At 60.3% G+C, this 43544-nt stretch carries 42 protein-coding genes and 2 tRNA genes; 31 read left to right on the plus strand and 13 right to left on the minus strand.

The annotated features are described in order from the left end of the window. Nucleotides 1–103: 103 nt before the first annotated feature. Nucleotides 104–1075, minus strand: coding sequence for a glycosyltransferase family 2 protein (locus tag PGW49_RS00935; protein ID WP_270225059.1), 972 nt, complete (start codon nt 1073–1075; stop codon nt 104–106). Nucleotides 1076–1235: 160 nt separating this feature from the next. Here PGW49_RS00935 and PGW49_RS00940 point away from each other — a divergent pair, with 160 nt between their 5' ends. The 3 genes from PGW49_RS00940 to PGW49_RS00950 all read left to right on the plus strand — a co-directional run bounded on the left by PGW49_RS00940 (nt 1236) and on the right by PGW49_RS00950 (nt 2991). After that, nucleotides 1236–2081: an ABC transporter permease gene (locus PGW49_RS00940; RefSeq protein ID WP_270225060.1), complete on the plus strand. Its 846-nt coding sequence runs from the start codon at nt 1236–1238 to the stop codon at nt 2079–2081. Nucleotides 2082–2092: 11 nt separating this feature from the next. Further along, nucleotides 2093–2860, plus strand: coding sequence for an ABC transporter ATP-binding protein (locus tag PGW49_RS00945; RefSeq protein ID WP_006236046.1), 768 nt, complete (start codon nt 2093–2095; stop codon nt 2858–2860). Between the two features lie 54 nt (nt 2861–2914). Further along, nucleotides 2915–2991, plus strand: a tRNA-Arg gene (locus PGW49_RS00950). A 104-nt stretch (nt 2992–3095) separates the two neighbouring features. On the opposite strand, the gene aroQ is transcribed toward PGW49_RS00950, so the two are convergent. From aroQ to aroF, 8 genes are all read right to left on the minus strand, one after another. Beyond that, nucleotides 3096–3533, minus strand: a complete 438-nt coding sequence (gene aroQ, locus PGW49_RS00955; protein ID WP_099431841.1) for a type II 3-dehydroquinate dehydratase — start codon at nt 3531–3533, stop codon at nt 3096–3098. A 64-nt stretch (nt 3534–3597) separates the two neighbouring features. Then, nucleotides 3598–4848 (minus strand): shikimate kinase, encoded by a 1251-nt coding sequence (locus PGW49_RS00960; RefSeq protein ID WP_138374971.1) that lies wholly within the window; start codon nt 4846–4848, stop codon nt 3598–3600. Beyond that, nucleotides 4849–5994, minus strand: coding sequence for a prephenate dehydratase (gene pheA, locus PGW49_RS00965; protein WP_270225073.1), 1146 nt, complete (start codon nt 5992–5994; stop codon nt 4849–4851). 53 nt (nt 5995–6047) lie between these two features. Further along, nucleotides 6048–7145 carry a chorismate synthase gene (aroC, locus tag PGW49_RS00970; protein WP_270225074.1) on the minus strand — a complete coding sequence of 366 codons (1098 nt, stop codon included), beginning with the start codon at nt 7143–7145 and terminating at the stop codon, nt 6048–6050. Between the two features lies 1 nt (nt 7146). Then, on the minus strand, nt 7147–8466 hold the full coding sequence (gene aroA / locus PGW49_RS00975) for a 3-phosphoshikimate 1-carboxyvinyltransferase (protein WP_195234019.1): 1320 nt from the start codon (nt 8464–8466) through the stop codon (nt 7147–7149). Beyond that, nucleotides 8460–9566 carry a 3-dehydroquinate synthase gene (gene aroB, locus PGW49_RS00980; RefSeq protein WP_195234021.1) on the minus strand — a complete coding sequence of 369 codons (1107 nt, stop codon included), beginning with the start codon at nt 9564–9566 and terminating at the stop codon, nt 8460–8462. Before aroB ends, aroA begins: the two co-directional genes overlap by 7 nt. A 36-nt stretch (nt 9567–9602) precedes the next feature. Then, the gene (locus PGW49_RS00985; protein ID WP_195234023.1) at nt 9603–10517 is read right to left on the minus strand and encodes a prephenate dehydrogenase; all 915 of its coding nucleotides are present in this window, start codon (nt 10515–10517) and stop codon (nt 9603–9605) included. A 3-nt stretch (nt 10518–10520) separates the two neighbouring features. Next, the gene (aroF, locus tag PGW49_RS00990) at nt 10521–11543 is read right to left on the minus strand and encodes a 3-deoxy-7-phosphoheptulonate synthase (RefSeq protein ID WP_270225077.1); all 1023 of its coding nucleotides are present in this window, start codon (nt 11541–11543) and stop codon (nt 10521–10523) included. 202 nt (nt 11544–11745) lie between these two features. On the opposite strand from aroF, the gene PGW49_RS00995 reads away from it, so the two are divergent. The 19 genes from PGW49_RS00995 to rsfS all read left to right on the plus strand — a co-directional run bounded on the left by PGW49_RS00995 (nt 11746) and on the right by rsfS (nt 31625). Then, nucleotides 11746–11822: transfer RNA gene (locus tag PGW49_RS00995), tRNA-Arg, on the plus strand. A 76-nt stretch (nt 11823–11898) separates the two neighbouring features. Continuing rightward, the gene (locus PGW49_RS01000; protein ID WP_270225078.1) at nt 11899–14622 is read left to right on the plus strand and encodes an HAD-IC family P-type ATPase; all 2724 of its coding nucleotides are present in this window, start codon (nt 11899–11901) and stop codon (nt 14620–14622) included. 103 nt (nt 14623–14725) lie between these two features. After that, nucleotides 14726–15868: a zinc ribbon domain-containing protein gene (locus tag PGW49_RS01005; protein ID WP_270225079.1), complete on the plus strand. Its 1143-nt coding sequence runs from the start codon at nt 14726–14728 to the stop codon at nt 15866–15868. Nucleotides 15869–15975: 107 nt separating this feature from the next. Then, on the plus strand, nt 15976–16518 hold the full coding sequence (locus PGW49_RS01010; RefSeq protein WP_055249980.1) for a peptidylprolyl isomerase: 543 nt from the start codon (nt 15976–15978) through the stop codon (nt 16516–16518). Nucleotides 16519–16529: 11 nt separating this feature from the next. Then, entirely contained in the window at nt 16530–17834 is a 1305-nt protein-coding gene (locus tag PGW49_RS01015) for a tetratricopeptide repeat protein (RefSeq protein ID WP_055309859.1), read from the plus strand. Nucleotides 17835–17961: 127 nt separating this feature from the next. Beyond that, complete coding sequence (mreB, locus tag PGW49_RS01020) at nt 17962–18993, plus strand: rod shape-determining protein (RefSeq protein ID WP_006236061.1); 1032 nt, start codon at nt 17962–17964, stop codon at nt 18991–18993. A 78-nt stretch (nt 18994–19071) separates the two neighbouring features. Further along, complete coding sequence (mreC, locus tag PGW49_RS01025) at nt 19072–20013, plus strand: rod shape-determining protein MreC (protein ID WP_082421788.1); 942 nt, start codon at nt 19072–19074, stop codon at nt 20011–20013. 11 nt (nt 20014–20024) lie between these two features. Beyond that, nucleotides 20025–20591: a rod shape-determining protein MreD gene (locus tag PGW49_RS01030; RefSeq protein ID WP_117745941.1), complete on the plus strand. Its 567-nt coding sequence runs from the start codon at nt 20025–20027 to the stop codon at nt 20589–20591. A gap of 13 nt (nt 20592–20604) precedes the next feature. Further along, nucleotides 20605–22674 carry a penicillin-binding protein 2 gene (gene mrdA / locus PGW49_RS01035; RefSeq protein ID WP_270225089.1) on the plus strand — a complete coding sequence of 690 codons (2070 nt, stop codon included), beginning with the start codon at nt 20605–20607 and terminating at the stop codon, nt 22672–22674. A gap of 9 nt (nt 22675–22683) precedes the next feature. Then, the gene (locus PGW49_RS01040) at nt 22684–23910 is read left to right on the plus strand and encodes an FtsW/RodA/SpoVE family cell cycle protein (RefSeq protein WP_022094759.1); all 1227 of its coding nucleotides are present in this window, start codon (nt 22684–22686) and stop codon (nt 23908–23910) included. An 18-nt stretch (nt 23911–23928) separates the two neighbouring features. Further along, nucleotides 23929–24858: a YcjF family protein gene (locus PGW49_RS01045; protein ID WP_270225092.1), complete on the plus strand. Its 930-nt coding sequence runs from the start codon at nt 23929–23931 to the stop codon at nt 24856–24858. 10 nt (nt 24859–24868) lie between these two features. Then, on the plus strand, nt 24869–26746 hold the full coding sequence (locus PGW49_RS01050) for a TIGR03960 family B12-binding radical SAM protein (protein WP_270225094.1): 1878 nt from the start codon (nt 24869–24871) through the stop codon (nt 26744–26746). After that, on the plus strand, nt 26743–27555 hold the full coding sequence (locus PGW49_RS01055) for a TIGR03936 family radical SAM-associated protein (RefSeq protein WP_270225095.1): 813 nt from the start codon (nt 26743–26745) through the stop codon (nt 27553–27555). The genes PGW49_RS01050 and PGW49_RS01055 overlap by 4 nt, the downstream gene beginning before the upstream one ends. Nucleotides 27556–27622: 67 nt before the next feature. Next, nucleotides 27623–27997: a 50S ribosomal protein L21 gene (rplU, locus tag PGW49_RS01060; RefSeq protein ID WP_035138585.1), complete on the plus strand. Its 375-nt coding sequence runs from the start codon at nt 27623–27625 to the stop codon at nt 27995–27997. A gap of 33 nt (nt 27998–28030) precedes the next feature. Next, nucleotides 28031–28288, plus strand: a complete 258-nt coding sequence (rpmA, locus tag PGW49_RS01065; protein ID WP_006236075.1) for a 50S ribosomal protein L27 — start codon at nt 28031–28033, stop codon at nt 28286–28288. Nucleotides 28289–28373: 85 nt separating this feature from the next. Beyond that, nucleotides 28374–29840, plus strand: coding sequence for a GTPase ObgE (gene obgE, locus PGW49_RS01070; RefSeq protein ID WP_270225102.1), 1467 nt, complete (start codon nt 28374–28376; stop codon nt 29838–29840). 3 nt (nt 29841–29843) lie between these two features. Next, complete coding sequence (gene nadD, locus PGW49_RS01075; protein WP_089573445.1) at nt 29844–30521, plus strand: nicotinate-nucleotide adenylyltransferase; 678 nt, start codon at nt 29844–29846, stop codon at nt 30519–30521. Between the two features lie 87 nt (nt 30522–30608). Next, complete coding sequence (gene yqeK / locus PGW49_RS01080) at nt 30609–31142, plus strand: bis(5'-nucleosyl)-tetraphosphatase (symmetrical) YqeK (RefSeq protein WP_193221482.1); 534 nt, start codon at nt 30609–30611, stop codon at nt 31140–31142. A 27-nt stretch (nt 31143–31169) separates the two neighbouring features. Beyond that, nucleotides 31170–31625 carry a ribosome silencing factor gene (rsfS, locus tag PGW49_RS01085; RefSeq protein ID WP_035138582.1) on the plus strand — a complete coding sequence of 152 codons (456 nt, stop codon included), beginning with the start codon at nt 31170–31172 and terminating at the stop codon, nt 31623–31625. 96 nt (nt 31626–31721) lie between these two features. Here the strand turns inward: rsfS and dinB are convergent, their stop codons facing one another. Further along, a complete protein-coding gene (gene dinB / locus PGW49_RS01090) occupies nt 31722–32975 on the minus strand; it encodes a DNA polymerase IV (protein ID WP_416242404.1) in 1254 nt (417 codons plus the stop codon). A 201-nt stretch (nt 32976–33176) separates the two neighbouring features. On the opposite strand from dinB, the gene rpsP reads away from it, so the two are divergent. Genes rpsP through PGW49_RS01130 form a run of 8 tightly spaced genes read left to right on the plus strand, consistent with a single transcriptional unit; the run spans nt 33177 to nt 39648 of the window. Further along, nucleotides 33177–33518, plus strand: a complete 342-nt coding sequence (gene rpsP / locus PGW49_RS01095) for a 30S ribosomal protein S16 (RefSeq protein WP_022094749.1) — start codon at nt 33177–33179, stop codon at nt 33516–33518. Between the two features lie 42 nt (nt 33519–33560). Beyond that, entirely contained in the window at nt 33561–33806 is a 246-nt protein-coding gene (locus PGW49_RS01100) for a KH domain-containing protein (RefSeq protein ID WP_171021534.1), read from the plus strand. Between the two features lie 34 nt (nt 33807–33840). Then, on the plus strand, nt 33841–34332 hold the full coding sequence (gene rimM / locus PGW49_RS01105; protein ID WP_233547283.1) for a ribosome maturation factor RimM: 492 nt from the start codon (nt 33841–33843) through the stop codon (nt 34330–34332). A gap of 10 nt (nt 34333–34342) precedes the next feature. Further along, nucleotides 34343–35101, plus strand: a complete 759-nt coding sequence (gene trmD / locus PGW49_RS01110) for a tRNA (guanosine(37)-N1)-methyltransferase TrmD (RefSeq protein WP_270225106.1) — start codon at nt 34343–34345, stop codon at nt 35099–35101. Between the two features lie 2 nt (nt 35102–35103). Beyond that, complete coding sequence (gene lepB / locus PGW49_RS01115) at nt 35104–35667, plus strand: signal peptidase I (RefSeq protein WP_270225107.1); 564 nt, start codon at nt 35104–35106, stop codon at nt 35665–35667. A gap of 59 nt (nt 35668–35726) precedes the next feature. After that, nucleotides 35727–36638: a glycine--tRNA ligase subunit alpha gene (locus PGW49_RS01120; protein WP_006236091.1), complete on the plus strand. Its 912-nt coding sequence runs from the start codon at nt 35727–35729 to the stop codon at nt 36636–36638. A 3-nt stretch (nt 36639–36641) separates the two neighbouring features. Continuing rightward, on the plus strand, nt 36642–38738 hold the full coding sequence (gene glyS / locus PGW49_RS01125; RefSeq protein WP_270225109.1) for a glycine--tRNA ligase subunit beta: 2097 nt from the start codon (nt 36642–36644) through the stop codon (nt 38736–38738). 34 nt (nt 38739–38772) lie between these two features. After that, entirely contained in the window at nt 38773–39648 is an 876-nt protein-coding gene (locus PGW49_RS01130; RefSeq protein WP_270225110.1) for a pyruvate, water dikinase regulatory protein, read from the plus strand. A 616-nt stretch (nt 39649–40264) separates the two neighbouring features. On the opposite strand, the gene PGW49_RS01135 is transcribed toward PGW49_RS01130, so the two are convergent. Genes PGW49_RS01135 through PGW49_RS01145 form a run of 3 tightly spaced genes read right to left on the minus strand, consistent with a single transcriptional unit; the run spans nt 40265 to nt 43201 of the window. Continuing rightward, nucleotides 40265–41407, minus strand: coding sequence for a methyltransferase (locus PGW49_RS01135; protein WP_270225112.1), 1143 nt, complete (start codon nt 41405–41407; stop codon nt 40265–40267). Beyond that, nucleotides 41400–42479, minus strand: coding sequence for a radical SAM protein (locus PGW49_RS01140; protein ID WP_333519628.1), 1080 nt, complete (start codon nt 42477–42479; stop codon nt 41400–41402). Before PGW49_RS01140 ends, PGW49_RS01135 begins: the two co-directional genes overlap by 8 nt. After that, complete coding sequence (locus tag PGW49_RS01145) at nt 42476–43201, minus strand: DUF5969 family protein (protein WP_270225113.1); 726 nt, start codon at nt 43199–43201, stop codon at nt 42476–42478. Before PGW49_RS01145 ends, PGW49_RS01140 begins: the two co-directional genes overlap by 4 nt. Nucleotides 43202–43399: 198 nt before the next feature. Here PGW49_RS01145 and PGW49_RS10440 point away from each other — a divergent pair. Beyond that, nucleotides 43400–43544, plus strand: a 145-nt coding sequence (locus PGW49_RS10440; RefSeq protein WP_416335478.1) for a DUF1648 domain-containing protein, incomplete at its 3' end; no start/stop codon positions are given.

The following is a 43544-nucleotide window of genomic DNA, read 5'->3' on the forward strand; positions in this document are numbered from 1 at the left end:
CCGGGGCCCGTGGGTTATACCCTAAGAGCAAACCACCCTTTTTAAGGGTGGTTCTGATTGGTGGCTATCTGCGCAGTGGTGCCAATAGTATTTTGCGGAAGATCTACCTCTCGCTTGGCATGGAAGTAGGGTGGCCGGGCTGGTCGTCGTAGGCGTATTTGCTGTACACGTTGACCTCCCACTGCTTTTTTTCGACCTTTGCTACAGAATCTAGGATGAAGCCGGTCGCAAGGCTCAGGCCGCACAGGAACATAAACGAGGCGGCGAGCATAGCGGTGGGGAAGCGCGGGACGAGGCCGGTCTGGAAATATTCGACAACGATGGGCATGCCCAGGGCGAGGCCGAATACCGCGAACGGAAGCGCAACGAGGCTGAAGAACTTCAGCGGGCGGTAGTCCTTGAACAGCGTGCCGATCATCGCAACGACTTTAATGCCGTCGCTCACGGTGTTGAGTTTGGACTCGGAACCCTCGGGACGGTCGCGGTACTCGATGGGCACATCTTTGATGCGCCAGCGGTGGTCGACGGCGTGGATCGAGAGCTCGGTTTCGATCTGAAAGCCCTCGGAAAGCACTGGGAAGGTTTTAACGAACGGGCGGCTCATGGCGCGGTAGCCTGTCATGACGTCATCGAAGCTGTAGCCATAGATCCACTTGATCATGGCGCGGACCAGATTATTGCCAAAGCCGTGGAAGGCACGCTTGTTCTCCTCGGCGTAGGTGCCGTTGGAAAGGCGATCGCCTACGGTCATGTCGGCCGTGCCGTTAAGGATGGGCTCGCAGAGGGCCTTGGCCGCCTCGGCGGGGTAGGTGTCGTCTCCGTCGACCATCAGGTAGCAATCGGCGTCGATATCGCGAAACATCTGGCGGCACACGTTGCCCTTTCCCTGACGGGGCTCAAAGCGGACTGTGGCGCCGTGCTCGGTGGCAATGCGTGAGGTATCGTCCGACGAGTTGTTGTCATAGACATAGACCGTCGCCTGCGGAAGCTCGCGGTGAAAGTCGTCGATGACTTTGCCGATCGTGAGCGCTTCGTTGTAGCAAGGGATGATGACGGCGATGGATTCAGAATTCACTTAATGCTCCTTATACATTCAATCCTAGAAAGTATAGCCGTTTGGGCCTGGCATCCTAAGATGTGGGTTAGTTCTCCAGTTTTGTTGCGCGAATCGTTTGCATGGCCGTCGGGTCTATACTGTTCGTTTGTCAACGATTACGAGTAAAGGAGTTGCATCCGTGCCGGATCAGACAAAGCAACAAGAAACTCGCAGTCTGCCTGCGACGTTTGCTAAGAACGAATTTGAGAAGGACGCGTTTATCCTTCGTCAGCTGGTTACCAAGGATTTTAAGATCAAGTATCGCCGTAGCGTTCTGGGCGTCGCATGGTCGGTGCTCAACCCGCTGCTGATGATGATCGTCATGGCCATCGTGTTCTCGACGATTTTTGGCCAGGGCCGCAATGGCTCAATGACGCCCGAGATGTACCCGCTGTACTTGATCGTGGGTAACATCACCTTTGCCGTCATGTCTGAGTCTACTAACCAGGCCCTGACGTCGATCGTGGGCGCTGCCCCTCTGCTCAAGAAGGTTAAGGTGCACCGCTGGGTTTTCCCGGTGCAGAAGGTGCTCTTCTCGCTGGTCAACTTTGCCTTCTCGCTGGTCGCCGTCGCCATCGTCATGCTGTGGTTCCGCGTTATGCCTTCTTGGCACCTGATTCTGTTGCCGGTCTGCCTGCTGCTGCTTATGTGCTTCTGCATGGGCCTGGGCATGATGCTCTCTGCCCTTACGGTCTTCTTCCGCGACGTTATGCATCTGTGGAGCGTCGTCATTACGGCGTGGACTTACATTACGCCCATCTTCTGGACGACTGACTATATTGCGCAAATGCCGCATCTCGTGCGTATCTTGATGTATGCGAACCCCATGTTCAACTACCTGCAGTTTATGCGCGATATCTTCCTGTTCCAGACTACGCCCTCGCTTATGACGTTTGGTATGTGCGTCGCTTGGGCGGTTCTTGCGCTTATTATTGGCTATACCGTGTTCCATAAGTCCGAGCGCAAATTTATCCTCTACATCTAAGGAGTGCTGTGATGACTGAATCTGTTGTTGATTACAGCGAGCAGCCTCTGGCTGTCGAGGTCGACGACGTCACCATGATCTTTAACATGGCGTCCGAGTCGCTGACCAACCTCAAGGAGTACTTCATTAAGCTTGCCAAGCACGAGCTGTTCTTTGAGGAGTTTAGGGCGCTTAAGCACATCTCGTTTGATATTCATCGCGGCGAGGTTGTGGGTCTGGTCGGCACCAATGGCTCCGGCAAGTCTACGATGCTCAAGATTATCGCTGGCGTTCTTGAGCCTAGCGAGGGCAGCGTTAAGGTGCACGGTAACATCGCGCCGCTGATTGAGCTTGGCGCCGGCTTTGACCCCGAGCTGACCGCCCGCGAGAACATCTATCTGAACGGCGCCCTGCTCGGCTATACCAAGGAGTTCATCGACGCCAACTTTGACGGCATTATCGAGTTCGCTGAGCTGCAGAACTTTGTCGATATGCCGCTTAAGAACTTCTCTTCGGGCATGGTGGCGCGTATCGCCTTTGCAATCGCGACGATTACCGAGCCCGATATTCTGATCGTTGACGAGACGCTGTCCGTCGGTGATGTGTTCTTCCAGCAAAAGTGTGAGGCCCGCATCCAGCACTTTATCCAGAGCGGCGACGTGACGGTTCTGTTCGTTTCGCACTCTATGGAGCAGGTTGAGCGCATCTGCCAGCGTGCCGTTTGGATTGAGAAGGGTGACCTTCGCATGGACGGCCCGGTCGATGAGGTCTGCAAGGCGTACCGCGAGCAGTTCAACTAGGTTATAATTACTTGCGCCTGACAGGCTTGTGCTTGCTTGGGCGTGCGGTTATTTGCTCCATTAGCTCAGTTGGATAGAGCAGGGGACTTCTAATCCCAAGGTCGACGGTTCGAATCCGCCATGGAGCACCATCGTTTATTAAGCCCAGACCGCTTGGTGGTCTGGGCTTTTTTCATCTTGTGTGTTGCTGGAGCCGAGCGCGAGCAAGCCGCTGCTGTTTGTTGGGGTTGGCATTTTACTTTTCGAGATGCTCTTTCAGCAGCTCCAACGCGTGGGCGTAGCCCTTCAGGCCCTCTCCGGTGATGGTGGCGAAGCAGGCCAGACGGGCGTAGCTCACCTGGCGGAAGTCTTCGCGGGTCTCGACTGCGCTAATGTGGACCTCCACAGCCGGGATGGCGACGGCTTTGAGCGCGTCCAGGATGGCCACGCTTGTGTGCGTGTAGGCGGCCGGGTTGATGACGATGCCGTCGACCTTTCCGTAAGCCTCCTGGATCTTGTCGACGATGCTGCCCTCGTGGTTAGACTGGAAGACCTCGACCTCGTCGAAGCCCTGTGCGGCACCCGCTTCCTGGCAGATCTGCACTAAGCGATCGTAGTTGTCGCTGCCGTAGATGCCTGGCTCGCGAATGCCGAGCATGTTGAGGTTGGGGCCGTTAATGACGAGTGCTTTCATGGTTGCTTCCTTTGCAGTTGAAAAACCACCACAAAGGTGCCTGCCCCCTTTGTGGTGGTTTTGGTTAGAGAGCGGGTGGGAGGGTGTCGAGGAGGGCATGGGCGGTGTTGGCGGCGCAGTCGCGTGAGTCGATGATGTAGTCGGCCCAGGCGCGGTAGCGCGGCATACGCTGCTCGGCCAGCTTGTCGATGCCGTCGCGCGCGGTGATGGGGCGGCCCTTGTGGGCGAGCTCGTCGAGCTTGCGGTTGAGCATCACGATTTGGCTGTTTTGGTGCAGCAGAGGGTAGTTCTCGTCGCGCGTAACCACGCCGCCGCCGGTGGAGAGCACCAAGCCGCTGCGCTTGGAGATGTCGGCCAGCGCTGCCGTCTCCTGCTCGCGGAAGGCCGCCTCGCCGCACTTGATGATAAAGTCGGCGCAGGGCATGCCCAGGCGCTCCTCGAGGGCGCGATCGAGATCGATGTGCTCGCGGCCCGTGAGCTGGGCGATCTGCTCGCCCACGCGGGTCTTGCCCGAGCCCGGCATGCCGATCAGCGCGATGTTCTGTTCGCGGCGTGACAGGCGCTCCGTTACGTCCAGGATCCTCTCGCGCGGGGTGGCTTTGCCGGTATAGCGCTCGACAGCTTGTGCCGCCTGGGCAACAAGCATAAGCAGGCCGCCGATGCAGGGGATGCCGCGGCGCTCGGCCTCGAGCATCAGGCCCGTGCGGGCGGGGTTGTAGACAATGTCGATGACGCCCTCGAGCGCATCGAGGCCTTCGAGCGTGCAAGGCGCGTCGGGGCAATGGGGGAACATGCCGGCGGGCGTGCAGTTGACGAGTAGGGAGGCGTCGGACTGCTGCGCGATATTGTCGTAGTTGACCTCGCTCGTGCGACCCACGGGTACGACGATGGCGCCCATGTCTCCCAGCACCATACTTGCCGTGGTGCCGGCGCCGCCGGTGGCACCGAGCACGAGGGCCTTCTTGCCGGCAACCTCAACGCCCAACTCCTCGACCAGGCACTGGAAACCGAAGTAGTCAGTATTATCGCCGTGCAGGCGGCCGTCGGGCAGGCGCGTGATGGTGTTGACGTTGCCCATGCGCTCGGCGAGCGGGCTCAGCTCGTCCAGGTATTCCATGACGGCGCGCTTGTAGGGGATGGTCACGTTGGTGCCCTCCCATTCGTCGCCCGTCATAAAAGCCTCAAGATCCTCGGGCTCGCGCTCAAAACGCACGTACTCAAGCCCCGCCAGCTCCTTGTAGATGGTCGGGGTGTAGCTGTGGCCCAGCACGCGGCCCAGCACGCCGTAGGGGCGGGTTGCGGCGGTATCGGTCATCTAGAGCACCTCCGTGTAGCTGCCAAAGTAGGTGAAGCTCTCGCATACGTCGTCGATCGAATCGAGCAGGTCGTCGAGGGCCTTGCTGCCAAAGGGACAGTCCAGGTCAAAGTAGAACATAAACTCAAAGTCGCGACCGGGGATGGGGCGGCTCTCGAGCTTGATGAGGTTGATGTTGAGTGCGTAGAAGCGCTCGAGCACGCGATAGAGGGCGCCCGGCTCGTTGGCCGTGGTGATCATGAGCGAGGTACGGTTGGCACCGGGATAGACGCGTGGCTCGCGGCTGATGACGACAAAGCGCGTGTAGTTGTTGTCCGAGTCCTGGATGTTGGACTCCAGCACCTCCAGGCCATAGAGTGCCGCGCAGCTGCGCGATGCGATGGCGGCAACATCGGTGCGGTCGGAATTGGCGACCATCTCGGCCGACATGGCGGTGTTGGGGTACTTGGTGGCGTGCAGGTCGTGGGACTCGATAAAGCCCGCACACTGGGCAATGGCTTGGCCGTGGCTGTAAACCTCGCGCACGTCGGCGAGCTTGGTGCCGGGCTTGACGAGCATGTTGTGGTCGATCTTGAGGCGAAGCGAGCGCACGATGTGGAAGTCGAACTGGGCGAGCAGGTCGTAGACGGCGTTGACCGAGCCGGCGGTGGAGTTCTCGATGGGCAGCACGCCAAACTCGCAGAAGCCGTCGCGCACAGCGCGCATAACGCCTTCGAAGGTCTCGAAAAACGCGATGTCGGGCACGTCGAAGAGTTTGCACGCGGCGATCTGGCTATAGGCACCTTCCACGCCCTGGCAGGCAACTGTGGCCGTTTGAGGGAAGGGCGTGTCAAAGGCTGCAGCCGTGGCGTGGGCCTTTTGCGAGACGGTGATGCCCTTGAGCTCGTTGATGTAGCGCTGCTGCTCGGCCTTGCTCATGCTCATAAGGAGGCGGAACAGGGTGATGGTCTGCGCCTCGTAGCGCTCGGGCGCGCGGCTGGCGAGGTTGTTGAGTTTTGAGCGCTCGCGGGCGGGGTCAAAGACGGCCTTGCCCATCTCGATCTTTGATTTGGCGACCTCGGTGGCAATGTCCATACGCTCGACAAAGCTATTGAGGAGCGTGGTGTCGATGCCATCGATGGTCTGGCGAATATCGGCAAGGTCCATGGAGGCCCCTTTCACGTAATGGCAGAGTTGACAGGCAACCCAGGTGAGTCGGGTTAGAGCTGGCCTGCGTCCTCGAGGAGGGCGTCCCAGATGGCCAGCGCTGCGGCTGCTTCGGCTACGGGGACAGCTCGGGGGACGATGCAGGGATCGTGACGACCGTGGACCGAGAGTTCGACATTTTCCATGGCGTCCATGTCCACGGTCTGCTGCTCGCGGCCGATGGAGGGCGTCGGCTTCACGGCCATGCGCCACATGACGGGCGCGCCGGTGGAGATGCCGCCCAAGATACCGCCGGCGTTATTGGACTCGACTTCGATCTTGCCGTTCTCGGCATCGATACGATACGGGTCGTTGTTCTCGCTGCCGCGCATGGCGGCCACGGCAAAGCCCATACCAAACTCCACGCCCTTTACGGCGGGAATGCCAAACGCGATGTGCGCGATGCGGTTCTCGATGCCGTCGAACATGGGGTCGCCGATGCCTGCAGGCAGACCGTAGATGCCGCACTCCACGATGCCACCGATGCTGTCGAGCTCGTCGCGCGCGGCCAGAATCTCCTCGCGCATGCGGCCGGCAGCAGCGGCGTCAATGCAGGGCAGGTCATTTGTAAGGATCGCCTTGCGGTCAGCCTCGCGATAGACCATATCATCCATGGGCAGGTCGGAGATGCCACCGATCTGCGCGACGTGCGCCATGACCTTGATGCCACGGGCCTCGAGTGCCTGCAGCGCAATACCGCCGGCGATGCACAGGGGGGCCGTCAGGCGGCCGGAGAAGTGCCCGCCGCCGGCGACATCGTGCATGTTGCGGTACTTCACACGCGCCGGGTAATCGGCATGTCCCGGACGGGGCTTGCGGCGCAGCTCGGAATAGTCCTTGGAGCGCGTGTTGGTGTTCTCAATGATCGCTGCGATGGGTGCGCCGGTGGTGTGTCCATCGACCACGCCGGCGATGATGTGTGCGGCGTCGGCCTCGCGGCGCTTGGTTGCGGTCTCGTCGCGACCGGGGGCGCGACGATCCAAAAAGGCCTGTAGCTGCTCCTGGTCAACGGCAATGCCAGCGGGTATGCCATCAAGCGAGCAGCCGATGGCGGGGGAGTGCGACTGGCCGAAGATGCTCAGGTGCAATACGTTGCCAAAGGTCGAGGACATGCTATTCCTCCTCGAGCGTGACTTTGCCGCCCAGCAGGCGGTAGTGGTCGAAGAAATCGGGATAGGACTTGTTGACAGCCTCGGCGCCGTGGATCACGACTTCGCCGGTGGCACGGCTCGCGGCGATGGCGGCCATCATGGCGATGCGATGGTCGTTGTGCGAATCGACCTCGCCGCCGGTAAAGGCATCGACGCCCTTGATGATGAGGTCGTCGCCGGCAATGCGCACCTGTGCGCCCAGCGCGGTGAGCTCGCGGGTGGTGGTGACCAGGCGATCGGATTCCTTGATGCGCAGGCGGGCGCAGTCGCGGATGAACGTGCGGCCCTGGGCCAGCGATGCCACGGCAGAGATGACGGGTACCAGGTCGGGAATGTCGTGGGCGCTCATCTCGAAGCCGGCGAGCTTGTCGGACTGCACGGTGGCGGCGTTGGTGGAGCGCACGATGCGGGCGCCAAAGCGCGAAAGCGCGGCGAGCACGTTGCGGTCGCCCTGCGCGGAGCTCAGCGATACGCCTTCCACGGTGATGGGGTCGGAGCCGATGGCGCCGGCGCACAGCCAAAAGGCCGCATTGGACCAATCGCCCTCGACGGCCACGCTGCCGGGCGTGCGGTACGAGCCGCTGCTCACTCGGAAGTTTGTGACCTCGGGCTTGCCATTCTTGGCGGGGATGCGCTCGACGTTGACCTCGACGCCGAAGGCCTTCATGGCCTGGATCGTGAGGTTGATGTAGGGGCGGCTTTCGATGAGCCCGGTCACCTGCACGCAGGAGGGCTGGGACAGCAGCGGGGCCGCCAGCAGCAGGCCCGAGATGTACTGCGAGCTCACATTGCCCGGCAGCACAAAGGTGCCCGGGCGCATGCGGCCGCTCGTCTTGAGCGGAAAGCCGCCCAGACCCTGCAGGTCGCAGCCGGCGGCGATGATCTCGTCCGAGAGCGGGGAGAGCGGGCGGGCGCCCAGACGGCCCTGGCCCACAAATGTGGCCTCTGCTCCCAGCGCGCAGGCGACGGGCAGCATAAAGCGGAGCGTGGAGCCGCTCTCGCCGCAGTCGAGCGTGCCGCCGGCAAGTGCCTTGAGCAGGCCAAACTCAATACTCTTCATGGTTGGATGGACCTGGAATCCGTCCTCGACGGTCTCGATGCGGGCGCCGAGTGCCGTAAGGCAGCGGACCGTGGCCTCGATGTCGGCGCAGGTGGTATTGCAGGCGACGTGTGTCTCACCGTTGGCGAGTGCTGCGCAGATGATCAGGCGGTGCGCCATCGACTTGGACGCGATGGCGGGAACGGTGCCCTTGAGCGGGGACGGGGTGATGCGGGCTAGCATGCGGAAGCGTCTCCCTTCTGGCCGAGGCCCTCGGCAATTAAATCGTGGAAGGTGGAAAGCGGCGTGCGGTCGATGCTGCAGCGGCCGATGCCGTGCGGAATCACCAGGTCGATCGTGTCACCGGTGCGTTTTTTGTCGTGCAGCGCCTCGGCAAAGACGGCGTCGGCATCCAAGTCGCAGCGGGTCTTGAGACCGTGGCGCGCACAGAGCTCTTCGATGCGCCCCGGCAGCTCGGCGTCGCAAATGCCATGCAGCGCTGCGGCGCGCGTGATAATGCCCATGCCGATCGACACGCAGTTGCCGTGGCCGAGCTCAAAGTGCTCGCAGGCTTCGACAGCGTGTCCGGCGCTGTGACCAAAGTTCAGGAGCTTGCGCTGGTTGGTCTCGCGTTCATCGGCGACAACCACGGCGCGTTTAATGTCGATATTGCGGGCGATGATGAGCGCCACACGGGCCACGTCCTGGTTGAGGAGCTCCAGCGTGAGCGGGGCCTTCTCCAGCTCGGTGAAAAGCTCGGGGTCGGCGATCACGGCGTGTTTGACGACCTCTCCGCAGCCGTCGGCGAACTGCTCGGGCGTGAGGGTGGCTAGGCATCCCACGTCGGCAATGACCACGCTCGGCTGCCAAAAGGCGCCGGCCAGGTTTTTGCCGGCAGCGAGGTCGATGGCCGTCTTGCCGCCCACCGACGAATCAACCATAGCGAGCAGACTCGTGGGGATCTGCACAAACTTGCAGCCGCGCATGTAGGTGGCGGCCACAAAGCCGGCCACGTCGCCCACAACGCCGCCGCCGAGTGCCACGATCACGTCGGAGCGGGAAAGCTCATGCTCGGCCACAAACTCCAGGATGGCAATGTAGGTCTCGGCACGCTTGCGTGCCTCGCCAGCCTCGAAGGTGCAGATGCTCACCGCATAGCCCGCGGCCTCCAGGCTCTGCTTAACGGGCATCTGGTAGAGCGGGCCCACGTTGGTGTCCGTCACAATGACGGCGCGCGACCCGCCAGCGGTGGCGCGGACGAGTGGGCCCGCCTGCTCCAGCAAAAACGTGCCGACATGCACCTGGTAGGGGCGTGCGGTGTCGATATCGATGGTAATCGCCATAAGCTTCGGTCCTTTCGACCTGGCGTGGTAGATGATCTAGCGGGAGGCCTCGTCGTCGAGCGCGCGCTTGATGCGGTCGCCCTCGGCAAGGAGATTTTCCAGATAGCGCTGGTCGCGGTCTTTGAGCGCACGGCTGTAGGCTCCGAGTGCCTCGATCAGATGGTCGATCTCGAAGGCGAGCGCGTCGGCGTCGTCGATCATGAGCTCCGACCACATCTGGGGGTTGAGGTGCGCCACGCGGGTAAGGTCGCGGTAGCTACCGGCCGAAAAACCGTGGTGAACCTGGGCGGTCGGGCTTTTGACGTAGGCGTTTGAGACGACGTGCGCGAGCTGGCTCGTAAAGGCGATGACGCGGTCGTGCTCGGCAGCGCTGGTCACGCTGAACTTGCCAAAGCCCAGGGGGCGCACCATTTCGCGCACCTGGCCTAAAAGCTCGAGCTTAAGGGCGTCGTCCACCGCGGGCGGTACGAGCACCAGCGGGGCGTCCTGGAACAGGTCGGCACGGGAGTGGGCGTAGCCCGAGAACTGGGTGCCTGCCATGGGGTGAGCGCCCACAAAGTAAAAACCGTGCTCGCGGGCGAGCTCAAAGGCACGCTCGCACACGATGCCCTTCACGCCCACGGTGTCAATCACCACGGGCCCCATGATGGCCTCGGTATCGGTGGCGTCGGCGAGCGCTTGGGCGTGCGCCTCGAGCCACTCGATGCAGGCCTCGGGGTAACAGGCCAGCACGATGATGTCGCACTCGCCGAGCGTCTCGTCGTTGAGCTCGCCGGCGACGGTGCCCATGCTGGCGGCCGTCATGACGTCATCGTCGGGGTCCCAGGCCAGCACGCGGACGCCCGCCTGCGCATAGCCGCGGGCAAAGCTGCCGCCGATGAGGCCCAGGCCCACGATGCCGGCGCATTTGGGACCGCCCTGGTTAACGCGCGCGTTTCTCACCGTACCCATGGGCTACTCCATGGTCTCTTGGCAGACGACCTCGCGGATGGCGCTGATACGGCGCATGGTGTCGTCGAACTGGTCGGGGGTGAGGGCCTGAGCGCCGTCGGACCATGCGCGGCTGGGCTCGTCGTGGACTTCGATCTCCAGACCGTTGGCGCCGCAGGCGGTCGCCGCGAGCGCCATGGGCTCAACGTAGCGGGTGTAGCCGGTGGCGTGGCTGGGGTCGGCAACGACGGGCAGGTGCGACAGGTGGTGCAGCACCGGCACGGCGTTAAGGTCGAAGGTGTTGCGGGTGCGGGTCTCGAAGGTGCGGATGCCGCGCTCGCACAGGATGACGTTGTCGTTGCCCTCGCTCATGATGTACTCGGCAGCCATGAGCAGCTCGTCGATCGTGCCGGACATGCCGCGCTTGAGCAGAATCGGGGTCTGGGTCTTGCCGACCTCCTTGAGCAGGGGGAAGTTCTGGGCGTTGCGGGCGCCGATCTGCATGACGTCAATCTTCTTGTCCAAGAAGACCTGCACGTCGCGCGGGTCCATGATCTCGGTGACGATCGGCATGTCGAGCTCGGCCGAGGCCTCGCACAGCAGGTCCAGACCGGCGGGGCCCATGCCCTGGTAGGCGTACGGGGACGTGCGGGGCTTGTAGGCGCCGCCGCGCAGCATCGTGGCACCGGCGGCCTTCACGCGACGGGCGATGCGGATGAGGTTCTCGCCCTCGACGGAGCAGGGGCCTGCGATGACCTGGAACTGGTCGCCGCCGATTTTGACGCCGTGGCCGCAGTCGATGACGGAGTCCTCGGGGTGGAACTTGCGGTTGGCGCGCTTGAACGGCTCGGAGACGCGCTGCACGCGCTCGACGACGTCCATGGACTCGAGCAGGAACGGGTCGATCTTGGTCGTATCGCCCACCAGGCCGATGATCGTCTCGTTCTCGCCGCGCGAGACATCGGTCTTCAGACCCTTTTTCTCAATCCAGCTGACGATATGGCTTACGGCCTCGTCGCTGGCGCTCTGCTTTAAAATTGCAATCATGGTGTGCCTCTCACCTCGATGGATAACTTTTGCAAAAACGGCCCGCATCGCGAGCCGTGTATATGGTGCATGTGAGTTTATACTATCTGACTCGCTTTTGCCTTCTAAAGTGGGCCGTTGCGCCTCGTCTCCCACGGAATTGCAAAGCTTTTTCTTTTCTTTTGTTAGCCCATGACGCACTTGGGTATAATGCCAGTCGTTCGCCCTATTAGCTCAGGGGATTAGAGCGTCTGCCTCCGGAGCAGAAGGTCGTTGGTTCGAATCCAACATGGGGCACCATCGAACGTAAGACCGTCCGAACCTCGCATGGTCCGGGCGGTTTTTCTTATACCGACGCGACGTGATGGGACGTGGTATGGCAGTAACGGATATCGAGCGCGGACTCTCGACCGCCGAGGTCGAGGAGCGCATCGCCGCCGGTAAGATCAACCGCAACAAGGAACTTAAGACCAAGTCGGTCAAAGAGCTCATCATCGAGAACCTCTGCACGCTGTTCAATTTGATCAACGTGATCTTGGCGTTCCTGGTCATTTTGACCGGTTCGTTTAAGAATCTGACGTTCCTGTTCGTGGTGTTCCTCAATACCGCTATTGGCGTCATTCAGTCCATGCGTTCCAAGAAGATGGTCGATAAGCTCACGCTGCTGACCTCCAAGAAGGCCATCGCGGTGCGCGACGGCGTCGAGGTGGAGCTCGACCTGGACCAGATCGTGCTCGACGATATCATTCGCCTGGGGCGCGGCGACCAGATTCCCGCTGACGCCGTGGTGGTCTCGGGCGAGGCACTCGTGAACGAGAGCCTGCTGACGGGCGAGAGCGACCTTATTAAGAAACAGCCTGGTTCCGAGCTCATGAGCGGCAGCTTTATCGACTCGGGCCTGCTGCGCGCCCGCGTGATTCATGTCGGCGCCGACAACTACGTGGCTAAAATTAATAACGAGGCCAAGTACGTCAAAAAGGTCAATTCCGAGATCATGAACGCGCTTAACGCCATCGTGCGCTTTGCGAGCATCATCATGATCCCGCTCGGTTTGGCGTTGTTTGCCTCAAGTGTGAGCGAGCTGTGGGATGCCGCGGGAACCCCGGGCGATAGCGCGCTTTCGTGGTGCTTCTCCGAGTTGTTGGCTGGTCATGTGCCTTCGTCGGCGCTGCTGTCCACGGTGGGCGCCCTGCTGGGCATGATCCCGCAAGGCCTGGTGCTGCTGACCTCGTCGGTGCTCGCCATCGCCACGGTGCGCCTGGCTCGCCGCAAGGTGCTGGCACAGCAGCTCTACTGCATCGAGACGCTCGCTCGCGTCGACGTGCTGTGCCTGGACAAGACGGGCACCATCACGTCGGGCCGCATGGAGGTCGAGGGCACGTATCCGCTGCCGGTTGAGGTCGTGAGCCTAGGCGCCGGCTCGGACGAGGCGGTCGTTCCCGTCGATACCACGGTACTCGATTTTGCGCTGGCTAACGTCGCGCGTGCGACTTCGGCCGATGCCAACGAGACCTGCCAGGCGCTTCTCAACTATTACGCCGATCGCCCGGTCGAGGTGTCTGAGCCGCTGTCGGTCATTCCGTTCTCGTCCTCCAAAAAATGGAGCGGCGCGTCGTTTTCGCAGGGCTCCTATGTGATGGGTGCGGCGCAGTTTGTGCTCTCTGATCATGTGTTTTCGCAGGTCGAGAACCGTGTCGCCGAGCTTGCCGATACCTGCCGCGTGCTCGTTGTGGCGCGCGTGGACGGCTTTACGCCCGATGGCGATATGGTGGGCGAGGCCGAGCCCGTGGGCTTTGTGACCATCCGCGACGAGATTCGTACCTCGGCGGCCGAGACCATCGGCTACTTCAACGAGCAGGGCGTGACCCTCAACGTGATCAGTGGCGACGACCCGCGTACGGTGTCGTCGATCGCGCGCGTGGTGGGCGTGCCGGGGGCGGACGCTTATGTGGACGCCACGACGCTCGATACGCCGGCCAAGCTCGATGCCGCAGTGGACCGCTACCATGTCTTTGGTCGTGTGACCCCGCAGCAGAAGCGCGAGCTCGTGCAGGCGCTCAAGCGCCGCGAGCACACCGTGGCCATGACGGGCGACGGCGTCAACGATGTGCTGGCGCTCAAGGAAGCCGACTGCTCCGTCGCCATGGCGGCCGGCTCCGATGCCGCGCGTAATGTGGCCGAGATCGTACTCGTCGACAACGACTTTGCCTCGATGCCCGCCGTGGTGGCCGAGGGCCGTCGCTCCATCAACAACCTGCAGCGTTCGGCCTCGCTGTTCCTGACCAAGACGCTGTTCTCGATGGGCCTGGCGGCGCTGTGCATTGCGCTGCCGCCGTACCCCTTCGAGCCCATCCAGATGACACTCATCAACTTCTTTTGCATCGGCGCGCCGGGCTTTGTGTTGGGCCTGGAGCCCAACAATGCTCGCGTGAAGGGTGCGTTTTTGACGAATGTACTCAAGCGTGCACTGCCGGCGTCGATTGCGGTCATTCTGGCTGCGGCGCTCGATATCTTTGTGGCGCGCGTGTTTGGCTTTAGCCAGCTCACGCTGTCTACGATGTGTCTGCTTACGTCGTGCGCGGCGAGCGTCAGCCTGATCTGGCGCATCTCGCAGCCTCTCACGCCCTTACGTGTGGTGCTCTTTGTGTTTGTAGTCGCCTGCATCCTGGTGGGCGTTATCGGATTCCCGGGGTTGCTGTCTATTGCCAACCTGTCGATGGGCCAGATGGTTATCTTGGCTGTCATCGTGGTCTTTACCTGCTCGGTGTTCTTTAAGCTCGCCACGATGATGGATTCGCTCAAGCCGCGTCGTCGTCATGTCGCAACTGGTTTTGGCCGCGGTGTGCACGTCCGCCTGGGTCGCGGTGGCGGCAAGGTGAGCTCGACGGGTTCGACGGCCGAGCGTTTTGCCAAGCGCGTCGCCGCCGACATGGCGCAGCGCCGCGAAGATCGCACCGCTCGCGAGGCCGAGGCCCGCGCACTCGAGGGCGTGGGCCAGGCCCAGCCCAAGAAAAAGAAGAGTACCGGAGCTAAGCGCTCTCGTGTGACCAAGTCCGCCCAAGGCATCAAAGTTTCGATGCCAAGCAAAAAGAAGAAGTAACTACGCGCCCTGGCGATGTTGAATTGGTGCCTTGCTCCTGTGGGGCCGTGGCGATGTTATGCTCTAACCTCGATTGTTTGAATTGCTTCGAAAAGAGGATGCCGTGATCTGCCCGCATTGCCTTAAGACTATCGAGGACGGCGCCTCGTTCTGCCCCTACTGCAACGCCTATGTGGGTCCGGGCGATGGCCCCGAGCACACCGAGTTCGTGTTCTGTGAGGGCTGCGGTGCCCGTCTTTCTCCGCATGATCGTACGTGCCCCAAATGCGGACGCCCCGCTCCGGGCATCCTTTCCGAGGACGCTGCCGCATCTGACCTGGCGGCGGGCCGTACCGCCGGTTTTCCGCGCTTGACGCAAGAGCAGATCGATACCGAGGTGCCGCATGCGCCGGCCTCTGCCGCTGCGGTGCTTTCGGACGCCGCCGATCCTAACGAGACATGCGTGCTGCCGGCTTTCGATAAGGATTTCGGTATTCCCAAGGTCGATATTCCCACGCCGGTTTCCTTGCACGACGATGCTCAAAAACCCAAGCGCAAGGTGCATCCCGACGAGGACGCCTATCACAAGCACAAGCGTCATATCCCCAAGCCGCTCATCGTCATCGCGGTCCTTGCCGTCCTTTGCGGCGGTGCCTATTGGTTCGTGACAGCCGATCCCATGGGTGTCATGCCTGGCTTCTATGACCAGTTTGGCCAGGCCGCGCAGACGACCTTCCCTACGCGCCAAAAGGGCGAGGCGACTGAGGACGATACCAAGCAGGACGATTCTGCCGAGGTGGTCCAGGAAGAAACCGTGCTGACCGATGATCAGCTCTATACCAGGCTCGATGGTCTGTATCAGACCATCGTGTCCTACGGCGACGAGGACCAGATCGGCGAGGTCATCGATTCCTTTAACAACGGTTATCTCCGAACGCCGCTGTCCACCCGTCAGGAGCTGTCGCAGAGTGCCTACGCCCTGCGCGACCAGATCAAAAAGACGCAAGATGAGCTCAACAACCTTAAGTACCAGGACGATACGGTCTATGCGGATGACATCGCCCACTTAAAGCAGCTTGCCGAGTGGATGTACGAGCGTGTCGACGTGATCTGCCAGAGTTGGGACATCTCGCTGGCCATTCCCGATGGCGAGTCGATGAGTTCCCACCAAAGCGAGATCCTGGCTCCCATCGCGCAGGGCGGCAACAGCGCGCTGAACCAGTACGACGCCAATGTGGGTTCCTGGAAGCCGCAGCAGCGTTCCTAAAATTAGTTCGCCATAGTCGGCATAACCTACGTGCGCAATTGATGTAAGCGCATGCTTATTGCTACAATTCGTACAAATATGCTTTAAACGCACGAGGAAGGAACCACATGTTTGGTTTTAAGAAAGAGCTCTACACGCCCGAGTATCAGCTTGTCGGCGACGAGTGCGCCGTTATCGAGACGTCGAAGGGTACCATCAAGGTCAAGTTTGACGGTGAGGGCGCTCCCATTCATGTCGCGAACTTCTGCGAGCTTTCCACGATGGGTTTCTATGATGGCCTTAAGTTCCATCGCTATGTGCCCGGCTTTGTCATTCAGGGTGGCGACCCCAATACCCGCGACATGTCCGGCGCCGACGTCGCTGCCGGCCTTGAGGGCCCCGACGGCATGCCCGGTACCGGTGGCCCCGGCTACTGCATCAAGGGCGAGTTTGCCACCAATCCGCGCAACAGCCATGTCGATGGCGCCCTTGCCATGGCACGCTCCATGGACCCCGATTCCGCGGGTTCGCAGTTCTACTTCTGCCTGGGTGCCCAGCATAACCTCGATTCCGGTTACACCGTCTTTGGTACCACGGTCGAGGGTCTCGATGTGATTTCGCAGCTGCGTGCCGGCGACGAGATCGTCCATGTCGAGATCGTTCACGAGTAAAGGGGACTTCCTTGAATAGCCAGCTGATCCAACAGGGCCGCGCCGCTTACCGCGCGGGTGATTTTTCCGCTGCAGCCCAGATGCTTGGGGCGGCAAAAACTCCCGATGAGATTATGGGCGAGGCCGATCACCTTCGTGGCAACGCCTTGATGCACCTGGGCATGTATGCCGAGGCCGCCGAGGCTTATGCTGCCGCCCTCAATGACGGCACCTACGGCAAGCGCGGCGCGCTGCTCACCAACCGCGGCAAGGCACTCGCCGCCGTGGGCGACTACACGACGGCCGCCCAGGCGTTCTCTGCTGCTACGCAGGATGCTTCCTATGCCACGCCGTTCAAGGCCTATCTGGGCCTGGGTAACGCGCTGTTCCAGTCGGGCGACTATGCCAACGCGGGTACTGCCTTCCGTCAGGCTGCCATCGACGGCGCCAATCCGGCTCCTGCCGCCGCACTCGGCGAGCTTGGTCGTTGCTTCATTAAGCTCGGCCGTCCGGCGGATGCCGTGGAGACCTACCGCACGGCTATCGACTTTGCCGGCCCCCGCGACGACACGCGTGCGCTCAACGCCGGCATGGGTCAGGCACTTTCTGCCGCCGGCCGCCCCTCCGACGCACTCGACGCCTTTAACGCCGCTACTGCCGATGGCATCTACCAGCTCACCTCCGAGCAGGCCGATGAGCTTGCCCGCGTGCACGATTCGCTTGCCGCGCTGTCTGCCCAGACGGCTATGGCCACGGCTCCGGCGCCCGCGATGGACGCTCCTGCCGTCGATCCGCTCGATCCTACGGGCGCGACCGGTCAGTTTATGCCCGATCCCTCGGACACCGGCTTCTTTACGCTGTCCGAGTCCGAGATGGTCCAGCAGGACCGTCAGGATCGTAAGCAGGCCAAGGTTCGTCGCCGCCATCGTCACACGGGTCTCAAAGTCTTCATCGTGCTGCTTCTGCTCATTTTGATCGCCGCGGGCGGTCTGGGCTTTGCCTACACGCGCGGCTTTGGCTTCCCGTCCCAGGAGTCTGTCGTTACCGATCTGTTCCAGGCTGCCGGCGACGGTGACACCGCAAAGGCCGAGTCTTGCCTGGCCTCGAGCCTGTCCGAGGACGCCAAGTCGATGATCATCTCCTCGATTCCGCAGGGTGCCACCGTGTCCGTCGAGGGCATGGATCAGTCCATGACCGAGACGACCGCTAAGGTTAAGGCATCGCTGTCCAAGGGCGGCGAGCAGGAGTACACCGTCAAATTCGTGCGCTCCGATAACCATATCGGCTGGGCCGTTTCCTCGCTCGATATGGATTTCTCGGCTGCTGACAACCAGTAGTGACCTTATGGGATTTAGCTTTGCCCGGCGCTTCACCGCAAGTGAGGTGCCGGGCTTGCGCTAGTATGATGAGCTAGTAGTTTTCCAGCAATCATCCAACACATCAGGAGTTGCGTTGTTTTCTTTGATGGATATGTTCTTCGGTAGCTATGCGGGCGATCTTGCCATCGACCTCGGCACCGCAAATACGCTTGTCTCCGTGCGCGGCAAGGGCATCGTCATTCGCGAGCCCTCTGTTGTCGCCATCGACAAGAACGACGAGCGCATCCTGGCGGTCGGTATCGAGGCAAAGCGCATGCTCGGCCGTACGCCCGGCAACATCGTGGCCGTTCGTCCCCTTAAGGACGGCGTCATCGCCGACTTCGATGTTACCGAGGCCATGCTTCGCTACTTTATCGACAAGGCGTCCGAGAAGCGCTATCCGTGGACCCCGCGTCCGCGCGTTGTCGTCTGCGTTCCTTCCGGCGTCACGTCGGTCGAGAAGCGAGCTGTCTTTGAGGCCACGATCCAGGCCGGTGCCCGCCAGGCCTATCTGATCGAAGAGCCTATGGCCGCCGCTATCGGCGCCGACCTGCCCGTCGAGGAACCCACCGGCTCCATGGTCATCGACATCGGTGGCGGTACCACCGAGGTCGCTGTTATCGCTATGGGCGGCATCGTCGTCTCGCAGTCCATCCGTATTGCCGGTGACGAGTTCGACCAGGCCATCCTCACGCACGTTCGCGATGCCTACAACCTGGCCATCGGCGAGCGTACGGCAGAGGACATCAAGATCAAGGTCGGTTCCGCCGTTCCGCTCAAGGACGAGCTCGACGTCGAGGTCAACGGCCGCGACGTGATCACCGGTCTGCCCAAGACCGTGCGCATCGAGAGCGAGGAGATTCGTCGCGCACTCAACAAGCCACTCGACGAGATGGCCAAGGCCGTCAAGGACGCACTCGACGCTACGCCTCCCGATCTTGCCTCGGACCTTATGTACTACGGCATTTTGCTGACCGGTGGCGGTGCGCTGCTGCGCGGTCTCGACGTGCGCCTGCGCGATGAGACCGGTGTTTCGGTCAACGTCAGCCCCACGGCGCTCGATAATGTCGTTAACGGCTGCGCCCGCGTGCTCGAGGCCAATGCGTTTGATGGCGGCTTCGTCCAGACCAATGCTTAATTTCCAAAAGGTGGATTCCATTTGGCACGATCTTCGGGTTTCTCCACAAATCTGAATACCAAGCGACAATCAACGGGTATGCGCCCGTTGATTGTTTTCAGCCTGATTTCGGTGTTGCTGCTCACGTTTTACATCCGCGAGGGCGAGGCAGGGCCGATTCATGCCGTGCGTTCGGGCGTAACGACGATTACCTCTCCGGTGCGCTTTGTGGGCTCGGCTGTGGCGGCTCCCTTCAATGCGATTGGCAACGTGTTCTCTAACCTAACGGCGTCGCAGGACACGCTCGACGAGCTCAAGAAGCAAAATGAGGAGCTGACCTCTAAGGTCGCCGAGCTTTCTGAGGCTCAAAAGACCGCTGAGCGTCTGGAGGGGCTGGTCGGCCTGCAGTCGACCTACAACCTCAAATCGACCGCAGCTCGTATCGTTGGTGCCTCGGGCGATGCCTGGACCTCGACCGTCACGATTGATAAGGGTTCTGCCGACGGGCTTACCATCAACATGCCTGTGACGAGTTCGGCCGGTGTTATCGGCCAGATCATCGAAGTCTCGGCCAAAACGTCCACCGTGCGCCTGATTGGCGACGAGAACTCCGGCGTATCCGCCATGGTGCAGGACACGCGCGCCCAGGGCATGCTGCAGGGTCAGGCTGACGGCACGCTGCGTCTTGAGTACGTGAGCGTCGACTCCGATGTTAAGGTTGGCGACATCATCGTGACCTCGGGCATCGGTGGCGTGTTCCCCAAGGGTCTACCGCTCGGCACCGTCTCGTCGGTTGAGAAATCGGCAAACGACGTGTACTACACCATTGTGGTGCGCGCTCAGACCACGGCCGAGAACAACGAGGAAGTGCTGGTCATCACCTCGCTGACCGACGAACAATCGGCCTCGGATGAGGACGTGAGCACGGCCAACAGCACGCCGCAGGGAACGTCGCGCGACGCTGCGACCAAGACGAAGGACGAGAGCTCGGATGACAGTTCCGACACGTCCGAGACGACCGATTCTGGCTCGAGCGAATAGGGGGCATGTCCATGGATCTACACGAGCAGGGGATGAGCTCCCGTACGTTTGTGATCGCCGCCATCGTGTGCGTGCTGCTGCAGGCAGGCCTGGCACCGCAGATCTCCATTGCGGGCGGTCGCGTCAACTTCATGATTATCCTGGTGTGCCTAAGCGTGTTCTCGGGCGACCCGACCCGTGCCGTCGTGTGCGGTTTTTGCAGCGGCTTGTTTTATGACCTGTCCGCTGCCGTGCCGGTGGGCGTTATGTCGCTCCTGCTGACCGTGGGCTCTTTTGCCCTGGTGCACAGCGCCGTCGGTCAGACGGGCGGTACTCCGAGTGCGCGCGGCATCACCGTGGGCGCCTTTGCGCTCGTCATTAATGTGATCTACAGCATCATCTTGCTGTTTATGGGTTTGGAGACGAGCTTTGTCGTGGCGATCTTTGGGCATGCGTTGCCGTCTTCGATCCTGACGGGTCTGGTTGCCATTCCGTTTTTGATGTCCGGCGTCGTGCCGCAGTCCGGCTATGGATTCTCCGCACGTGGCGGACGCCAGACGGGTATGCGCTTTAAGCCCAAGACCCGCAAGCTCAAATAGGGGAGGCCCGTAGATGTCTTCCCAGATGACGGTTATTATCGCCGGTATCGTGCTGGTTGTGGCCATCGTGGTCGCGCTGGTCGTCATGCGTCGTGGCGATTCCCGTTTTACCTACGATACGCAGCATGGAACGGCCCCGCGCGCCACCGAGGGCGAGGGCAATACCGCGTCGACCGCCTTTAAGGGCCGCTTTTCCATCCTCACCACGGGTGTGGGCGCGATGTTTGCGGCGCTTGCCGTCAAGCTGTGGGGCATGCAGATGGTCTCATCGGACTATTACGAGAAGCAGGCCAATAGTAATCAGACTCGCACCGTTACAACACCCGCTGTGCGCGGTCGCATCCTCGACCGCAATGGCGTGGCGCTTGTCCAGAACCGTCCCTCACTTGCTGTCGTGGCCTACCGCGACCTTGCCGAGGATGAGGTTCTGGTTCGCCATCTTGCCAACGTGCTTGGAATGCCTTACGTGGCGGTCCTTCGTAATATTCAGGACAATACAGAGGGCGCTCAGAGCCTGCATACCATCGCGACGGACGTCCGTCGCTCCACGGTTGCCTATATTCAGGAGCATGCCGGCGAGTTCCCGGGCGTCAAGATTGCCGAGCGTACCGAGCGCCAGTATCCATATGGCGAGACGGCATGCCATATCTTGGGCTATACCGGCACCATTACCTCCGAGCAGCTCGAGGCCCAGAATAAGAAAACCTCTGGCGATGATGATGCTTCTGCTGGCAAGATTACGTACCAGTCGGGCGATATCGTGGGCCAGGCGGGCGTTGAGAGCTACTACGAAAACCTGCTGCAGGGTATTCGTGGCGAGCAGACCGTCAAGGTCGATGCCTCGGGCAATGTGACCGGTCAGGCCGGCGCCGTGCCCGCGAAGGCCGGCTCTGACATTAAGCTCACGCTCGACCTTAAGATCCAGCAGGCCTGCGAGACGGCGCTGGCGAGCGCTATCGAGCTTGCCAAGACCACTGGCTACAGCAATGCCGGCAACGGCGCTGTAGTGTGTCTCGATCCCAACAATGGCGAGATCCTGGGCATGGCGAGCCAGCCCAAGTTCGATCCGTCCGTCTTTATCGGCGGCGTCTCAAATGACGTGTGGACCGAGCTCAATGATGACAAGGGTTCCCACCCGCTGCTCAACCGCGCCATTAGCGGACAGTACATGTCGGCCTCGACCATCAAGCCGCTCTCGGCACTGGCCGGTCTTGAGTTTGGAACCTACACGTCGGGGCAGACGACCAACTGCACGGGTTATTGGACGGGTCTGGGCAAGTCGTGGGGCAAGTACTGCTGGCTGCATTCCGGCCACGGCACCATGACGCTGCAGTCGGGTATCGCCAACTCGTGCGACCCTGTCTTCTACGACATGGGCAAGGCGTTCTTTTATGACGAGCAACATCCCGAGGGTCTGCAGGAGGTCTTTCGTCGCTGGGGTCTAGGCAAGACCTGCGGTATCGATCTGCCGAGTGAGGGCGCGGGCCGTATTCCCGATGCCGAGTGGAAAGAGTCGTACTTCACCGACGCATCTGCCGAGGACCGCAAGTGGAATGCCGGCGATATGACCAACATTGCCATCGGTCAGGGTGACATCCTGGTGACGCCCCTGCAGATGGCGTGTGCCTATATGGGTCTTGCCAACGGCGGCAAACAGTACGTGCCTCACGTGTTTTTGTCTGCCGTGTCGCGCGATGGCGACGGCGATGCCTATAAGTACAACGGCAAGGGCAAGAAGAAGCGCCTGGAGGCCAAGATCAACAGCGATTCGGATTTGGCTCTTGTTCGCAACGGCATGCACGACGTGATTTACACGGCATCGACGTCCCTGGCGGCTCACTTTGGCACCCTGACGCCGCAGGTATACGGCAAGTCGGGCACGGGCGAGAAAAGTGGCGAGGATGAATACGCGTGGTTCTGCGCCTATGCACCGGCCGATGACCCCAAGTATGTCATCGCTACCGTCCTGGAGCAGGGCGGCGGTGGCTCAGATACCGCGATGCATGTCGTGCGCGACGTGCTCGGCGTGATTTATGACGAGCCCGATACCTCTTCGGCCTCGGGCGATTCTTCGGTTCGATAGGAGGTTGCGATGGATTTTTCTCCGGCGGATCTGTTCCGCTCAACCAAGACCGGCTCTCGCAGCAGCCTGGACCGCGTCAACAAGCAACTTTCGGCCTCGCGCGGCACGTTTCGCCAAAAGGTGCATATCGGTGTGCTCGTGGCTACAGTGGCGCTCGTCGCCTACGGTGCCATCATTATCTGGTCGGCTTCGCAGTTTAAGGCCGATGCTTCGTTCTCACGCCATCTGCTGGGAATTGGCATCGGAGCGGTGCTGGCGGTGCTCGTCTGGCGTACCGACCTTCGCGGTATTTCCAATTTCTCGACGGCGTTGCTCGTCATCGACCTGATCGTGATCTTCTCGCCCAAGATTCCGGGTCTGTCCTATACGGGCGGTCTGGGCATGACGGGTTGGATCAAGATTCCCGGTATCGGCTTGACATTCCAGCCGGTTGAGCTTGCCAAGCTCATCACCATCTTCTTTATTGCTACGCTTGGTTCGCAGTATAACGGTCGCATCGATACCGTTCGCGACTACGTCAAGCTCTGCGGCATGCTGTCTATTCCGTTTTTGGCCGTCGTTGCCATGGGTGACCTGGGCTCGGGCCTGGTCGTGCTGGTTTCGGGCGCCATCGTCATTTGTATGAGCGGTGCGCGCCGCGAATGGGTGCTGTCGACCCTGGCCCTGCTCGTGGGCCTGGTGGCCCTCGTCCTGGCGCTCGATTCGGTCTTTGATTCGTTGCTCGGCCACGATGTGCTCATCAAGCAGTATCAGATGAACCGTCTGACGGTCTTTATCGACCCCGATAATGCCGATTCGGATGATGCCTACAACCTGCAGCAGTCGCTTATCGCCGTTGGCTCGGGCGGCTTCTTTGGTAAGGGTTTGGGCCATGCGACGCAGTCGGCCGGCGGCTTTCTGCCTGAGTTCCACACCGACTTCGTCTTCGCCTTCCTGTCCGAGACCTTTGGCTTTTGCGGTTCCTTTTTGCTCCTGTGCCTCTACGTTCTGCTGATCTTTTCGACGATTCGCGTCGCCTTTAAGTGCGAGTCGCTGTTTTTGCGTCTTTCGTGTGTGGGCATCGTTGGCATGTGGGCGTTCCAGACTTTCGAAAACATCGGCATGTGCATCGGCATGATGCCGATTACCGGTATTCCGCTACCGTTTATTAGCTTCGGTTCGTCTTCGATGATGATTCAGCTGCTGACGGTGGGTATCGTACAATCCATATGGCGGCATCGTTCGGGCGCCGCGTAACCGCTGGAGGGGTTTGCTATGAAAATTCCCGTAGATAAGCTGACCCGCGCTTTTAAGATGGGCGCGTCCGTTAAGAAGGATTCCGATACGCCGGTGCGCGTCTCGGTCTATCTGGATTCGTCCGCCTCGCGCTTTCTGGCCGAGACGGTGCGTGACGCCTTTGTGCCGCAGACGACCTCGGGCATTGTGCGCGTCGAGCGTCTGGGGGAGGAGCGAATTGCTCCAAAGACCGATACCGATGTGGTGCTGGTGCTCTCGTGTGGTTCCGACCGCTTGGAGAGTGCCGTGCAGGAGCTCGTGATCGCCGGCGCGCCCGTGTGCGTGCTTGCCGAGTCTGCTGTGGAGGTGCCGTTTATCGAGGAGTCCACGCCCATGCTCGGCGTGGTAGCGGCAACCGATAAGACGTATCTGCTCGAGACGCTTGCCCGCTGGATTCTCGATCGCACCGACAAGGAAACGGCTTTTGCGGCGAACTTTGCCTTCATGCGCATCGCGGCGGCCAACCGTATCATCACCTCGTGCGCGCTCACCAATATGGCGACCGGTGCACTGGTGTTTTTGCCGGGCGCCGATTATCCCGTTATGGCGCTGGCGCAGGTGGGCATGCTCTTTGATCTCGCTGCCGTCTTTGGACGCGGCATTAAGCCTGAGCGCGGCTACGAGGTCGCGGGCGTGCTTGCCGGCGGTCTTGTGATCCGCGCGGTCACCCGCGCACTCGTCAAGCAGACGCCGCATATTGGGTTTGCCGTCAAGGCGCTCACTGCTGCCGCGGGCACCTATGGCATGGGCCGTGCGCTCGTTTCGCTCTACGAGCGCGATGTCGACTACAGCCGTGCCAACGAGGTGGTCACTGCCACGTTCTTCCGCGTTCGCGATCTGGTGACCACGGTCGCGGGCGCTACCCGTCCTATGGCGTCCTACCAGGACGCATCCGATCTCGCTGCTTAGGGGTTTTCCGTTGCGCGTTGCATACCAAGACTGTTTTCATTTAATTGAGCCGCTGCTCGCCAAGGTCGAGAAACCGAGCCGCTATATCGATCACGAGTGGGGCACGCTTTCCAAGGCCGATGCCGACTACCGTTGCTGCCTGATCTATCCGGATGTGTACGAGGTCGGTCTGCCCAACCAGGGTATCGCCATCCTCTACAACATCCTTAACCAGGCCGAGGGCATCTCCTGCGAGCGTGGCTATGTGCCGTGGCCCGATATGGGTGACGCTATGCGCGAGGCGGGCATTCCGCTGCTCTCGCTCGAGGGTGCAGCGCCGGTCGCTTCGTTTGATATCGTCGGTCTGCATGTGCCGCACGAGATGGCGGTGACGAACTTCCTCGAGGCACTCGACCTCGCTGGCATTCCACTGTTGGCGGCCGACCGAGGCGAAGACGACCCCATCATCATTGCCGGCGGCCCCTCGGTGTACAACCCAGAGCCGTACGCGGCCTTCTTCGATGCCATTCTCATCGGCGAGGGCGAGGAATCGCTGCTCGAGACCTGCCAGCTGCATCGCCGCCTGCGTGACGAAGGGGTCCCGCGCGCGCAGATTGTCGAGCAGCTTGCATCCATTGCCGGCAACTACGTGCCGTCGCTCTATGAAGTTCGTCACGACGAGCCCTGCTCGCCGCATGGCTACACCGTGCCGCGTGAGGGCAAGGATGCGCCGACCGTGGTCTACAAGCGCGTCGTCGAGGATTTCGGCGCCACGAATCCGCTGTCGCAGTCGTGCGTGCCTTATGCGCAGCTGGTCCACGACCGCCTGTCTATCGAGATCCTGCGCGGCTGCGCCCGCGGCTGTCGTTTTTGCCAGGCCGGCATGACGTATCGCCCGGTGCGCGAGCGCTCGGCCGACCAGATCGTCTCGTCGGTGATTCAGGGTCTGGAAAAGACCGGCTATGACGAGGTGTCGCTGACCTCGCTCTCCACGACCGACCACTCCTGCATTCGCGACGTGCTCGGCAGGCTCAACCGCCGCCTGGAGGATACGGGTATTCGCGTGTCTATTCCGTCGCAGCGCCTGGATTCGTTTGGCGTGGATATGGCCGAGTCGGTCGCCGGCGAAAAGAAGGGCGGACTGACGTTCGCGCCCGAGGCCGGCAGCCAGCGCATGCGCGACATCATTAACAAGAACGTGACCGAGGAGGACCTGGACCGTGCGGCCAAGGCGGCCTTCGAGGCCGGCTGGAACCGCATGAAGCTCTACTTTATGATGGGCCTTCCCGGCGAGCGCGACGAGGACATCGTGGCCATCGCCAATCTGGCCGATCACGTGCTGGAGCTCGGTCGTTCCGTGGTGCCCAAGGCTCGTCGCGGCTCGATCTCGGTGTCCATCTCGGTTTCGGTCTTTATCCCCAAGGCTGCCACGCCGTTCCAGTGGTGCCCGCAGCTCGACTACGACGACGTCAAACGTCGCCAGAAGCTGCTTGTCACGAGCGTTCGCAACCGTGCCGTCCGCGTGCATTACCACGATGCCGAGACCTCGCTCATTGAGGCCGCGCTGTCCCGCGCCGGTCGCGACATGACGCCCGTCATCATCGATGCTTGGCGCTCGGGCTCCCGCTTTGACGCCTGGGTAGAGCATTTCTCGCTCGATAACTGGAAGGAGGCTGCTGCCAAAAACGGCATCGACCTCAATGAGCTTGTGCACCTGCCCTACGAGTTGGACTGGCGCCTGCCGTGGGAGCATGTGAGCCCCGGCTGCACGCGCGGCTTCCTCGAGCGCGAGTACCGTCGCTCGCTCGAGGGTGTCACGACTCCCGACTGCACCCGCACGTCGTGCACCGGCTGCGGGATCTGCCCCACGCTCCACGCCAAGAATGTATTGATGGGTGATCGCGCATGAGTGAGCGCCTGACCGACAACCCCTCGCTCTTTAGGCTTCGTGTTCGCTATGGCAAGCGCGATCGCCTTAAGTACCTGGGCCATCTCGAAGTAATCCATACCATTGAGCGCATCGTGCGCCGTGCGGGACTTCCCTATGCCGTCACGCAGGGCTTCTCTCCGCACATGCGCGTGGGCTTCTCTTCGGCGCTACCGGTTGGTACGTCGTCGACCTGCGAGTGGTATGACCTGTTTATGACCGAGTTCGTGGCGCTCGACGAGGCGTTTGAGCGCCTAGCTGCGGCGTCTCCGGCCGATCTGGCGCCCATCGAGGCGGCGTACATCGACGTGCGCACGCCGGCATTGACGGCGCAGCTCACGCGCCTGTCGTATCGCATCGACTTACACCTGGATCCCGAGGCGCCCGTAAGCGCCGACGAGGTGCGTCGTGCGATCGACACGCTGCGCGCGGATCATGGCATCGACTACGCGCGCGGCAAAAAGAGCAAGCGCTTGGATTTGGATCACACGCTCGTTGGCTATGAGCTCACGGCGGGGGAGCGCCCGGACCATTTGGTTCTCATGCTCGACACCCATGCCGACAACGAGGGCTCTATGCGTCCGGAAATTTTGCTTTCTGCTGCTGATGTTTTGTTGCAGGGCTTGACCCCGGGCGTGGATGCACCTATTGTTTCCACCGGTATGCAAGACCTCGTGACCATCTGCTCCTACGATGTCGAGCGTCAGAATCAAGCATGCGAGGACGACGAGGGCCGACTCGTCAGCCCCATACCTGTGCGAACTTGTGGATTTGCTCCACATACTCGTTGACGGGGGTATTTTCGCCTGCTACTATATTCGGCTGTTGCACTAACTGATGCATGAAGGGCAAGTAAACATGTACGCAATCGTTAACACGGGCGGCAAGCAGTACAAGGTCGCCACCGACGATGTCATCACCGTCGAGAAGATCGAGGGCAATGAGGGCGACAAGGTCACCCTGCCGGTTATCTTCCTCAACGATGGTAAGAAGATCGTCACCGATCCCGACAAGCTGGCCAAGGCCAAGGTTACCGCTCAGATCGTTGAGCAGTTCAAGGGCGAGAAGCAGCTGGTCTTCAAGTTCCACAAGCGTAAGCGCTATCGTCGTCTGAAGGGTCACCGTCAGCAGCTCACCAAGCTGAAGATCGTGAAGGTCCAGGCTACGTCCCGCGCCAAGAAGGCTGTCAAGGCAGAGGCCGAGGCTGTTGCCGAGGCTCCCGTCGCCGAGTAGATTACACTCGTAACGAAAGAGTAGGTATACACAATGGCACACAAAAAAGGACTCGGTTCCTCCCGTAATGGCCGTGACTCCCGCGGTCAGCGCCTTGGCACGAAGCGCTATGCCGGCCAGACGGTAACCACGGGCACGATTCTCGTCCGTCAGCACGGCACGCACATCCACCCGGGTGAGAACGTTGGCCGTGGTAAGGACGACACGCTGTTCGCGCTGGTCGACGGTACCGTTGAGTTCCACAAGGGTATCAAGCACAGGGTCAGCGTACGCCCGCTCGCGAACGCGTAATTCACCCTTCATAGAGCACATATGTGGGAGGCACTTGAGTTTTAGGATTCAAGGGTCTCCCTCTTTTTTGTAGGAGGCGATTCTGTTGTCACAGTTCACCGATATCAGCCGCATTAACGTGTGCGGCGGCGACGGCGGAGCCGGATGCATGTCGTTTAGGCGCGAGGCATTTGTCCCCAAGGGCGGGCCCGATGGCGGCGACGGCGGTCGTGGCGGCAATGTCGTCATCCAGGCCGATGCTCAGCTGTCTTCGCTGATCGATTACCGCTTTAAGCATCACTTCCGCGCCGAGCGCGGCACGCACGGGCAGGGTGCCCGTCGTAACGGTAAGAGCGGCGAGGACCTGATTCTCAAGGTCCCTATGGGTACCGTGGTGCGCGAGCTCGATCCCGAGACGCAGACCCCGATGTTCGAGATGGCCGACCTGGTGCACGATGGCGAGCGCGTCGTCGTGGCGCCCGGCGGTGCCGGCGGTCTGGGCAACACACACTTTGTGACGTCGGTGCGTCGCGCTCCGGCCTTTGCCCAGCTCGGCGAGCCTGCCGAGGAACACTGGATCGAGCTCGAGATGAAGCTTATGGCCGATGCCGCGCTTGTGGGCTTTCCCTCGGTGGGTAAGTCATCGCTCATTGCGCGCATGAGTGCCGCCCGCCCCAAGATTGCTGACTACCCGTTTACCACGCTCGTGCCGAACCTCGGCATGGTGCGTGCCGGCGAATATTCTTACGTCGTTGCCGACGTCCCCGGTCTCATCGAGGGCGCGAGCGAGGGCAAGGGCCTGGGTCACCAGTTCCTGCGCCACATTGAGCGTACGGCGCTCATCATGCACGTCGTCGATATGACGGGTGGTTTTGAGGATCGCGATCCGGTCGAGGACTATCGCATCATCAACCGCGAGCTCGAGCAGTATGGCGCCGAGCTTTCGGAGCGTCCGCAGATCGTCGTTGCCAACAAGTGTGATGCGCCGGGCACGGCCGACAAGATTGCCGACCTTAAGCGTGCGGCGCTCGACGATGGCCATATGTTCTTTGCCGTGTCTGCTGTTACGGGCGCCGGCCTCAACACGCTGATGCTTGCCGTGGGCGAGCAGGTGGCTAAGCTTCGCGCCGAGCTGGCGGTCTCTGATGAGCCGGTCGATCTGCGCGACGAGGAGTGGGAGCGTCGCCGCCTGCAGCGCGAGAAGCGTTTCCGCATTGTCCAGGAAGAGCCCGGTGCCTTCCGCGTGGTCGGTCGTGCCATCGAGCGCATGGTCATCCAGACCGACTGGGAAAACGAGGAAGCCGTCATTTACCTGCAGCATAAGTTTGCGCGTATGGGTGTTGACGACGCGCTCGAGAAGGCCGGTTGCCGTGCGGGCGACGAGGTCCGCATTTGCCAGCGCGCTTTTGACTTTGAGGGCGCCGAGGACTTCTCGGAGTACGAAGAGCTCGAGGATGCTGGCGAGGACGTTGCCGTCGAGGCCATTGACGTGGCCGATGCTGCGGATGAGGGCGTCGAGGTTGTCGATGCGGCGGATGCCGAGGACGATGCCGAGACCTCGGAGGGCGAGTAAGCCATGTCGCTGCGCGGTGGAATCGGTCTGCCCGAGCTTCCTCTAGAGGACGGGCAGGAGTTTAGGCTCGGCATTATGGGTGGCACCTTTGATCCCATCCATTACGGGCACCTGGTGACCGCTGAGCAGGCGCGTGAGTCCCTCGACTTGGATGCCGTGCTCTTTATGCCGGCGGGCACGCCTGCCTTTAAGCTTGACAAGCCGGTGACGCCTGCCGAGGACCGTTATGCCATGACGGTCCTCGCCACCGCCGCGAACCCGGCCTTTTTGGCGAGCCGGTTCGAGATCGACCGCCCGGGCGTAACCTATACGGCTGATACGCTTCATGCCCTTCGCGACTTTTACCCGCCGCAGGTAAAGCTCTACTTTATTACGGGCGCCGATGCGATTATCGATATCGTGACCTGGCATGATGCCGAACGAATCGCTGAGCTTGCTACCTTTATTGCGGCGACACGACCGGGCTTTGATATCGATACAGCGCGTGCCCGAATCAAAGAGTCGGGGCTGCCGTTCGACGTGCGCTATATTCAGATTCCGGCGCTGGCGATCAGCTCGACGAACATTCGTAAGCGAGTTGCCCGCGGCATGAGCGTGCGCTATCTTACGAGCGAGTCCGTGCTCGGCTACATTCGCAAACGCAGGCTATATGCCGATTTGGGCCAAGAAGATTTTGAGTGATGGGGGTCTACGTTGTCGGTAGAGGATCAGTTTGAGGGCGATGAGCGCGCGCTGCTCAAGCGCATTCAAGAGCTGCTCGATGTTCGCATGAAGGATAAGCGCAAGCGCTATGTGCATTCGCTGGGTGTTGCCGAGACCGCACTTCATCTGGCCGAGGTCTACGGCGTTGACCGCTTTGATGCCGCTGCCGCCGGCCTGATCCATGACTGGGACAAAGTGCTCTCCGACGACGAGCTGGTCACGCGCGCTCTGCATTACGGCATTAAGATTGCCGGCTCTCCTTCCGCCGCGACGCCGCTTTTGCATGGCCCTGTTGCCGCCTATGAGCTTCCGCAGCTTTTTCCCGAGCTGTCGCCGGCCGTTTTCCAGGCTGTCGACCGTCACACCGTGGGTGCCTGCGACATGACGCCGCTCGATATGGTGGTCTTTGTGGCCGATGCCATCGAGCCCAACCGCCACGGCGACTATGCGCATGCGCTGCGCAAGATGGTGGGGGAGTCGACGCTCGATGAGTTGTTCTTCTCCTGTTTTGCGCAGGGTTTGGTCTATGTGATCCAGTCCGGGCGCTATCTTTATCCCACAGCTATTACGATTTACAACCATTACGCCCAGCTGCGCTAGCTCGGGCTGTCTAGAAAGAGGTATTCCATGGCCGACGAGACCATGACCGACGAGCAGATTCTTGAAGGTGTGGAGCACAAGAGCTTCGTCGCCACGTCCGACCGCACTGCCGCCTCGCTGTCCGCGAGCGGTGTCGCCGCCGAGGATGTCGCCCGCGCCGCCGCGCAGGCCGCCTACGACAAGAAGGGCGAGGACGTTCAGGTGCTCGACCTGACCGAGCTTTCCGACGTATGCGACTACTTTGTGCTTGCCACCGGTACCAACAACCGCCAGGTCGATTCTATCGTCGATGAGATCGAGGAGAAGGTCGCCGAGGCTTGCGGCGAGCACCCGTTCTCCATCGAGGGTCGCGAGCAGAAGACCTGGATGCTCATGGACTATGGTTCGGTTGTCGTCCACGTCTTCACTCCCGAGGCGCGCGACTTCTACCGTCTCGAAAAGCTCTGGGGTGACGCTCCCCAGCTCCCCCTCAACCTCCTCTAGTAGCTCATTTGAGACGGGGTTTAGCTACCCTCACGCATATCGCCGGGCAGGTGCGGTTTTCCGCACCTGCCCGGCTTTCTTTTTGCCCAAAGGCGGTTAATCGTTGAAGCGGGATTGGCGGCCGAAGGATAGGGCGGTGTCGCCGAATTTGTCTCGGACGGCGTCGATGGCGACGGAGAGGTCGCGGCGGTCGCTGGATTGGGCTCCGCGGTCATCAATCTCGCAGAATAGGTCGGTCTGGATACCGCCTTGGTGGTTGAAGTCACTCATGCCGATACCCGCAAGACGCACGTGCATGCCTTCTTGCCAGATATTTTCGAGTAGCTCGAGCGCTACGGCCACAAAGATATTTTCGTCGTCGGTGGGGTGGGGCAAGCGGCGCTGTGCCGTGCGCCCGCTGCCATACGAATACTTGAGCTTGAGCGTTACGGTTCCGCCCGTCAGCCCCTGACGGCGCAGGCGGCGCCCAACCGACTCGCCGAGCAGCGCAATCGCCGCCTCGATATCCCCACGCTCAGTCAAATCCTTAGCAAAGGTGCGCTCATTGCTCACCGATTTAACTTCACGTTCCTCGTCCAGGCTGGTGACCTCGGATACTTCGAGCCCCAAAGCACGTTGACGCATGCGCTCGCCATTCACGCCAAAGATTGCAGCCAGGGTGGACTTTGGCGCGCGTGAAAGCTCGCCGAGCGTATAGATGCGCATGCGACGCAGTCGCTCCTCGGCCGAACGCCCGATTCCGCTCATGGCGGACACGGGCAGTGCGGCCAAAAACCGCTGTTCCGTACCGGGGCGCACAATGGTCAGACCAAACGGCTTGTCGCGCTCGCTTGCGATTTTGGCCACGGTCTTGTTGCACCCAACGCCGATGGAGCACGTCACCCCCAGCGCCGCAACGCGATCGCTTATGCGCTGCGCTACCAGCAGCGGGTCCTCGGGCGCAAACCGGCCCGGTGTGATATCGATAAAGGCCTCGTCGATGGACACGCGCTCCACGCGCGGTGTCTCATCGGCAAGGATCGCCATGACCTGTGCGCTCACCTCACGGTAGCGATCAAAGTGTCCGTGCGTCCAAATGGCCTGCGGGCACAGGCGCCGCGCCTCGGCCGAGGCCATGGCAGAATGCACGCCAAAGCGACGTGCCTCGTACGAACACGTGGACACGACGCCGCGTGACCCGGCGTCTCCGCCCACGATGAGCGGCTTTCCGCGCCATTCGGGATGATCGAGCATTTCCACGCTCGCAAAAAATGCATCGAGGTCCATCAGGCCCACTGCCGGACCCGTCCAGGGCGGCGGCGTGACGCCCATGGCATCCTCATAACCGTATGTATGTTCGCGTCTTTCCATGTCATGAGTATACCGCGCAGCTCATGTGGGGTGCGTGTATGTGCTTGCAAATCCCGAATTCTTGTCTAAGATATGGATTTGCCCTCGACTACACCGAAGAAGTTGGTCTCACGGACTTCACCTGCCCGCGTCGATGGCGTATTATGTTCAACTGTTTGTTTGTAGTTGCAGCCTAAAGCTGCTTGGTTGGAGGAGTTTCCTTTGGCAGTCAAGATTCGCCTTGCTCGTCACGGCGCTAAGAAGCGTCCGTACTACCGTGTCGTCGTCGCCGATTCCCGCGCCCCGCGTGACGGTCGTATCATCGAGGAGGTTGGCCGCTACAACCCGATGACCGCCCCCAAGACCATCAACCTCGACCTCGAGAAGATCGCCGACTGGCAGTCCAAGGGCGCTCAGCTCACCGACGCTGTCGCCGCTCTGGTCAAGGCCGCCAACGAGGGCGAGAAGACCGAGACCGTCGTCAAGAAGTCCAAGAAGCAGCTCGCCAAAGAGGCCGAGGCCGCTAAGGCTGCCGCTGAGGCCGCTGAGGGCGCCGAGGAGTAAATCGTGCCTGAGGTTGACGCTGCACAGCTCGAGGGTGAGGCAATGCTCTCAGATCGCATCGCCGATCTCGTCGAATATCTCGTTGTTCAGATCGTCGACGACCCGGATTCCGTGAGCCTTGAGGTCATCGATGGTGATGACGCCTCTACGATTGAGGTTTCGGTCGCCGAGGATGACGTCGCTAAGGTCATCGGCCGTCGTGGCCGTACCATCAAGGCCATTCGCACGCTCGCCCGTGCACTGGCCGCTCGCCTCGACACTGCTGTCGAGGTAGAGGTTCTGGGCTAGGACCTTGAGGTCCCAGTACAAAAACATCGCCCGTGTGGTCAAGCCGCACGGAAGGAAGGGGGAGGTCCTCGCGCAGCCGCTGCGGGGGCTTCCTTCTGTATTGGAGCCGGGTATGCGTGTCGCCTTGACGCCGCCTGCGCTCAAGCGCGACCGTTTTTGCACGGTCGTGTCCGTCACTGATACGGGCGATGGCGATCTGGTCTCGTTTGAGGGCATAGACGACTTGACGGCCGCCGAGGGCATCACCGGATGCTATGTGCTGGCCAATCGTGACGACTTCGAGCTCGATTCGCTCGACGCCGCCTATACCGACCTCATGGGTCGCGAGGTGATCGATGAGCGCTTTGGTTCGCTCGGCACGATTGTCGAGATCATGTCGACGCCCGCCAACGATGTTTGGGTTGTCGAGGGCGATCGGTACGGCGAGGTGCTGATTCCCGTGATCGAGCAGGTTGTGCTCGATCTTCCCGACACAGGAACAATTTCCGTCCACGTTATGGACGGCTTGATCGATATGGACAAGTAGGGAGGACAGCATGCTGATTGAGACCCTTTCGGTCTTTCCCGAGATGTTTGAGCCCGTCATGTCCACGTCGATTTTGGGCCGCGCCCGCAAGGCCGGCCTTTTTGATTTTAAGGCGTATAACCTGCGCGACTGGACGCACGACCGCCATCGTACCGTCGATGACGAGCCGTATGGCGGCGGGCAGGGCATGCTCATGAAGGTCGAGCCCGTTGCCGAGGCAATCGAGGCCATCAGCTCCGAGGGTCCCAAGCCCACCGTGGTGTTCTTCACCCCCTGCGGCGAGCCCTTTACGCAGCATGTGGCCGAGCGCCTGCTCAAAAGTGAGCGCCTGCTGTTTGTGTGCAGCCGTTACGAGGGCGTCGACGAGCGCGCCTATGCGTATGCCGACGAGCGCCTGTCGATCGGCGACTACGTGCTCACGGGCGGCGAGCTGCCCGCTATGGTCGTGGCCGATGCCGTCGTACGGCTCATTCCCGGAGCCTTGGGCGACGAGATGAGCAACGTAGACGAGTCCTTCTCGACCGCCGAGGACGGTGGCCTGCTCGAGTACGCGCAGTACACCCGCCCCGCCGAGTTCAATGGCGAGGGCGTGCCTCCAGTGCTCGTGAGCGGCGACCACGCCAAGGTCGATGCTTGGCGTCGCAAAAACGCCATCGAGCGTACCTGTCGTTGGCGTCCCGATCTTATCGAGACGGCACACCTTACGCCCGAGGAGCGCGCGTACGCGCAAGAGATTCTGGACGCATCGTATTCGCAGATCGAGGAGTGAGAATGGTCCCATCGCAGCATTCCGTGCTAAAGGGTGCGTTTGAGTGGGTCGTGGTTGTCGCGATTGCGCTGGTCGCCACCTTCTTGATTCGCTCATTTGTGGTCGAACCCTTTGTGGTACCCACCGGTTCCATGGAGTCCACGATCGAGATTGGCGATCAGATTCTGGCGCAGAAGGTGACGCTCGAACTCGGACAGCCCGTCAAACAGGGCGATATCGTGGTGTTCCACAACCCCGACGGCACCTCTGAGCACGATGTTCTCGTCAAGCGCGTCATCGCCACGGCCGGCCAGACGGTCGACCTGCAGGACGGCAAGGTCGTCGTCGACGGCCAGGCGCTCGATGAGGACTATACGACTGGCATGAGCTGGCCGCTTTCGGTCCAAGCTCCCGGCGCTCAGGTGAGCTATCCCTACACCGTCCCTGACGATTGTGTGTGGGTGATGGGCGACAACCGCGAGAACTCTGCTGACTCCCGCTACTTTGGCCCGGTCGACCGCTCCGACTTGATTGCCGTGGCGCTTGTGCGCTACTGGCCGCTCAACCGTATCGGCGCTATCGATTAAAAACCGCTATAGTACAGTACCTAACCGTGTAATCGTTTCGACGAGGGGATATAAGAGGCATGAACGCTTCATCGCTTTCCTTCCAAGACATCATCCTGCGCCTCCAGCAGTACTGGGGCGAGCAGGGCTGCGTAATTATGCAGCCCTATGACTCCGAGGTCGGTGCCGGTACCTTCCATACCGCGACCACGCTGCGCTCGCTCGGTCCCGCCGAGTGGCGCACCTGCTATGCGCAGCCCTGCCGCCGTCCCGCCGACGGCCGCTACGGCGAGAACCCCAACCGCATGCAGCACTACTATCAGTTCCAGGTGCTCATCAAGCCCTCGCCGGTCAACGCCCAGGAGCTCTACCTGGGTTCGCTGGCCGCCATTGGCCTGGACCCCAATGACCATGACGTCCGCTTTGTCGAGGACGACTGGGAGAGCCCGACGCTCGGCGCCTGGGGCCTTGGCTGGGAGGTCTGGCTCAATGGCATGGAGGTCACGCAGTTTACGTACTTCCAGCAGGTGGGCGGCATCGAGGTCGACCCCGTGCCCGTCGAGATCACCTACGGCCTGGAGCGTATCGCCATGTACGCCCAGGGCGTTAACTCGGTCTACGACCTGGTGTGGAGCTACCTGCCCGACGGCACGCCCATGACCTATGGCGACGTGTTCCTCGAGAACGAGCGCGAGTTCAGTGCCTATAACTTTGAGGTCGCCAACGTCGAGATGATGCGTCAGAAGTTTGACGACTACGAGGCCGAGTGCCATTCCTGCCTGGAGCGCAAGCTGCCGCTGCCGGCATATGACTGCGTCATGAAGTGCAGCCACGCTTTCAACCTGCTCGATGCTCGCGGCGCCCTGTCCGCGGTCGAGCGTGCCAACTACATCCTGCGCGTCCGCGCCGTCGCCAAGGCGTGCTGCGAGGCCTACATGGCCGAGGTCGCCGGAGTCAACGAGAATGCCGATCAGGAAGGCGAGGTGGCGTAAGCCATGGCAGACGCTAAGGATTTCCTGTTTGAGATCGGTACGGAGGAAATGCCCTCTGCACCGCTGAACAATGCCGTCAAGCAGCTTGGCACCATGATCGCCAAGGGTCTCGACGAGGCCGGTCTGGCCCACGGCGAGGTCCGCGTGATCTCGAGCCCGCGTCGCCTGGCTGCGCTCGTTGCCGACGTCGCCACCGCGACCGACGAGGTTCACGAGGTCAAGCGCGGCCCCGCGGCCAACATCGCCTTCGATGCCGACGGTAACGCCACCAAGGCCGCCCAGGGCTTCGCCCGCAAGTGCGGTGTGGCTGCCGAGGATCTGGTCCGTCGCGAGGACACCGACGGCCGTGAGTACGTCTTTGCCGAGAAGAACATCCCTTCCGCCCCGGCCACCCCGATTCTGACGGCCCTGTGCGAGAAGACCATCGCCGGCCTGCAGTGGCCCAACTACCGCTCTCAGCGCTGGGGTCACGAGCACGCCACGTTCGTGCGTCCGGTCCGTTGGATCTGCTGCCTTTTGGGCGAGGACGTCGTGCCCGTGTCGTTTGCCGACGTGACGAGTGGCAACACCACGCGCGGACATCGCGTTCTGGGCCCCGGTGACCATACGGTCGCCAGCCCCGCCGTCTACGAGCAGGTGCTAGAGGACGCCGGCGTGCTCTCTGCCGAGCGTCGTCGCGAGGCTATCCTTGCCGGTATCGCCGAGGTCGAGGCTGCGCGCCCCGGTTGCCACGTCGATACGCCCAAGAAGGTTTTCGAGGAGGTCATCAACCTCTGCGAGTGGCCGACGGTGCTCGTCGGCACCTTCGATGAGGAGTTCCTCAAGGTCCCGCATGAGATCATCTGCGAGTCTATGCTCACCAATCAGCGCTACTTTCCGATCTATGACGGCGAGGGCAAGCTGACGCGTGAGTTTGTGGTCGTCTCCAACAGCAAGCCCGAGAATGCCGAGCGCGTGATCGACGGCAATGAGCGCGTCGTGCGCGCCCGCCTGGACGACGCCAAGTTCTTCTACGAGGAGGATCTGAAGATCTCCCTCGACGAATTCCGTGAGCGTCTGGCCAAGGTCGCCTTCCAGGAGAAGCTCGGCAGCGTGCTCGCCAAGTCCGAGCGTATTGAGCAGCTCGCGCTCGCTATTGCCCGCGAGGCTCACCTGGGTGCCCACCTGGCCGCCGACGCCGCTCGCGCCGCTCACCTGTGCAAGGCCGACTTGGTGTCCAACGCCGTCGTCGAGTTCACGAGCCAGCAGGGCGTGATGGGCGGTTACTACGCCAGCGCGATGGGGGAGAACGACGAGGTCGCTCACGCTATTCGCGATCACTATCGTCCCCGCTTTGCCGGTGACGAGCTCCCCGAGGGCACCGCTGGCTGCATCGTGGCCTGCGCCGACAAGCTCGATACCATTGCCGGCATCTTTGCCATCGGCGAGCCCCCGACCGGCTCTTCCGACCCGTACGCGCTGCGTCGTGCCGCCATCGGCATCATCAACATCCTTCGCGACCGTCTGCCGATCGACCCCACGTCGCTCATCGACTTTGCGCTCGAGCTCTATAGCGAGCAGGGCATTGAGTTCGACGCCGCCGAGGTCGCCCAGCAGGTTCGCGACTTCTTCCACGGCCGTTTGGTGAGCATGGCCCGCGACGAGGAGATCCCGGCCGACACCGTTGCCGCCGTTTCCGCGGTGCACATTATTGCCCCGTCGGTCTTCTTCGCCCGCTGCGCCGCCCTCGATGAGGCCCGCAAGAACGACGCCGAGACCTTCGACAACCTGGCGACCGCTTACGCCCGCGCGGCGCATATCTCCAAGTCCGAACTGGGCGCGGAGTACGATCGCGCTCTGATGGGCGAGGTCGAGCTTGCGCTTGCCGACGCCTCCGAGGCCGCTCAGACCGCCGTCGATGCCGCGCTTGCTACCGAGGATTATCCTGCCGCATTCGCTGCCCTCGCCGCCCTGCGTGCCCCCATCGACCGTTTCTTCGACGAGGTTATGGTCATGGACAAGGACGAGCAGCTCCGCGATAATCGCCTTAAGCTGCTCAACCGCTTCGAGGCCGTTTTCTCCGGCATCGCCAACATCGGTGAGCTTGCCCGCAAAAAGTAAGCTATCCTGCGCATAAGCGCAAAAGGAGCCCCGCATGGATTGCCCGGTCACCGCTAGTCCCACCGTTATCGTTATCTCCGACTCGCTCGGTGATACCGCTTGTGAGGTGGTGCTTGCGGCGTCCGGGCAATTTGATGAAGGGGCTTTTCGTGTTTTACGTCTGCCTAAGGTGACCTCGGTGGAGCAGGTTAAGTCGTTTGTGGGTCCGCATGTCGATGCGGACCATCGCGATATCGCCGTATTCCACACAATTGTCGATCCGGCGCTTCGTGCTCGCGTGCTCGACTACTTGGGCATGCTGCACATTCGCTCGGTCGACCTGATCGGCCCGACGCTTGCCGTGCTGTCGTCGCTTATCGGCGTGCCGCCAAAAGGAGTGGCGGGTGTGATCCATAAGACCGATGACCGGTATTTCCACCGCATCGAGGCCATGGAGTACTTTGTCGAGCACGATGACGGACGTGGTTGCGACGATCTGTCGGGTGCCGATATCGTGCTGCTGGGCGTGTCGCGCACATCCAAGACGCCGCTGTCGATGTATTTGGCCTATCAGGGCTACAAGGTCGCCAACGTTCCGTTGGCGCACGGTATGGAGCCGCCCAAGTCGATTTACGAGGTAGACCCGATGCGGTTGTTTGGCCTGATTTCGACCGTCGACGTTATTTCTGAGATTCGCGATAGCCGCTTGGGCGACGACTATGCCCGTGCCGTCGCCGGCTCCTATGCCGAGCCCGAGAGCGTGCGAAGCGAGCTCGAGGAGGCTCGTGCTCTCATGAAGCGCCTGGGTTGCTTTGTAGTGCGTACCGACGGCAAGGCGATCGAGGAGAGCGCCTCCGAGATCATCGCCCACCTCGATGAGATCCAGGAAGCAAGGGCCCGCCGAGCCGCCCGCCGCGCCCAGCAGCAGTAACTACTGAGTAGCTAATTTGGGACGTGTCTCTATAGTATTGTCAAATCTCCTGGGACGAGCCCGCCCTCCTCGAGTCGCTCGGGAGGCTCGGCGTTGCAGAGACGGCGAGGCCGGACGGGGATTACCTCTTCGTGATGGAGGGGAACCCCGGCGCTGGAGGGCGACGGGGAGGCGCCTCGGGTGCAGCTACACAAGGGGGCCTGTCCACGAGGTCCACGTGCGGGAAGTCAATTAATTTACCGTTCAAAAAGGGGGCAATGTGGGAAAGGGCCAAGCCGACTATTGAAATGACGATAAAGACGAGGCATCCTGATGTATGTCGGAATATAGATAGGACAAAACGTATCATCTATATCGCTTCTATGAAACCCGATGCAAGTTCTTCTCAATCTCGAAATAGATTGAAGGCATTGAGAGGAACTTTATACTACAAAAATCGTAGGTCTGCCACCTAGACAGAAGAAGTGATTTTGTATGCGGAATCTTGCATTTTGAAAACCGGTGCCAACTATGAGGTGTGAGTCGGGCTCGGTAAAGCGCGGGGGAAATGAGATAGGCTGCGCGTCATCAGAGAGTGGCGCGCAGCCTATTGACCTGCTTTCGTATGACGGATGCTTTAGAGGATCCAGGGGCCAAGTGGGTTGCCATCTGCGGAGCAGTCTTGAATCGTTAGGATGGGATTTTGAAAGGGCTGTCTCTCCCTCCACGCCTTCAAGTGATAGGCGCAGACGCGGTCGTAGTGGATTTTTTTGTATGCGCGCGATATCTGTTTTACAGCCTCCTCTTTGCTGGAATATTTTCCTGGAGCATGTGCAACAGATGTGCATGCGATACCGTCGATCCAGCCAGATTGGGGTCCGAGGTTAAAGCTCGAGATTATTGTCAAGACGCCATTGAGGCCAGCTTGCAACAAATCGTTCTGTATTCGTTCAAATGCTGATTGATTGTTGGTTCCAAGGCCAATCATTCCAATTGCAGAGAGGTATCCGCTATCAGTGAGTTTATCTCCTGCACCTCGAATAACCTTGCTTGTGATGTTGAGGCCATCTGGGCCGCCATCGCCAACGAAGGGGTATGGTACGTCTTCTGGGATTGGGAGCAAAGGAGGATTCACCGTAATGAGTTCATAGCTGCAAGAGCTTTCGATATTGTTTAGTGCGTTGTAGAGACTTCCGGTTAGAACAGTTAAATCTTCGCTAATACCATTGACCAGTGCGTTTAGTTGGCAGATTTCTGAGGCGATTGGATTGATATCTATCGCCGTGACGTGCATTCCAGATTTTGCCAGTATGAGTGCCTGGATGCCTGGTCCAGAGCAGAGGTCTAAGGCATTCTTTCCGGGGGATGGGCTTAGCCGACGAGCGAGCCCAATTGAATCAGAGCCAAAATATAGTAAAGGCGAGGGTGATGGCGCATCGGCAAAAAGCCAGATGCCATGATATCGGATTAGAGATAAACCGGAAAGGGAGGCATTGCCATTGTGCTTGCTTAGCAGCCCGAGTGAGGCTATGGTTTCAACAGTGCCTTTCAGCAGACTTCTTTTTGCCACTTCTGAATCGAGATCAATCTCTCCACCTAGCATCAGGAAGGAGACGATCTCTTGATGCTCCCTGTCAAGTTGATCCCAGATGCGATGCGCGCATTCAAAAGGATCTATAGATATGTCAAGTGTGTCTAAAAAATCTGTTACTCCAAGAGTGTCCAATCTACGGAGTGGATTACTCGAGAGCGAATTTAAAGAGGGTAGCACTTCAATCATGTATATCAGACCCATTTCCGATAAAGGTAGTCTCGAATTTAGTCTCGACAATCAAGTCGGCTGCCAGTTTAGGAGCTAGCTTTGCAAGACAGGTCTGTGCCTCTTTCGAGAGGGCGATGTCTTCGCAAATCTCGCATTGAGAGAGGTAGCTTGAGCGCCCAAATGAAGAAAGGCCTCCGCTCGTGCGCAAGTGCTTCAGCAGCCCTCCTGGTCCTATGTATTGTATGTAATTAAGTAGGAGCAGCTGCAGTTCATTAATGTCATCCGTCAGATTGATTTTGCCAAGATCGAAAAGCCAAGTTCCCTCTGCATTTATTCCGCAGCAGGGTGCAAGATGGCAGTTTGGGGAAATAACGAAGTCTCGGCCGCAGTCGGAACAGTGTGACGCTAAGAGACGTGCCTGCGGTCGCGCATTTTGGTTGAGACTGAGATTTCGTGCGCGCCCAATTCGCGTGATGCCTGAATCCGTGATGAAGCGGGCTGGCGCGCTGGGAGGCTGGGTATTATCGTCGAACTGATGCAGGAGTGGAATGTCTTCATTAAGGTACTTGCACAGGTATGCCGGGCTGATTGTACTGTTGTTATCTCTGCAGACCGCAATGCCGAGAGTTTGAAAGCCCATTGTTTTTGCTGAGTTCCAAAGGTTGCGCACATTCTCGAGGGGTATATATTCCGCATGAAAGTCGTCGCAGCTGATATTGATTTCGTCAAGGCCACATGACTTCAATTCGTTGAGGAACGTTTCTGCGTCTCTTTCGCTTTTTGCCCACCACGCATTCGTTACAATTCGAGTAAAGAGTCCTAAAGAATTCGCATATGCGATGGCCTCGAGAAGGTCATCGCCAAGAAGGGTGCATTCTCCGCCCGTAAACACAACAACACCACTTCCGACGCATACTTCGGCGAAGCTATCGATGAATTGCCGCATTTGGGGAAGAGTAAGCCTGTCACTGTTGTTCGGAGTGCAGCTCATCAGACAATGATCACACACAGCGCCACATTTATATGTTGTTATAAATGTCAGCATTCGAGGTCTGCGGAACAGCACGTGCTGCGAGCTTTCGGAAATCATGCCGCGAGCAAACGGGCGTCGGTGATTACCAAGGTGCCTTCGTTCTCGGAGTAAGTAACTTCGAATTCGACGGAGCGATAATACCCGCGGGCGACCCCATTGGAAGCCCCTTCGGGGTTGATGGTATTGAAGCTGGAATTCTTGATTGCTGTTTTAAGCATGGCTGCTTGCCTCGCTGCACTCAAGCCCTCTTGATCAAATTTCCTGAAAACAGAAGTTTGTTTGTACGATTCCGATAGTTCAACAACATCAGGTTTGTTCATAAAAATAGCTGATCCATAGCCCATTGTGTTGACGTCGTACTTAAGGTTGGCGTTGTTTTGAGCATTCGCGTTTGCGTTTGCCATTCCGTTTGCGTTCAGAATGATGTTTGCGTTCGTTACTGCGTTTGCATTAAGTACAACGTTTACGAGAGGTATCGTTTGCGGCTCAGCTTCGTTGTCCTCGTCATAATATGCAAGTTGGATACGACGATATACTGCGCGTGCAACGGGGACACGCGCCTCCTTTTCGGTTGACTCCACCAGTTCGTACAGAGAGACTTTTCGATTTCCCGCTTTGATTTGGAGGTCTGTAATTCCATATTTCTGGAATACGGCACGAGGCTGAGCTTCGAAATCGCGTCTTGCGTCGGTAGATTGTTCCGCGTCCGCGACCAGTTTTTCAAGGATGCTAAGCTGGGACTGTATTGAGAGTTCGTTTAGGTGGTTCACATTGTCCATAGCGGTGACCTCCAATGTTGAATAGCTGTCTTGAAAGACTACGTCATGCTAGTGTCGGTATCGATTTGATACTACGAACAAATTAGAACTAAATGGATATAGTTTCCATACTAATCAAAACAAACTTGCATTCAAGTTTTTATTTATACTTGATTTAAGGCGGAGTGGAATGTGGGTGCGCAAGGAGACGCGGAATCGATGAGAGCCTCAAAAAAAAATACTGCAGTGTTATCATCTTTCATCCTCTCTATTCTTCCATTTCTGATTCTATGGGCGGCTTGGTCAGTCCTCCCTGATACAATTCCCGCTCATTGGAGTGGGGGTGTGGTTGATCGATGGGGTA

Origin of the sequence: Collinsella aerofaciens, assembly GCF_027679495.1 — a bacterium.
GTDB lineage: Bacteria > Actinomycetota > Coriobacteriia > Coriobacteriales > Coriobacteriaceae > Collinsella > Collinsella aerofaciens_AK.

What these genes read in the sequence shown, in the direction of transcription:
- PGW49_RS00945 (WP_006236046.1), top strand. Translation starts at nt 2,093, where the DNA reads ATGACTGAATCTGTTGTTGATTACAGCGAGCAGCCTCTGGCTGTCGAG.
- aroQ (WP_099431841.1), bottom strand. Translation starts at nt 3,533, where the DNA reads ATGAAAGCACTCGTCATTAACGGCCCCAACCTCAACATGCTCGGCATT.
- PGW49_RS00960 (WP_138374971.1), bottom strand. Translation starts at nt 4,848, where the DNA reads ATGACCGATACCGCCGCAACCCGCCCCTACGGCGTGCTGGGCCGCGTG.
- pheA (WP_270225073.1), bottom strand. Translation starts at nt 5,994, where the DNA reads ATGGACCTTGCCGATATTCGCCAGACCATCGATGGCATCGACACCACG.
- aroC (WP_270225074.1), bottom strand. Translation starts at nt 7,145, where the DNA reads ATGTCCTCGACCTTTGGCAACGTATTGCACCTGAGCATCTTCGGCCAG.
- aroA (WP_195234019.1), bottom strand. Translation starts at nt 8,466, where the DNA reads ATGCTAGCCCGCATCACCCCGTCCCCGCTCAAGGGCACCGTTCCCGCC.
- aroB (WP_195234021.1), bottom strand. Translation starts at nt 9,566, where the DNA reads ATGGCGATTACCATCGATATCGACACCGCACGCCCCTACCAGGTGCAT.
- PGW49_RS00985 (WP_195234023.1), bottom strand. Translation starts at nt 10,517, where the DNA reads ATGGGTACGGTGAGAAACGCGCGCGTTAACCAGGGCGGTCCCAAATGC.
- aroF (WP_270225077.1), bottom strand. Translation starts at nt 11,543, where the DNA reads ATGATTGCAATTTTAAAGCAGAGCGCCAGCGACGAGGCCGTAAGCCAT.
- PGW49_RS01000 (WP_270225078.1), top strand. Translation starts at nt 11,899, where the DNA reads ATGGCAGTAACGGATATCGAGCGCGGACTCTCGACCGCCGAGGTCGAG.
- PGW49_RS01010 (WP_055249980.1), top strand. Translation starts at nt 15,976, where the DNA reads ATGTTTGGTTTTAAGAAAGAGCTCTACACGCCCGAGTATCAGCTTGTC.
- mreB (WP_006236061.1), top strand. Translation starts at nt 17,962, where the DNA reads ATGGATATGTTCTTCGGTAGCTATGCGGGCGATCTTGCCATCGACCTC.
- mreC (WP_082421788.1), top strand. Translation starts at nt 19,072, where the DNA reads ATGCGCCCGTTGATTGTTTTCAGCCTGATTTCGGTGTTGCTGCTCACG.
- PGW49_RS01030 (WP_117745941.1), top strand. Translation starts at nt 20,025, where the DNA reads ATGGATCTACACGAGCAGGGGATGAGCTCCCGTACGTTTGTGATCGCC.
- mrdA (WP_270225089.1), top strand. Translation starts at nt 20,605, where the DNA reads ATGTCTTCCCAGATGACGGTTATTATCGCCGGTATCGTGCTGGTTGTG.
- PGW49_RS01040 (WP_022094759.1), top strand. Translation starts at nt 22,684, where the DNA reads ATGGATTTTTCTCCGGCGGATCTGTTCCGCTCAACCAAGACCGGCTCT.
- PGW49_RS01045 (WP_270225092.1), top strand. Translation starts at nt 23,929, where the DNA reads ATGAAAATTCCCGTAGATAAGCTGACCCGCGCTTTTAAGATGGGCGCG.
- PGW49_RS01055 (WP_270225095.1), top strand. Translation starts at nt 26,743, where the DNA reads ATGAGTGAGCGCCTGACCGACAACCCCTCGCTCTTTAGGCTTCGTGTT.
- rplU (WP_035138585.1), top strand. Translation starts at nt 27,623, where the DNA reads ATGTACGCAATCGTTAACACGGGCGGCAAGCAGTACAAGGTCGCCACC.
- rpmA (WP_006236075.1), top strand. Translation starts at nt 28,031, where the DNA reads ATGGCACACAAAAAAGGACTCGGTTCCTCCCGTAATGGCCGTGACTCC.
- nadD (WP_089573445.1), top strand. Translation starts at nt 29,844, where the DNA reads ATGTCGCTGCGCGGTGGAATCGGTCTGCCCGAGCTTCCTCTAGAGGAC.
- yqeK (WP_193221482.1), top strand. Translation starts at nt 30,609, where the DNA reads ATGAAGGATAAGCGCAAGCGCTATGTGCATTCGCTGGGTGTTGCCGAG.
- rsfS (WP_035138582.1), top strand. Translation starts at nt 31,170, where the DNA reads ATGGCCGACGAGACCATGACCGACGAGCAGATTCTTGAAGGTGTGGAG.
- dinB (WP_416242404.1), bottom strand. Translation starts at nt 32,975, where the DNA reads ATGGAAAGACGCGAACATACATACGGTTATGAGGATGCCATGGGCGTC.
- PGW49_RS01100 (WP_171021534.1), top strand. Translation starts at nt 33,561, where the DNA reads ATGCTCTCAGATCGCATCGCCGATCTCGTCGAATATCTCGTTGTTCAG.
- trmD (WP_270225106.1), top strand. Translation starts at nt 34,343, where the DNA reads ATGCTGATTGAGACCCTTTCGGTCTTTCCCGAGATGTTTGAGCCCGTC.
- lepB (WP_270225107.1), top strand. Translation starts at nt 35,104, where the DNA reads ATGGTCCCATCGCAGCATTCCGTGCTAAAGGGTGCGTTTGAGTGGGTC.
- PGW49_RS01120 (WP_006236091.1), top strand. Translation starts at nt 35,727, where the DNA reads ATGAACGCTTCATCGCTTTCCTTCCAAGACATCATCCTGCGCCTCCAG.
- glyS (WP_270225109.1), top strand. Translation starts at nt 36,642, where the DNA reads ATGGCAGACGCTAAGGATTTCCTGTTTGAGATCGGTACGGAGGAAATG.
- PGW49_RS01130 (WP_270225110.1), top strand. Translation starts at nt 38,773, where the DNA reads ATGGATTGCCCGGTCACCGCTAGTCCCACCGTTATCGTTATCTCCGAC.
- PGW49_RS01135 (WP_270225112.1), bottom strand. Translation starts at nt 41,407, where the DNA reads ATGATTGAAGTGCTACCCTCTTTAAATTCGCTCTCGAGTAATCCACTC.
- PGW49_RS01140 (WP_333519628.1), bottom strand. Translation starts at nt 42,479, where the DNA reads ATGATTTCCGAAAGCTCGCAGCACGTGCTGTTCCGCAGACCTCGAATG.
- PGW49_RS01145 (WP_270225113.1), bottom strand. Translation starts at nt 43,201, where the DNA reads ATGGACAATGTGAACCACCTAAACGAACTCTCAATACAGTCCCAGCTT.